This window comes from Chitinophaga dinghuensis (assembly GCF_003259435.1).
GTDB lineage: Bacteria > Bacteroidota > Bacteroidia > Chitinophagales > Chitinophagaceae > Chitinophaga > Chitinophaga dinghuensis.
The window spans coordinates 576716-633345 of sequence record NZ_QLMA01000004.1; the positions used below are offsets into that span (position 1 = coordinate 576716).

The 56630-nt window shown below is 45.1% G+C and carries 60 protein-coding genes (2 of these 60 running past the window's edge); 30 read left to right on the forward strand and 30 right to left on the reverse strand.

The window, feature by feature from the left end:
* From metE to CLV59_RS14495, 4 genes are all read left to right on the forward strand, one after another.
* Positions 1–657 carry the final stretch of a 5-methyltetrahydropteroyltriglutamate--homocysteine S-methyltransferase gene (metE, locus tag CLV59_RS14480; protein WP_111592753.1) on the forward strand. 1662 nt of this gene lie to the left of the window's left edge, so 657 of the gene's 2319 nt are visible here — the last part of the coding sequence; its start codon lies off the left edge, out of view; the stop codon is at positions 655–657.
* A 36-nt stretch (positions 658–693) separates the two neighbouring features.
* The gene (locus CLV59_RS14485) at positions 694–1077 is read left to right on the forward strand and encodes an acyl-CoA thioesterase (protein ID WP_111592754.1); all 384 of its coding nucleotides are present in this window, start codon (positions 694–696) and stop codon (positions 1075–1077) included.
* Positions 1078–1192: 115 nt separating this feature from the next.
* Entirely contained in the window at positions 1193–1492 is a 300-nt protein-coding gene (locus tag CLV59_RS14490; RefSeq protein ID WP_111592755.1) for a GNAT family N-acetyltransferase, read from the forward strand.
* Positions 1493–1597: 105 nt separating this feature from the next.
* Positions 1598–2179 carry a PhnA domain-containing protein gene (locus CLV59_RS14495; RefSeq protein WP_111592756.1) on the forward strand — a complete coding sequence of 194 codons (582 nt, stop codon included), beginning with the start codon at positions 1598–1600 and terminating at the stop codon, positions 2177–2179.
* A gap of 186 nt (positions 2180–2365) precedes the next feature.
* On the opposite strand, the gene CLV59_RS14500 is transcribed toward CLV59_RS14495, so the two are convergent.
* Positions 2366–3757 (reverse strand): MFS transporter, encoded by a 1392-nt coding sequence (locus CLV59_RS14500; RefSeq protein ID WP_111592757.1) that lies wholly within the window; start codon positions 3755–3757, stop codon positions 2366–2368.
* 93 nt (positions 3758–3850) lie between these two features.
* Between CLV59_RS14500 and CLV59_RS14505 the strand changes: the two genes are divergently transcribed.
* Entirely contained in the window at positions 3851–4222 is a 372-nt protein-coding gene (locus CLV59_RS14505) for a winged helix-turn-helix transcriptional regulator (RefSeq protein WP_111592758.1), read from the forward strand.
* A 49-nt stretch (positions 4223–4271) separates the two neighbouring features.
* On the forward strand, positions 4272–4934 hold the full coding sequence (locus tag CLV59_RS14510; RefSeq protein ID WP_111592759.1) for an NAD-dependent epimerase/dehydratase family protein: 663 nt from the start codon (positions 4272–4274) through the stop codon (positions 4932–4934).
* Positions 4935–4989: 55 nt separating this feature from the next.
* Here the strand turns inward: CLV59_RS14510 and budA are convergent, their stop codons facing one another.
* The gene (gene budA / locus CLV59_RS14515) at positions 4990–5772 is read right to left on the reverse strand and encodes an acetolactate decarboxylase (RefSeq protein ID WP_111592760.1); all 783 of its coding nucleotides are present in this window, start codon (positions 5770–5772) and stop codon (positions 4990–4992) included.
* Positions 5773–5874: 102 nt separating this feature from the next.
* Here budA and CLV59_RS14520 point away from each other — a divergent pair, with 102 nt between their 5' ends.
* The 14 genes from CLV59_RS14520 (at position 5875) to CLV59_RS14585 (ending at position 18685) form a co-directional block, all read left to right on the forward strand.
* Positions 5875–6366 carry a GNAT family N-acetyltransferase gene (locus tag CLV59_RS14520; protein ID WP_111592761.1) on the forward strand — a complete coding sequence of 164 codons (492 nt, stop codon included), beginning with the start codon at positions 5875–5877 and terminating at the stop codon, positions 6364–6366.
* 10 nt (positions 6367–6376) lie between these two features.
* Positions 6377–6847, forward strand: coding sequence for a MarR family winged helix-turn-helix transcriptional regulator (locus tag CLV59_RS14525; RefSeq protein WP_111592762.1), 471 nt, complete (start codon positions 6377–6379; stop codon positions 6845–6847).
* A gap of 164 nt (positions 6848–7011) precedes the next feature.
* Positions 7012–7410, forward strand: a complete 399-nt coding sequence (locus tag CLV59_RS14530; RefSeq protein WP_111592763.1) for an HYC_CC_PP family protein — start codon at positions 7012–7014, stop codon at positions 7408–7410.
* 150 nt (positions 7411–7560) lie between these two features.
* Positions 7561–8850 (forward strand): efflux RND transporter permease subunit, encoded by a 1290-nt coding sequence (locus CLV59_RS29305; RefSeq protein WP_111592764.1) that lies wholly within the window; start codon positions 7561–7563, stop codon positions 8848–8850.
* Between the two features lie 2 nt (positions 8851–8852).
* Positions 8853–10787: an efflux RND transporter permease subunit gene (locus CLV59_RS29310; protein WP_211323862.1), complete on the forward strand. Its 1935-nt coding sequence runs from the start codon at positions 8853–8855 to the stop codon at positions 10785–10787.
* Positions 10771–12024, forward strand: a complete 1254-nt coding sequence (locus CLV59_RS14545) for a TolC family protein (protein WP_111592765.1) — start codon at positions 10771–10773, stop codon at positions 12022–12024. Before CLV59_RS29310 ends, CLV59_RS14545 begins: the two co-directional genes overlap by 17 nt.
* Positions 12002–13195, forward strand: a complete 1194-nt coding sequence (locus CLV59_RS14550) for an efflux RND transporter periplasmic adaptor subunit (protein WP_111592766.1) — start codon at positions 12002–12004, stop codon at positions 13193–13195. The genes CLV59_RS14545 and CLV59_RS14550 overlap by 23 nt, the downstream gene beginning before the upstream one ends.
* Positions 13196–13197: 2 nt before the next feature.
* On the forward strand, positions 13198–14394 hold the full coding sequence (locus tag CLV59_RS14555; RefSeq protein WP_111592767.1) for an efflux RND transporter periplasmic adaptor subunit: 1197 nt from the start codon (positions 13198–13200) through the stop codon (positions 14392–14394).
* A 16-nt stretch (positions 14395–14410) separates the two neighbouring features.
* On the forward strand, positions 14411–14950 hold the full coding sequence (locus CLV59_RS14560) for a DUF3347 domain-containing protein (protein ID WP_170137762.1): 540 nt from the start codon (positions 14411–14413) through the stop codon (positions 14948–14950).
* A gap of 22 nt (positions 14951–14972) precedes the next feature.
* The gene (locus CLV59_RS14565) at positions 14973–15539 is read left to right on the forward strand and encodes a DUF3347 domain-containing protein (protein WP_111592769.1); all 567 of its coding nucleotides are present in this window, start codon (positions 14973–14975) and stop codon (positions 15537–15539) included.
* A gap of 66 nt (positions 15540–15605) precedes the next feature.
* A complete protein-coding gene (locus CLV59_RS14570) occupies positions 15606–16055 on the forward strand; it encodes a heme-binding domain-containing protein (RefSeq protein ID WP_245950871.1) in 450 nt (149 codons plus the stop codon).
* A 109-nt stretch (positions 16056–16164) separates the two neighbouring features.
* Positions 16165–17073 carry an SHOCT domain-containing protein gene (locus tag CLV59_RS14575; protein ID WP_111592770.1) on the forward strand — a complete coding sequence of 303 codons (909 nt, stop codon included), beginning with the start codon at positions 16165–16167 and terminating at the stop codon, positions 17071–17073.
* Positions 17074–17184: 111 nt separating this feature from the next.
* Entirely contained in the window at positions 17185–17973 is a 789-nt protein-coding gene (locus CLV59_RS14580; protein WP_111592771.1) for a sulfite exporter TauE/SafE family protein, read from the forward strand.
* Position 17974: 1 nt separating this feature from the next.
* Positions 17975–18685: a DUF2490 domain-containing protein gene (locus tag CLV59_RS14585; RefSeq protein ID WP_111592772.1), complete on the forward strand. Its 711-nt coding sequence runs from the start codon at positions 17975–17977 to the stop codon at positions 18683–18685.
* Between the two features lie 33 nt (positions 18686–18718).
* On the opposite strand, the gene CLV59_RS14590 is transcribed toward CLV59_RS14585, so the two are convergent.
* Positions 18719–19573: an NAD(P)-dependent oxidoreductase gene (locus CLV59_RS14590; protein WP_111592773.1), complete on the reverse strand. Its 855-nt coding sequence runs from the start codon at positions 19571–19573 to the stop codon at positions 18719–18721.
* Positions 19574–19582: 9 nt separating this feature from the next.
* Positions 19583–20344: an SDR family oxidoreductase gene (locus CLV59_RS14595; RefSeq protein WP_111592774.1), complete on the reverse strand. Its 762-nt coding sequence runs from the start codon at positions 20342–20344 to the stop codon at positions 19583–19585.
* Between the two features lie 138 nt (positions 20345–20482).
* Between CLV59_RS14595 and CLV59_RS14600 the strand changes: the two genes are divergently transcribed.
* A complete protein-coding gene (locus tag CLV59_RS14600) occupies positions 20483–20851 on the forward strand; it encodes a winged helix-turn-helix transcriptional regulator (protein WP_111592775.1) in 369 nt (122 codons plus the stop codon).
* A gap of 122 nt (positions 20852–20973) precedes the next feature.
* Here the strand turns inward: CLV59_RS14600 and CLV59_RS14605 are convergent, their stop codons facing one another.
* Entirely contained in the window at positions 20974–22008 is a 1035-nt protein-coding gene (locus tag CLV59_RS14605; protein WP_111592776.1) for a fatty acid desaturase family protein, read from the reverse strand.
* A gap of 48 nt (positions 22009–22056) precedes the next feature.
* Positions 22057–22938: a lysophospholipid acyltransferase family protein gene (locus CLV59_RS14610; protein WP_111592777.1), complete on the reverse strand. Its 882-nt coding sequence runs from the start codon at positions 22936–22938 to the stop codon at positions 22057–22059.
* A 250-nt stretch (positions 22939–23188) separates the two neighbouring features.
* Here CLV59_RS14610 and CLV59_RS14615 point away from each other — a divergent pair, with 250 nt between their 5' ends.
* A complete protein-coding gene (locus CLV59_RS14615; RefSeq protein WP_245950872.1) occupies positions 23189–23806 on the forward strand; it encodes a Crp/Fnr family transcriptional regulator in 618 nt (205 codons plus the stop codon).
* Between the two features lie 10 nt (positions 23807–23816).
* On the opposite strand, the gene CLV59_RS14620 is transcribed toward CLV59_RS14615, so the two are convergent.
* Genes CLV59_RS14620 through CLV59_RS14635 form a run of 4 tightly spaced genes read right to left on the reverse strand, consistent with a single transcriptional unit; the run spans position 23817 to position 26449 of the window.
* Positions 23817–24431 (reverse strand): alpha/beta hydrolase, encoded by a 615-nt coding sequence (locus CLV59_RS14620; protein WP_111592779.1) that lies wholly within the window; start codon positions 24429–24431, stop codon positions 23817–23819.
* 13 nt (positions 24432–24444) lie between these two features.
* A complete protein-coding gene (locus tag CLV59_RS14625) occupies positions 24445–25380 on the reverse strand; it encodes a ring-cleaving dioxygenase (RefSeq protein ID WP_111592780.1) in 936 nt (311 codons plus the stop codon).
* A gap of 15 nt (positions 25381–25395) precedes the next feature.
* The gene (locus CLV59_RS14630) at positions 25396–25719 is read right to left on the reverse strand and encodes a response regulator receiver protein (protein WP_111592781.1); all 324 of its coding nucleotides are present in this window, start codon (positions 25717–25719) and stop codon (positions 25396–25398) included.
* A gap of 10 nt (positions 25720–25729) precedes the next feature.
* Positions 25730–26449, reverse strand: coding sequence for a pirin family protein (locus CLV59_RS14635; protein WP_111592782.1), 720 nt, complete (start codon positions 26447–26449; stop codon positions 25730–25732).
* A gap of 307 nt (positions 26450–26756) precedes the next feature.
* On the opposite strand from CLV59_RS14635, the gene CLV59_RS14640 reads away from it, so the two are divergent.
* Positions 26757–29132: an ABC transporter permease gene (locus CLV59_RS14640; protein WP_111592783.1), complete on the forward strand. Its 2376-nt coding sequence runs from the start codon at positions 26757–26759 to the stop codon at positions 29130–29132.
* A gap of 105 nt (positions 29133–29237) precedes the next feature.
* On the opposite strand, the gene CLV59_RS14645 is transcribed toward CLV59_RS14640, so the two are convergent.
* The 3 genes from CLV59_RS14645 to CLV59_RS14655 all read right to left on the reverse strand — a co-directional run bounded on the left by CLV59_RS14645 (position 29238) and on the right by CLV59_RS14655 (position 34025).
* On the reverse strand, positions 29238–30143 hold the full coding sequence (locus CLV59_RS14645) for an alpha/beta hydrolase (protein WP_111592784.1): 906 nt from the start codon (positions 30141–30143) through the stop codon (positions 29238–29240).
* Between the two features lie 102 nt (positions 30144–30245).
* Positions 30246–31112 carry a helix-turn-helix domain-containing protein gene (locus tag CLV59_RS14650; protein WP_111592785.1) on the reverse strand — a complete coding sequence of 289 codons (867 nt, stop codon included), beginning with the start codon at positions 31110–31112 and terminating at the stop codon, positions 30246–30248.
* Positions 31113–31259: 147 nt separating this feature from the next.
* Positions 31260–34025, reverse strand: a complete 2766-nt coding sequence (locus tag CLV59_RS14655; protein ID WP_111592786.1) for a TonB-dependent receptor — start codon at positions 34023–34025, stop codon at positions 31260–31262.
* A gap of 223 nt (positions 34026–34248) precedes the next feature.
* On the opposite strand from CLV59_RS14655, the gene CLV59_RS14660 reads away from it, so the two are divergent.
* Complete coding sequence (locus CLV59_RS14660) at positions 34249–34653, forward strand: DUF4440 domain-containing protein (RefSeq protein WP_146616200.1); 405 nt, start codon at positions 34249–34251, stop codon at positions 34651–34653.
* A gap of 23 nt (positions 34654–34676) precedes the next feature.
* The gene (locus CLV59_RS14665) at positions 34677–35471 is read left to right on the forward strand and encodes a hypothetical protein (protein WP_211323864.1); all 795 of its coding nucleotides are present in this window, start codon (positions 34677–34679) and stop codon (positions 35469–35471) included.
* Positions 35472–35610: 139 nt separating this feature from the next.
* Here the strand turns inward: CLV59_RS14665 and CLV59_RS14670 are convergent, their stop codons facing one another.
* Together CLV59_RS14670 and CLV59_RS14675 are read right to left on the reverse strand one after the other, a co-directional pair.
* Positions 35611–36309: an alpha/beta fold hydrolase gene (locus tag CLV59_RS14670; RefSeq protein WP_111592789.1), complete on the reverse strand. Its 699-nt coding sequence runs from the start codon at positions 36307–36309 to the stop codon at positions 35611–35613.
* A 48-nt stretch (positions 36310–36357) separates the two neighbouring features.
* Positions 36358–36966, reverse strand: a complete 609-nt coding sequence (locus CLV59_RS14675; protein ID WP_111592790.1) for a Crp/Fnr family transcriptional regulator — start codon at positions 36964–36966, stop codon at positions 36358–36360.
* A gap of 162 nt (positions 36967–37128) precedes the next feature.
* Here CLV59_RS14675 and CLV59_RS14680 point away from each other — a divergent pair, with 162 nt between their 5' ends.
* Positions 37129–37434: an HP0495 family protein gene (locus CLV59_RS14680; RefSeq protein WP_111592791.1), complete on the forward strand. Its 306-nt coding sequence runs from the start codon at positions 37129–37131 to the stop codon at positions 37432–37434.
* Between the two features lie 300 nt (positions 37435–37734).
* Here CLV59_RS14680 and CLV59_RS14685 read toward each other — a convergent pair whose 3' ends face one another.
* From CLV59_RS14685 to CLV59_RS14705, 5 genes are all read right to left on the reverse strand, one after another.
* On the reverse strand, positions 37735–38238 hold the full coding sequence (locus tag CLV59_RS14685) for a hypothetical protein (protein ID WP_111592792.1): 504 nt from the start codon (positions 38236–38238) through the stop codon (positions 37735–37737).
* Between the two features lie 18 nt (positions 38239–38256).
* Positions 38257–41568, reverse strand: coding sequence for a TonB-dependent receptor (locus CLV59_RS14690; RefSeq protein ID WP_111592793.1), 3312 nt, complete (start codon positions 41566–41568; stop codon positions 38257–38259).
* A 314-nt stretch (positions 41569–41882) separates the two neighbouring features.
* Positions 41883–42473 carry a Crp/Fnr family transcriptional regulator gene (locus tag CLV59_RS14695; protein ID WP_170137763.1) on the reverse strand — a complete coding sequence of 197 codons (591 nt, stop codon included), beginning with the start codon at positions 42471–42473 and terminating at the stop codon, positions 41883–41885.
* 98 nt (positions 42474–42571) lie between these two features.
* Positions 42572–43282: a LytR/AlgR family response regulator transcription factor gene (locus CLV59_RS14700; protein WP_111592795.1), complete on the reverse strand. Its 711-nt coding sequence runs from the start codon at positions 43280–43282 to the stop codon at positions 42572–42574.
* Positions 43257–44300, reverse strand: coding sequence for a sensor histidine kinase (locus CLV59_RS14705; RefSeq protein WP_111592796.1), 1044 nt, complete (start codon positions 44298–44300; stop codon positions 43257–43259). Before CLV59_RS14705 ends, CLV59_RS14700 begins: the two co-directional genes overlap by 26 nt.
* A 171-nt stretch (positions 44301–44471) precedes the next feature.
* Between CLV59_RS14705 and CLV59_RS14710 the strand changes: the two genes are divergently transcribed.
* On the forward strand, positions 44472–45746 hold the full coding sequence (locus CLV59_RS14710) for a hypothetical protein (RefSeq protein WP_111592797.1): 1275 nt from the start codon (positions 44472–44474) through the stop codon (positions 45744–45746).
* Between the two features lie 64 nt (positions 45747–45810).
* Here CLV59_RS14710 and CLV59_RS14715 read toward each other — a convergent pair whose 3' ends face one another.
* The 3 genes from CLV59_RS14715 to CLV59_RS14725 form a co-directional block, all read right to left on the reverse strand.
* Positions 45811–46104 carry a DUF1330 domain-containing protein gene (locus tag CLV59_RS14715; RefSeq protein WP_111592798.1) on the reverse strand — a complete coding sequence of 98 codons (294 nt, stop codon included), beginning with the start codon at positions 46102–46104 and terminating at the stop codon, positions 45811–45813.
* A gap of 111 nt (positions 46105–46215) precedes the next feature.
* On the reverse strand, positions 46216–47049 hold the full coding sequence (locus CLV59_RS14720; RefSeq protein WP_111592799.1) for an AraC family transcriptional regulator: 834 nt from the start codon (positions 47047–47049) through the stop codon (positions 46216–46218).
* A 58-nt stretch (positions 47050–47107) separates the two neighbouring features.
* Positions 47108–48532: a B12-binding domain-containing radical SAM protein gene (locus tag CLV59_RS14725; protein WP_111592800.1), complete on the reverse strand. Its 1425-nt coding sequence runs from the start codon at positions 48530–48532 to the stop codon at positions 47108–47110.
* Positions 48533–49002: 470 nt separating this feature from the next.
* Between CLV59_RS14725 and CLV59_RS14730 the strand changes: the two genes are divergently transcribed.
* Positions 49003–49344: a hypothetical protein gene (locus CLV59_RS14730; RefSeq protein WP_211323866.1), complete on the forward strand. Its 342-nt coding sequence runs from the start codon at positions 49003–49005 to the stop codon at positions 49342–49344.
* Positions 49345–49653: 309 nt separating this feature from the next.
* On the opposite strand, the gene CLV59_RS14735 is transcribed toward CLV59_RS14730, so the two are convergent.
* Positions 49654–50211 (reverse strand): RNA polymerase sigma factor, encoded by a 558-nt coding sequence (locus CLV59_RS14735; RefSeq protein WP_170137764.1) that lies wholly within the window; start codon positions 50209–50211, stop codon positions 49654–49656.
* 193 nt (positions 50212–50404) lie between these two features.
* Between CLV59_RS14735 and CLV59_RS14740 the strand changes: the two genes are divergently transcribed.
* On the forward strand, positions 50405–51058 hold the full coding sequence (locus tag CLV59_RS14740; protein WP_111592803.1) for a GIY-YIG nuclease family protein: 654 nt from the start codon (positions 50405–50407) through the stop codon (positions 51056–51058).
* Positions 51059–51124: 66 nt separating this feature from the next.
* On the opposite strand, the gene CLV59_RS14745 is transcribed toward CLV59_RS14740, so the two are convergent.
* Positions 51125–51448 carry an EF-hand domain-containing protein gene (locus CLV59_RS14745; protein ID WP_111592927.1) on the reverse strand — a complete coding sequence of 108 codons (324 nt, stop codon included), beginning with the start codon at positions 51446–51448 and terminating at the stop codon, positions 51125–51127.
* A gap of 287 nt (positions 51449–51735) precedes the next feature.
* Here CLV59_RS14745 and CLV59_RS14750 point away from each other — a divergent pair, with 287 nt between their 5' ends.
* On the forward strand, positions 51736–52488 hold the full coding sequence (locus tag CLV59_RS14750; RefSeq protein ID WP_111592804.1) for an HAD-IIB family hydrolase: 753 nt from the start codon (positions 51736–51738) through the stop codon (positions 52486–52488).
* A gap of 54 nt (positions 52489–52542) precedes the next feature.
* Here CLV59_RS14750 and CLV59_RS14755 read toward each other — a convergent pair whose 3' ends face one another.
* The 5 genes from CLV59_RS14755 to CLV59_RS14775 form a co-directional block, all read right to left on the reverse strand.
* Positions 52543–53034 carry a hypothetical protein gene (locus tag CLV59_RS14755; protein WP_111592805.1) on the reverse strand — a complete coding sequence of 164 codons (492 nt, stop codon included), beginning with the start codon at positions 53032–53034 and terminating at the stop codon, positions 52543–52545.
* A gap of 5 nt (positions 53035–53039) precedes the next feature.
* A complete protein-coding gene (locus tag CLV59_RS14760; protein WP_111592806.1) occupies positions 53040–53420 on the reverse strand; it encodes a peptidase associated/transthyretin-like domain-containing protein in 381 nt (126 codons plus the stop codon).
* A 582-nt stretch (positions 53421–54002) separates the two neighbouring features.
* Positions 54003–54614, reverse strand: a complete 612-nt coding sequence (locus CLV59_RS14765) for an ABC transporter permease (protein ID WP_170137765.1) — start codon at positions 54612–54614, stop codon at positions 54003–54005.
* Positions 54615–54661: 47 nt separating this feature from the next.
* Positions 54662–56416, reverse strand: a complete 1755-nt coding sequence (locus CLV59_RS14770) for an ABC transporter permease (protein WP_111592808.1) — start codon at positions 56414–56416, stop codon at positions 54662–54664.
* Positions 56417–56621: 205 nt separating this feature from the next.
* A protein-coding gene (locus CLV59_RS14775; RefSeq protein WP_146616202.1) for a hypothetical protein crosses the window boundary here: on the reverse strand, positions 56622–56630 show its 3' portion. Its footprint extends 327 nt past the window's final position; the window shows 9 of its 336 coding nt (coding positions 328–336); the start codon falls outside the window, past its right edge; its stop codon occupies positions 56622–56624.

Genomic DNA, 56630 nt, shown 5'->3' on the forward strand with positions numbered 1-56630 from the left:
TATGCCCAATCCCTGACCGATAAGCCGGTAAAAGGGATGTTAACAGGCCCTGTGACGATTCTGCAATGGAGCTTCGTACGCAACGATCAGCCGAGGGCTACCACTTGTCTGCAAATCGCCCTGGCGATTCGGGATGAAGTACATGATCTGGAAGAGGCAGGTATCCGGGTCATTCAGATTGATGAACCTGCATTAAGAGAGGGATTGCCGCTGCGTCATGAGAACTGGGACAACTACTTGCAGAGTGCGGTGAAAGCCTTTAGAGTGGCCTCTTCCGGCGTAACGGATAAAACCCAGATTCATACGCATATGTGTTATGCAGAATTCAATGATATCTTCGAGAGCATTGCAGCATTGGATGCAGATGTGATCACCATTGAAACGAGTCGCTCTCAATCTGAACTGCTGGAAGGTTTTGCTCATTTCAAATATCCGAACGATATTGGGCCGGGAGTATATGATATTCATTCGCCAAGGATTCCTTCTGAGGAAGAAATGGTGCACCTGATGGAACAAGCGATGGCAGTGATTCCGGCGGAACAACTCTGGGTGAATCCGGATTGTGGTCTGAAAACGAGAGACTGGCCTGAAACCAAAGCTGCCGTAGCCGCTATGGTGGCTGCTGCCAAAACCTTGCGCAGCAAAGTAACTGCCTGATATATTCCGTAATATTTCGTAAACAACTGATGAAAGATGACTATAGAAGAACGCATACAGGCCTCGGAGACACATATCTTCAAAGCAATATTTCCTGATAGTACCAATCACTATGATACTATGTTTGGCGGCACCGCCATGTATCTCATGGATGAAGTAGCCTTTATCACTGCTACACGATTCACACGGAAGAAAGTGGTAACCGTGTCTTCCGACAGGATTGATTTTACCAAACCTATTCCCGCAGGAACCATTGTGGAACTGATAGGAAGAGTATCAAAAGTGGGTAATACCAGTATGAAAGTGAGTGTCGAGATTTATATAGAAGAAATGTATTCCGACTACCGGGAACTGGCCATCTCAGGGACGTTTACCTTTGTTGCCATAGATGATAACAAGCGTCCTGTTTGCGTACTATAGCTATCCACCTTGTAATTGATAAAATCCCGGCGTCCAGGCGTCGGGATTTATCGTTTTCTTAACAACAACCATCAGTGGCTATGTGTTATTTTTATGGGAGACAAATAGTGCTATTATGGAAAGTGAAGATTACAAGGTGTTCAACAATACAAAGGAACAGCAACTGGAGATTCAGGGTCCTGAAGAAAAGGCTACTTTGAGTTATCGCTTCTATAAGCATAACATTGCCTTCATGCATACAACTGTGCCATCCTCTATGAGCGGGCATGGCGTAGGCGGCATATTGGCCCGGGCGGCGTTTGACTATGCCAAATCCTTACATAAGCCAGTAATGGTATATTGCCCATTTGTGGCCAGTTTCCTCGAAAAACATCCGGAATTCAGATCTCAGCTGGATAAAACTTATCATGCCTGAGCGGATGTCATCTCCCGATATTATCTTTCCAGATCTACCGCTGTAGTGGCGGAAGCATGCTTTAAAAAAATTGTATCTTTGCGGCCATTTTTACATTGAATTGATATGAAACTGGAAGCAATTTTACAACAACGCAGCAATAATACCTGCGAACTTTGTGCAGCGGATGCAGGACTGAAGATCTATGAAGTACTGCCAGAAACAGGCGCTACAGAAGAATACAGCATTCTCATTTGTGATACCTGTCGTAGCCAGATTGAGAAAAAAGCAGAGCTGAATGCTGCACACTGGAATTGTCTGACCACCTCCATGTGGAGCGAAGTTCCAGGTGTACAAGTCGTTTCCTGGCGTATGCTCAATCGTCTGCGGGATGAGAGCTGGGCGGCAGAACAACTGGAAATGATGTACCTGGATGAAGAAAGACTGGCATGGGCGAAAGCGTCTGGCGATCATGAAAATGATGCCAGCGTAGATCTGCACCGCGATAGTAACGGGCAGGTACTGCAACATGGCGATACCGTCGTGCTCACCAAATCCCTTGATGTAAAAGGCTCTACCCTCAATGCAAAATTGGGAACAGTAGTGAAAAATATTCGCCTGGTAGAAGATAACACCGAACAAATTGAAGGAAAGATCGAAGGCCAGACCATCGTAATCCTGACCAAATACCTCCGCAAGCAAAATTAGTTGCTCGCAAATAGTTGCTCGCAAAGGGCGCAAAGGAAAAACGCAAAGGCGCAAAGAAAATATTAAAAAGATATTTCATTGTGTCTTTGCGTTTTTTATTTCATTGATTCATTCATTATTTTCTTTTCTTTCTTTTTTTCTTTGCGTTCTTATCTTTCTTTGCGCCTTTGCGTGAAACTGTGAAACTCAATCCTCTGGGAGGCAGTACAATAAGACAGATACGATGAGTAGAAAGGCTACATTTAACCAGGTGGCGGTATGATATGCGCTCAGATAGGCTATGGTGGTATGTTGATCGTGGAGAGCCCAGAAGAAAATTCCGCCGGTGATACCGATACCCAGCGCAACTGCTGTCTGCTGAAAGGTAGTGTAGGTGCCAGATGCGGCGCCAGCATATGAGGCCGGAATACTTTTAAGAGAAAGGGTGAGTAATCCCGGAAGTACAGAACCGCATCCCATTCCATACACAAATAGTAATAGATACAGCGATATACCGGGTTGCAGGTCAGCATTGAAAAGCCAGGTATGACCTATCAATGCTGCAGTCATAATCAGTACGCCCACCTGTAATACTTTTTTCCCGAAACGTTTCATTAGTTTGATAGCCAGGAGAGACGCCAGTACATAACCCACACCCTGGTACACAAATAAAAGGCCTGTAAGTCCGGAGCTATAGCCAAGGCCATTTTGCAGCATTACTGTATTGATGAGGAAATAGGAATCCTGTACCATGAAGTAGAAAAGCACTGCCCCCAACGCAATATTGAAATCTCTGAACCGGAACAATTGCAAATTAATGAGTGGTTGTTGGGCATTTTTCCCTTTTTTATACTGATGCCGGATGAAAACGCCCAGTAACAGGAAGGCTGTCAGCAACATGGCGATGGCCCAAAGTGGCCATCCCAGCTCTCTGCCGTGGATGAGTGGATATACCAGGCAGCTTAAAGTGGCTGTCAGCAACAGTACCCCGGAGGTATCGAAATGAGATTCCTGCTGGCGATTTGTATCGGTGAGACGGCGTGTGGCCAGGATGGCAGCCAGTATACCAATAGGCAAATTGATGAGGAAGATCCATCTCCAGCCATCCATCAGCCAGTGGACTTCCGGAATGATGCCACCGAGGAATTGACCAATCACAGAGGCGGTGCCGGCAATGCTGCCATAAATGCCCAATGCTTTGATACGCTCCTCATGAACAGGAAACAAAACATGGATATATGCGATACTCTGCGGTATCATCAGGGCTGCGCTGATACCCTGCAGGAAACGGGCAATATTCAATTGCGTGGCCGTCTGCGCCATGCCGCACAGGCAGGAAGTAAGCGTGAATGCGAGTATACCGGTAATGAATACACGTTTTTTACCGAAGTAATCGCCCATTCTGCCAGCAGTAATGAGAAATGCAGCATAGCCCAGTAGATAAGCGGCAATTACCAGTTGTATGTCCGCCTCTGTACTGTGCAGCCCTGTCTGGATAGAAGGCAACGCCACATTTACAATGAAAATATCGATGACAGCAAGGAATACTGCTGTAGAAACAATGAGTAATGCCCACCATTTAGAGGAAATCCTGCCCATAAAACAATCTTTAGATCTATTCGTTAACTTTAGGATGTCAAAGGTGATGGCTGGCAGCCACACTATCAAGTAGTTTACTGCATAATACTGAGTATGGAAAAAGATACTATTGATGAGAAACAAGCGGTTAGTGATGCGGAGGAAATGCGTATACTGGAAGAAAATAACATTGCATTGACAAAAGCCATGCGTATCATTGGGGGGAAGTGGAAATTATTGCTGTTGAACAGTATCCGGAGAGATTGCCCCGCCCGATTCGGAGAGCTGCGTAAGAAGATGCAGGATATTACCCACGCTACATTGACGGCGCAATTAAAAGAGCTGGAAAGCGATGGTATCATTGAGCGCAAAGCATATCCGGAAGTGCCGCCCCGTGTGGAATATAAACTGACTCCTTTAGGCATTACGCTGGTACCAGTGATAGAGGCCCTCTGCGCATGGGGGGAAGGTTATCCGGACAAATAACTGGCTGTCTGCCTACAATAAAACCCCGAAATAATCGTCATCTTGTCTTATGAAAATAAAAGTTATCATAACAGGCGCCACCGGTATGGTGGGAGAGGGCGTGATGCTCACCTGTCTGGAACACCCTATGGTGGAGCAAGTCTTAATTGTTAACCGCCGGCATTATGACTTCCAGCACCCCAAGCTGAAAGAGGTGATTGTGCCTGATTTTTTCCGACTGGATAGTGTTGTGGCAGATTTACAGGGCTATGATGCCTGTTTCTTCTGTGCAGGCACTAGTTCCGTGGGCATGAATGAAGACAATTACACACGCGCTACCTACGATACCACATTGGCTTTTGCAGATCAGTTGGCACATATCAACGCTGATATGACCTTTGTCTATGTTTCCGGGGCAGGTACGGACGCTACTGGTAAGAGTCGGATGATGTGGGCCCGTGTTAAAGGGAGGACGGAAAATGCCCTACTGGAAAGGCCTTTTAAGAAGGTGTATAATTTCCGGCCTGCTTTTATGAAGGAGGTAGCAGGACAAAAGAATCTAAAAAGTTACTATAAGTTTTTCAGTTGGATGTATCCTGTGCTGAAGCTAGTTTCGCCGGGAATGGTGGCTACGCTGGAACAGGTGGGCACCGCTATGATCAATAGCGTATTAATCGGCTATCCGAAGACGACCCTGGAAGTGAAAGATATCAAACAACTATCTGAAGGATAACAGGATAAATAAAACAGCCCCGCCTTGTTTGGGCAGGGCTGCAAGGTTTTACCAATTAATGTTTACTCCCTTTCTCCACTGCCTTAATATCGTCAGCACGATTTTGATGGAAGTCGAAATGCTGGAAATCGGCATTATCAGGTATTTGCACCGTATACGATTGCAGCTTTTGCCAGGAGATGGTTACCTCTGACAAGGAAAGATCCACGATATGGCCTCCTTGTTGTTGATCTGCGGAGAGGAAATGGAAATGATAGCCTGCAATATTGGTGTTGTCCATATATGGAGGCAGGCGGTAGCCAATGAGGTCGCCGGAGATATCCTGCATTTGAAAGAAGTGTTGTAAAGGCAGCATACTGGCCAGAGTAGGGTAAGGACGTTGATCCACCGGTGGGAAAGCCCTGGTTTTTATCCGTTGGAACTTCCCGCTGATATGAATAGCGTAGAGGTTATTTTGTTGGGGGAGGAGACTATCCAGCAGTTTGAACAGCTCTTCTTTTGAGAGCGTATGATTAATTTTTATGGAAGACACGGGTTTATAGAAATTGACCATTGCAAACGAAGCGCGGTGGCTGTCCGGGAGCCTTACCGTTTTCCCTGAGGCGGTAGTCTGATAGGCGCGTCCTTTAAAAATTAATAGTTCTCCATCAATTTTATCCGGGGCTCCCAGTCCGAAATCCCCTTTTTTAAGTAGGTTCCCTACAGGGTAAAAACCATCAAAGAGGCCACCCATCAGGCCGGAAGCGATGCCGGCGGTAAAAAGCTGGTTCGGCTCCTTTTGCTGAGCGGAGACCTGAACATACAAACAGATAAAAAGCAATAGCAGCCTTGTTTTCATGGGGATTTATTTTTTGGATGACAAAGATAGAATTCCTTGGCAAAAATTTATTTTTGTATTTATGTAGTTAACTACGTAGTTTTATACATAAATTGTTTAGTTATGACGCCTGAAATAAAAATAGCGCCGGTATACGATGATGCTTCCCCTGCAGTGATCGACCTGATCCTGCCTATTCAGACCATAGAATTCAATGTGAATGTGAGCCTGGAAGATCAGCCGGATCTGATTGAAATCAATAGTAATTACCATGCCGGGGGCGGAGGTTTCTGGGGGATATTTGTAGATGAGGAGCTGGTAGGAACAATTGCGTTGATTAACACCGGGCATAAAGCGGGAGCTATCCGTAAGATGTTTGTGAAGAAGGAATTCAGAGGAGGAGAATTAAGGCTGGCACAGCGGCTCCTGGATCACCTGATTGCTTATTGCAGGGAAGTTGGAATGACGGATTTATATTTGGGAACAGTAGCGCAGTTGAAGGCCGCGCATCGGTTTTATGAACGCAATGGCTTTCAAAAGATTGCAATGTCGGATCTTCCGCCGTATTTTCCCCGGATGAATGCAGACACGATATTTTATCATCTGCCTATTTAAAGATAAAAATATGAGTAATGTAATTGATGCTTCGGGCATCCTGGCTATTTCCACCCGCCTGCAACGCCTGGCGGACCAGTTGCGGAAAGATGGACAGTTGATTTATAAAGCCCATGGGATTGAATTTGAACCTAAATGGTTCCCGGTGATCTATACCCTGCATCAGAAAGGACAACTCAGTGTGATGGAAATAGCAACGGAGATAGGCTATACGCATCCTTCTACCATCAGCTTACTCAAGGAACTGGAAAAGCAGAAATTAATCCGCTCTAAAAAGGATAAGCAGGATGAGCGTAAGCGGTTGTTATCACTCACGGAAAAAGGAGAGGAGCTGATTCTGCAAATGAAGCCAGTATGGAAAAGAATGCAACAAGCCCTCACCAGCCTGCTGCATACAGAGAATAACCTGATGTCGGCCATTGAGGAGGTAGAGCAGAAAATGGAGAAGAAAGGTTTCTTTGCGAGGGAAAGAGATTTATAGCGGCCTGCTACCTGGAAACAGTTTTAAAGCATAATAAATTGGAGTTCAAATCTCCCCGGCGTTTCCACCGGGGAGTTTTTCGTTTATAGCTTCCCGATAAAATGTAAAACTTTCCCAAAATTATGTAACATTTTTTCTGTGGGTGGCCCTTACTTTTGCCTTCAATGAAGAAAATTTTCGCACTGATACTAGCGGTTCTCTGCCTGGGAACATCCACTGGCGCCACTGTACGCATACATTACTGCGGTGGTAAACTGGCGGATGTACAACTTTGGCCGGATAATAGTAACAAGTGCGCAAAATGTACTCCTGTCGTAAAGAAAAGTTGCAATAAGAAATGTTGCCGCGATGAACATAAAACGGTAAAGCTGGAGAAAGATCAGAAACTGAATGACAACAATATTCAGTTGATACAACTCCCAGCGCTGACAGTGCAGCCGCAATATGCGAGTCTGCCGCCTGTACAGGTTGTTCATCCTGCGAGAGCTTACCCTTCGGCGAATGCGCCACCTTATGAACAGAAGATATCTTCCTATATTCTACATTGTACTTTTCGTATATGATTCCCCGTTATTAACGGCGTACCACTGATAACCCTTTCTGCTTAGTACGCACGTGTCTCCCGACATTTTTACAAGACTTTTCCGAAAACAATACTGTTCTCCGGGCCTGCTATGCGTTTGCATTTGCGTGGCTACCGGTAAAGAATTCATATGGTACACAGCATTATTGAATGGTCGTTAAGAAACCGGTTTATTGTACTGGTCATGACGGCGGCCCTGTTTGTATGGGGTATTTTCGCCGTAAAGAAAAATCCGATAGACGCTATTCCTGATCTCTCTGAGAACCAGGTGATCGTTTTTACGGAATGGATGGGGCGTGGCCCCCAGCTGATTGAAGATCAGATTACCTACCCGCTGGTGACCAACCTGCAGGGACTCCCACATATCAAATATGTTCGCGGCTCCTCTATGTTCGGGATGAGTTTTATTTATGTCATCTTCAATGATGATGTAGATGTATACTGGGCCCGCGAGCGAGTGCTGGAACGTCTGAGCACTGTTTCCCGCTCGCTGCCGGCAGGGGTTACGCCCCAACTGGGCCCTGATGGTACCGGGGTAGGACATATACTCTGGTATACCCTCGACGCACCCAAAATGGACCTGGGCGAGCAACGCGCGTTGCAGGACTGGTACGTGAAATTCGCGCTTCAGAATGTGGAAGGCGTGAGTGAAATCGCTTCCTTCGGAGGATTCCAGAAACAATACCAGATCACCGTTGATCCAAATAAACTCCTGTACTATCGCCTCTCTGCGGCGGATGTCATCAACGCAGTACGCACTAATAATAACGAATCCGGCGGCCGCAAATTTGAAATCAGCGACATAGGCTATATCATCAAAACTTCAGGATACTTGAAGTCGGTGGCAGAAATCGAAAATATCCCTGTTAAAACGCAGAACTCTATACCTATACGCGTGGCCGATGTGGCCACTGTGCAAATGACTGGGGAAACCCGCCTGGGCATCTTTGACCAGGATGGAGAAGGAGAGCGTGTAGGCGGTATCGTAGTCATGCGCTATGGAGAGAATGCGGATGCGGTGATCGAGAAGGTGAAAGAAAAAATGAAAGAGGTAGCGAAAGGTTTTCCGGAAGGTGTAAAATTCGATATCGTATACGACAGAGGGGACCTGATCCGGGAATCTGTCGACTCTATCAAACACACACTGCTGGAGGAAATGATAGTGGTATCTATTGTGGTCATCATCTTCCTCTTTCACTGGCGTAGCGCGCTCAGTATCATCATACAGATCCCTATTACACTGGCGGCCAGTTTTCTGCTGTTAAACGCCTTCGGTATCTCCTCCAATATTATGTCGCTCACCGGTATTGCACTGGCCATTGGAGTGATAGTAGATAATGGCATCATCATGAGTGAAAACGCCTATAAGCACCTGTCTGAAAGGTATGCGCAATGGCAGGATCAACAAAAAAGCAAGTAATTATGAATTGGCTCAGAAAAATATTTCGCAAATCGCCTGAATGGATCAGTGAGGAAGAGCGACTGAAAATAATTGAACAGTCGAGCAAACAAGTATCCAGAGGCGTTTTCTTCGCAACGATCATTATCATTACTTCCTTTCTGCCGGTATTTATGCTGACTGGCCAGGAAGGGAAACTATTTCACCCACTCGCCTATACGAAAACATTTATCATGATCGTGGATGCGCTGCTGGTCATCACCCTGGCGCCGGTGCTCATCTCTTTCTTTATGAAAGGAAAGTTTCGGCCGGATAGTCACAATCCGATAAACAGGTTCCTGGAGCGTATATACGAACCCGTTATCAGAACGGTGTTGAAATGGAGAAAGACGACCATCGCTATAAATGTGATTGCACTGGTAATCACGATCCCGCTGCTGCGTAGCCTGGGAAGCGAGTTTATGCCGCCGTTGGATGAACAGAGCATTCTCTTTATGCCGGTAACGCTGCCGGATGTGTCTAATGCAGAAGCCAAGCGCATCTTACAGGTGCAGGATCGTATAATTAAATCGGTACCGGAAGTAGACAAAGTACTGGGGAAGGCGGGTCGCGCCAGCACGGCTACCGACAATTCTCCTATCAGCATGATTGAAACGATCATTATGCTGAAGCCTAAGACCCAATGGCGTAAAGGAAAAACAAAGAAAGACATCATCAACGAACTGGATGCAAAACTCCAGATACCCGGTGTTGTAAATGGTTGGACACAACCTATTATCAATCGTATCAACATGCTGGCTACGGGTATTCGTACAGACGTTGGCGTTAAAGTTTACGGACAAAACCTGGATACTATCGCAGCCGTTTCTGAGCGCGTGCGCAAAGAACTGGAGGGAACGCCAGGGGTGATGGACTTATACGTGGAACCTGTGACAGGAGGGAAATACCTCAGTATTAATGTCAGAAGAAATGATTTGGCGAGATATGGTCTCTCTGTGGATGATGTGAATCAGACCGTGGAAACTGCATTGGGAGGGGCTCCTGTGGGACAGACGATCGAAGGACGGCAGCGCTTTTCTATCAGTGTGCGACTGGCACAGGAATATCGTAATAGTGTGGAGCATATCCGTCGTATCCCGCTCATGTCGCCGGGAGCGGGCGAAGTGCCACTCTCTGCTGTAGCGGATGTACAGTTTGAAGATGGTCCTCCGATGATTACTTCAGATAATGCTATGCTGCGTGGCGCTGTGCTCTTCAACGTTCGTGGCCGCGATCTGGGAAGTACTGTCCAGGATGCGATTGCCAAAATGAGTAAAGCAAAGGGCGTACTGCCGGCAGGTTATTACCTGGAATGGAGCGGACAGTATGAAAACCTTATCCGCGGACAACGTACCCTCATGTGGATCGCGCCTATTGTACTGGTGATTATTTTCTTCTCCCTGTATTTCGCATTCCATTCTGTAAGAGAAGCTTTCCTGAGTTTGATCACCGTTCCTTTTGCATTGATTGGAGGCGCTTATATGATTTATTTCTGGGGCGTAAACCTCTCTGTGGCCGTGGCAGTAGGCTTTATAGCGCTCTTCGGTATTGCGGTGGAAACGGGTATTGTGATGGTCATCTATCTCAATGATGCCATGCAGCAATTGGTGAAGCTGAAAGGGAATTCGGCAGCAACTATCACCAGAGATGACTTGCGGGAATATGTGATCTATGGCGCCGCCAAACGCCTCCGTCCTAAACTGATGACGGTATGCGTGTCGCTCTTCGGACTGGTGCCTGTATTATGGGCCAGCGGCGTAGGCACCGATGTGATGAAACCTATCGTGCTACCTATGATTGGCGGGGTACTCACTTCTTCCACACATATTCTGCTGGTAACGCCATTAATATTCCTTATGACGAAAGAATTTGAATTACGTAAGCACGGTAAACTCGAAATACATGAAGTACATCATTAAACATATATACTGGCTGGTCCTGCTGGCAGCATCGCCGGCATGGGCACAGCAAGCGCCGGTACTGCGATTGGATACTGTCCTTCAGCGGGTGGACCGAAATAACGTATTGCTGCAGTCCTATCAACTGAAAGCGGAAAGCTACCGCTACAATGCAGATGCTGCCACCGCCTGGATGGCGCCTATGGTAGGTGTGGGCACATTTATGACGCCATATCCTGGGCAGAAAGTAATGGACGACAGGGATAAAGGAAGTCTGATGTTGCAGCTGGAACAGGATATCCCCAACCCAGCCAAGCTACAGGCGAAGAAACAATACATCGCTTCTCAGGGAAATGTGGAACGCGCTACGAGGGAAGTAACGCTCAATGAAATGCGTTATCAGGCGAAACGACTTTACTATGGCTGGTTAGTGGCCAAACAGCGTATAGCCGTGCTCCGGGAGAATGAGAAGATAATGCTGACGATGAAGAAGATCGAAGAAGTGCGTTTCCCTTATAATCAATCACAGCTCAGCGGCGTGTTCCGGGCAGATGCGAAAATTGAAGATAACCGCAATATGATCCGGATGCAGGAAGGAACTATTGCGAAATCCAGGTCATGGCTCAATAGCCTGATGAATGCGCCCGGAAATGAATCCTTTGAGATTGATACCACGCTGCAACCTGTTTTCGTACAGGCGGAATCGTATGATACTGCCGTACTGTCCACTGTAAGAGGCGATGTGTTGAAAATGAATGAGAGCATACGTTCTATGCAATTGAATATAGCCAGTATGCAAAAAGAAAAGAAGCCAGATTTCCGTTTGCGTTTTGATCATATGTCGCCGCTCGGTGATATGATGCCCAAATCCTTTAGTGCGATGGGAATGGTGAGTATACCGATTGCGCCATGGTCTTCCCGCATGTATAAATCAGGCATTAAGGCCATGCAATATGAAATCCAGGCAATGGAGAAGGAGAAGTCGGCCATGCTGCAGGAAACCCAGGGAATGCTGTATGGGATGCAGTATGAAATACAATCTATGCAGCAGCGCATTGGTGCTATGGAAGGGAAAGTGATTCCTGCGTTAAAACAGACGCTGGACGCCAATTTTCTGAATTACCAGGAAAACAAACTGACCCTCAGTGCGGTGATTGATTCCTGGGAGGCGCTTACCATGATGCAAAGTAATGTGCTGGATGAGAAACAGAAACTCTATGAAATGATAGTAGACTATGAGAAACAATTATATCGCTAATATATTAATGGTCGCGACTTTGGGAGGATGTGCCACTAACGTTGCAGAACATACGAAGGAGCATAAAGAAGCGCCGGTGGATAGTATAACTGCTGCGTTGGCGAAGCCTGTCAATGCCCAGGTGGTGGCCACTATTCCTGTTATCAGGGCGCAATCGGGTACCCGTATTGTTACAGCCACCGTAAATGGTGTCATCAATTATGATACCCGTAACCAGACCAGCATTGCCAGCAGAGTAGGAGGACGGGTAGAACGACTGCTGATAAAATATAATTATCAGCCTGTAAGAAAGGGACAGTTGATTATGGAGATATATGCCCCCGATCTGGCGGCGGCCCAGCGGGAGCTGCTGATGGTGGCCAGGGAGCGCCCGGAAATGCTCACAGCTGCAAAGGAAAGATTGCAACTGATGGGTATGGCGTCTCCCCAGATAAACCAGGTATTAGCCAGTGGCAATATCCTGTATAAGGTACCAGTATATGCTAACGGTGACGGCTATATTCTGGAGAAAACGGCGGCCGCTGCTGCTGTTGTTACACCAACTGCTCCAGCCGCTGCCAGCAGCGGAGATGGCATGTCCGGAATGAGTGGCGGATCAGCTGCTGCGCCGGCAGCCACCGCATCTCCCGTGGCAACACCGGTAATGCTGAGAGAAGGACAGTATGTAAGTGCAGGACAGTCACTGTTTACTATATATACAGCAAAGGACCTGGTGGCAGAATTTTCTTTTCCGCCGGCATTGGCTACCACCGTGAAAGTGGGCCAGCAGCTGCTATTCTATCCGGCTGGAGATCAGAATAATATGCAGACTGGAAAAATTGGGTTGATAGAACCGGTGTTTCGGAATGGCCAGAATTTCACAGTGGTGCGGGTCTACATGCAAGGACATGAACAACGGCCAGGCATGTTGCTGATGGCCAGCGTACCAGTAGTGTATACTACAGGTTGGTGGCTGCCTAAAACAGCGGTATGGCAACTGGGAAATGAAATGGTTGTCTTCAAAAAAGAGAAAGGCGTATATGTCCCAACCGTGATCAAAACCGGTGCACAGGCAGATGATCAGATACAGGTCAATACCGATATCAGCGATTGGGAAATAGCTGCTAATGCCGCTTATCTCGTGGATAGTGAAAGTTTTATCAAAACAGTAGGCAAGGATAAACAACCGTAATTATGGAAAGAAAGAATTTTTTAAAAGTCGTTGCATTTACCGCGTTGATGCCTGCTTTCCTGCTGACGGCTTGTAAAGATGGCAACAAACAGCAAACAGGGGAGGTGAAACAAACCTATACCTGTCCCATGCATCCGCAGGTAGTGCAGGACAAACCGGGCATCTGTCCGATTTGTGCAATGGATCTTGTACCATTTGACAAGAACAGCAAAGATGCTTCCCTCACACTGGGAGAGAGTCAGATTACACTGGCAAATATTACCACCATGATTGCAGGAGCCAGTGATTTATCGAGTTATCGGCAGTTGAATGGGCGACTGGTGACGGACCCTGAAGGAACCGCTGTCATCTCCAGCAGGGTGGCAGGCAGAGTAGAAGTATTGTATGTAAAAGAAACGGGGGTGAAAGTAAATAAAGGACAGCCGTTGTATAAGATTTATTCTGAACAACTGGCGGCACTGCAACAGGAATATCTGCTGGCGGCAGCGCAGGTAAAGCAGTTTCCGGAGGATGAGCGATTCCGTCAGATTGAAAAAGCGGCAAGAGGAAAACTGCATCTCTATGATCAATCGGATGCCCAGATCAATCAATTGATACAACAACAAAAAGTGAATCCTTATGTCACCTATCCGGCTACGGTGAGCGGCGTAGTGGCGGAGCTGTCTGTAACAGAAGGACAGTATGTAGCTGAAGGCGGCGCAGTGATGCGGGTAGAATCCTATCATCAGTTATGGGTGGAAGCGGATGTTTATCCCAACGAAGCAGCAAACGTAAAGCCTGGTCAGCAGGTGAAAGTAATGGTAGCAGGACGGGAGCAAACGCCGCATGCAATGACCATACAGTTTATCAATCCGGTATTGCAAAGCGGTCGTCAGTTGATGCAGATCCGCGGTACGGTGAATAATCCTGATAATGAGTGGCAGCCAGGGTTACAAGCTGTGATTTTCTTACCGATGCAAAGCAAAGATGCCGTGCTTAGTTTACCTACAGATGCCGTTATCCGTGATGGAAAGGGTGCGCATATCTGGATAGAGACCGCCAAAGGGAAATTTGAACCGCGTAAAGTGACAACTGGTATAGAGAATGCAGACAAGGTGGAAATCGTGAAAGGACTGGAACCTGGAGAGAAAGTAGTGATCACAGGCGCCTATTTATTGTATTCCGAGTTCGTATTGAAAAAAGGTAATAACCCTGTTTGATAAAAAAAGCATGTATATGAAGAACAGTATTTCTATGATCGTCCTCCTGGCTGCAGTTATGTTGCTGGCCGTCAGTTGCGGGAATAAAGCAGTAACTGCTGAAGTAATAGCAGACAAAAAGCAGGATACAAGCGTTGCTGTCGTACTGAAGGATGATCGGCTGAACGCGATTTATCCGCAATATGTAAAGCTCACAAAAGCGTTGACAGACAACGATGCCGCTGCTGCAAGAATCGCAGCCAATGCCATAGGAGAAGGAGTTGTGAGATTGCAGTTGAAAGAAAGTATGAAGCAGGAAGCAGATAAAATAGTTGCTACCGCAGATATCGAGCTGCAGCGAAAAGCCTTTGCCACACTTAGTAAGGAGTTGATCGCGCTTATTGAACAATCCGGCGTACAGGCGGGAACGTTATACGTAGATTTCTGCCCCATGGCGATGGAAGACAATGGCGCTTCCTGGATCAGTGCCGCCAGGGATATCCGCAATCCCTATTTCGGGGAGAAGATGCTCACTTGTGGCGGTATTAAAAGCACTTTCGCTGTTAACAATAATTAGTCATTCATAAAAAAACCAGTAAATGAAACGCTTATTTTTTGGAGCTATGGCCCTTGCTGCCATTACACTGTATGCTTGTAACAACAATGCCGGCGAGACAGGCGCGACTGCCAGTACGCATGAAGCGCAGCATACAGCGGCAGATACCAAACCTTCCACCCCTATTAAAGCAGTAGTAGATCATTACCTGCATATTAAAAACGGATTATTTGCGGATAATTCTGCAGAAGCGGCCAATGGTGGTAAAGCCATGGCAGAAGCCCTTGCTGCGGTAGATAAATCAGGACTGACAGCCGAACAACAGCAGGTGTTTACCGACAACTTTGAAGACCTGAAGGAACATGCAGAGCATATCGGTAAGAATGAAGGTAATATCGCGCATCAGCGGGAACATTTTGCCGTGATGAGCGAGGATATGTATGCATTGGTGAAATCAATGGGTGCGGGTCGTACCTTGTACCATGATTTCTGTCCGATGTATAATAACAACAAAGGAGCATTGTGGCTGAGTGAAGAGAAAGAGTTGAAAAACCCATATATGGGCGCTAGTATGCCAGGTTGTGGTACGGAGAAAGAAGAACTGAAATAATTATCTTGCAGCAGGCTGATGACCACTCGTCGGCCTGCTGTCTTTTTATCAGTAAAATCAGCTCCCTTGAAAATTTTAAAGAAAATCTTCGGCGTTTTGTTATTGCTCTTGGTGGCGATACAGTTTTTCCGTCCTGTAAAGAACCAGGGTCGTCAGGAATATACGCAGGACTTTTTGCATCAGTACCAGGCGCCTCCGGAAATTAGTGATATGTTGAAGGTAGCTTGTTATGATTGCCATAGTAACAATACCCGTTACCCCTGGTATGCAAATATTCAGCCGGTGGCCTGGTATCTGACAAATCATATCAGGGATGGGAAGAAGGACCTGAATTTTGATGAGTTTGGGAGTTATACGCCGAAACGGCAACAACATAAGCTGGAGGAGATCCAGTCGCAGGTGAAAAAGGGGAAGATGCCGCTGGCTTCTTATACTTTGATTCATGCGGATGCCAGGTTAACTGTTGCGCAGCGGGATACGTTGGTTCATTGGATAGATGGCCTTTTGCAACACTAAGCAGGGATGAAATTATCAAGCTGGCATAATCGTGTCTTCATATAATAATATTATAAATATTATTATTAATTTGCAGATAGATTTTTATGATATTTTAATCCCTGTCCTAATGCAGTTCAATAATTTAAAGCCGACATTTTTTATTTCGCTGGTTTTATTTGGCAGTTTGTTTCTTCCCTGGTTCCTATTCATGGGTATGAGTGCCAATGGCTGGCAGTTGCCAGTAGAAGCGAATCAGGCGAGTTATGCGTTTGTTACAACCGCTCATTTGGGTGAAGATCCGCTGTGGGTGAAATTCCTATATTTATTTTATGTCATCCCTGCGGTGGCGGCTTACAATATGGTAAAGCGATTGCAACGTCGTAAACCGGCCTTGAATGAGTTTTTCCTGGGGTTTGCCTGGGCGGCGTTGGTATTTCTACTGCTGCGTTGGGCGGATATGAAATATAATAACTCCATGGTGGGAAGGTGGAATCGTGGTGCTGATCTAGAGTTATACAAATTTTTATCCATTGGATACTATGTCTATGCTATCACCTGTTTGGTGGGGATGTATTATACCCTGGTTAAGGAAGTAGATGATTACAAGACACTTGAAGAGGAGATGGAGGAGGAATATGGTGGTCTGTACAGCCAGCCGCAGCCGGAGCCACAACCGCAACCACAGCCGCAAACCCAAGCCCAATCATTTAATCAGACATATAACCAAACATATCAGCCGCCTCAAAATCAACCACAAAACCAACCGCAAAATCAAATATTTAACCAGCCATATCAGGCGCCACAAAGCCAGCCGGAAATTCATCCGCATAGTCGTTATATGCCAGAACTGCCAGTAGCTGCTGCCAATGCGACTCCAGTAACTCCTGCGAAGGAGTCGGATCGCGCGGTTATCTATGAGCGGTTGACCCAACTACATGGGCTATACGAAAAAGGTATTCTCGGCCAGGCAGAATATGAGGCGGAAAAAGCCGCATTATTGTCACAGTTGCCTTCACAGTCGGGTACCTCCAAATAAATCTTTCTGCCGGAACGGGTATATGCTTGTTCCGGCTTGTTTTTTCTTATGTAACAATTGTAGCCGACCAGGAGCATTACAGAACGGACCTTTGCAGTAAAATAATTGCAAATGTTAATACTGGGCTACTTGGCGGCGATGTTGATTGGCATATCATTAGGACTCATAGGAGGGGGAGGGTCCATTCTTACGGTGCCTGTACTGGTGTATATTTTCCACCTGGAACCCACGAATGCCACTACTTATTCTCTCTTTATAGTAGGCCTGACCAGCCTGATTGGCGCCATTGGATATCTGAAACGCAAACAGATTAATTTACCGGTGGCCCTGCTCTATGCATCTTCTTCCATATTTACCGTATTAGCTACCAGGCGCTTGCTGCTGCCATTCATTCCCGATCATATTTTCAGCATAGGAGCAGTAAATATCACAAAGTCGATGTTGACCATGCTACTCTTTGCCTTACTGATGATACTGGCCTCCGTGTCTATGATCCGAAATGGCCATGCCACCGTATCAGACGAAAAGGTCGTAAAACCAGACTATTTCCGAACTGCACTATATGGAGTGGCCATTGGCTTTATCACCGGTTTGTTGGGCGCTGGCGGCGGTTTTCTGATTATCCCTGCGTTGATTATGCTGATGAAGATGCCGATGAAAGAGGCGGTAGGTACTTCTCTGCTCATCATTGCCTTGAACTCGCTGCTGGGGTTCGCGGGAGATGTCGCTTTCGTGCATATTGAATGGACATTTTTGATAGCTATCAGTGCGGTGGCTGCCATCGGTATTGTGTTGGGTACCAGGATGAGCAAACGCATAGCAGGAGCGCAACTCAAAAAGGGTTTCGGATGGTTTGTACTCATGATGGGTATTTACATTTTCGCTGCCGAACTGTTATAGTATGCGGAGGAAGTGGTGGTTGCTGGTAGCGGGAATTTGTTGGGGGTATACCGTCCATGCACAAACGAAAAGTAATCTCTGGATGAGAACGACCTTGCAGACCAGGCTAGCTGATAAATGGGATGCAGCGCTGGAATTACAGCTTCGCAGGCAACATCCTGATAATGCTAATATGTTTTCCATGCCATTGATGTACTCTGTCAGGCCCTGGATCTATTACAGGATGAATACGCATTTCAGCCTTTCCGTATCGCCGCTGGCCTGGTTTCGGCAGTATCCTGTATTGCTTACAGAGAAAGATTTATCGAAAGCGCCCATGCAGGAGTGGAGAAGTACGGTCGCTATCAGTTATCAAACACAGTTACAACAGCACCTCTATTTCCAATCGCGTGCAGGCGTTGAGTACAGGAATTTTTCAACTGGTCAACGATTGTTGCGTACCCGTATCAGGACGGGTTTTCAGTATCTTTTGCCTGGGGATGTATCCTTGAATGCCTACAATGAATTAATGTTGAATCCTGCCGGGGCAGCCCCTGGGCACTTCTTTGACCAGAACCGGCAGTCGATATCCGGTATAGTGCCACTATCTCGGGGAGTAACTGTGGAAGTGGGATATATGCATATTTACCGCCAATTACCGACATATGATCCCATTATGCAGGAACATAATTATTTCGTGCAATTGAATATTTCCATGCAACGTAAAAAATGAAAAAAGTACTGCGTAGTTTCGCAGTACTTTTTTTTATCGCATTATTTTAATCATAGCCGACAGTCTTTCCTTGCCGAAACCGGCAGCTCTGCCAAGGTTTAACTGTTCCAGTCCGAAAGCCGGAAACGGTGCAGTGATGCCGCCTTCAGTAGCGTGACGTTCCAATAGTTCAAAGCAATAGGCACAGATTTCGAGGGAACTAAGCGGTTGATCGAATCGGCTGTTCTCAATATCCTGTCCTACCTCCTGTACCATTTCAGCAAGTACCGGGGAGAGCGTGCTTGTCACATTTCCCAGCGCTCCAACAGAAATACCTTCTGCTTCCATGATGCGTGCGCCATGCAGGAATCCGAACTGCATACCAAACATGGTAGATAATATCGCCAGGTCCCAGGCTGCGGCTGCACCTACAGCGGGGCCCATATAGGCGAGGTGACCTGCCAATATTTTTAAAGTGGATTCCTGTTCCCGGAATACCTGTTCATCACCGGAAAAGAAAATGGGCGTGGAAGGTTGTCCCATCTGCGGCGGGGTGGCGAGAATAACGCCATCCAAATAAGCAGCTCCTCTGGCCAGTATATCATTTTGCATTTCCCGGGCGTCTGCAGGCGTACCGCTGCTCAACTGAATGATGGTTTTTCCGGTGAGATCCAGGCCAGACAAGATTTCCCGACTTGCCTCGTAATTAACTACGCAAAGTAAAATTACCGGACTATCGGCAATGGCTGTACGAATATCGGGCACATAATTCGCACCAAGGGAGATCAGCGTATTGGCTTTTTCCCTGGTTCTGTTCCAAACGGTCAGGGTTATACGATTTTTTACCAATAATTCTCCCAATACTGAGCCCATAGCGCCCAGTCCAATCAATGTGATGTTGTTTTCCATATGTTATTTTTATTGTGGTAAAGTGAGTCGGTGAGAAAGTCCGCCATCAACAGTGAGTTCTGCTGCGGTAGTGAAAGTGGCTTCAAATCCCAGGAATTTAACAGCGGCAGCTACTTCTTCCATATGACCATGGCGTTTTAAGGGTGTAATGGTATTACCTAATGCTTCAAAGGCGGCCAGCTCGGCCTGGGTAGCGCCGTAAACGCCCATGGTAGGGGTACTAATGAAACCCGGACTAACGGCATTCACCCGAATCCCAGCAGGGGCAAGTTCTGCGGCCAGTACACGCATAAACGCAGTTACTGCAGCCTTTGCGCCAGCATAGGCGCCCATGCCAGCATAGCCCGAGTTGTTGGCGATAGAAGTAGTGAATACGATAGCGCCATGAGAGTTGATAAGGGGAGACAACTGCCGGGCTGTAAAGAAGGCGCCCTTGGTGTTAATATCGAAGGTTTTATCATAACTGGCTGCTGTCACCTGTGAAAATAATTCCAGTATAGAGTAGCCGGCATTGATATGCAGTAAGTCAATCTTTCCGAAATGAGTGGCAACCGCAGTGGCGAGTTGCTCAATATCTGCCAGACTGGAAGCATCCGAGCGAATAGCCAAAGCTCTGGCCCCCAGTTGCTCCTGTGCCGTTTTGATACGTTGTTCGTTATGGCCGGTAATGATCACGGATGCGCCGAGGTCGGTGAACAGCTTTGCTGTAGCGAATCCCATTCCATGCGTACCTCCAGTGATAACAATTTTCTTATCCTTATAATCTGTCATGCCGAATAATTTTTCACAAAGGGAGCATTTTCCGGAAAGCCTGACAATAAGGGAGAAAACTTACGGGTATGGATAATTTTTTCCATACCCTCCATATTCGGAACATATGGTACATTCGTTCCAGTAAAACCTGGTAAGATGTACGAAAAGAAAATACCGAAAGATTTTTCCTGTGGTTTCAGTGTACTGATGGAGATTATTGGAGGGAAATGGAAGTCTTATCTGCTGTACCTCATCCATAATGGCGTACACAGACCCAATGAATTACACAAGCAAATGCCTTCTGCAACCCGCAGGGTGTTAAATATGCAATTACGTGAACTGGAATTTCATGGTATGGTGAAAAGGGTAATTTATCCGGAACTGCCGCCAAGAGTGGAATACTTTCTGACAGAGTTTGGAGATTCGCTGTTGCCGGTGATTTTCGAAATGAATGAGTGGGGAAATAATCACCTGGAAAGGTTTCAGAAACTGATCACGGACAAGCAGCTGGAGGCAGTGGCTTAAGAGAACTGGGAGTGAATGGTTAATTGAAGGGAATGGAGTGGCTGGTGAAGATCGTGTCTCCCTAAAATAAAATACGCTTCAGGATTCTCACCCTGAAGCGTACACGAAATTTAAATATTTTCTCAACCTGGAACAATCACTTCTTCTGGCTCTATGACTGTGGATAGTACCGGGCGACAAGCACGCATTTCTTTCAGGCCGATCATCTTTTGTTGTTCTGGGTCCCAGACTTTCAACCGGAAACAGGCGCGGATATCACGGATACGCAGGGAAGTCGTTTTGGCATTTTGCAGCTCCGGCATTTTGGCCATCGCTTCCGGTAGTCGGTAAAACGGAATACGCGCATTCAGGTGGTGAATATGATGATAGCCGATATTAGCTGTGAACCAGGCCATCACCGGACTCATTTTCATATAGCTGGAAGAGAGCAGGGCGGCTTTATCGTAGCACCATTCGTGGTTAACGCTGAAGGATACCCCAGGAAAGTTATGCTGTGCATAAAACAGGTAAGCCCCAATAGCGCAAGCAATAGTAAATGGCACCAGGATAAATAACAACCAGCTTTCCCATCCGAAGAAATACCATACGGCCACACTTCCTGCCAGGTGTATAATCAGCGCTATTAAAGAATCTATATGTTTACGCGGACTGCTTAAGAACGATTGTACGCACATTCCCAGCATGAACATAGACAAGTAGCCGGCCGCGATGGTCAGCGGATGTCTGCTGAAAAGGTAAGCGCGCTTTTCCGCTGGTGTAGCGGCTTCAAATTTTTTACGGGTGAAAATCGGGTAGGAGCCAATACTGGCACTAAACAACTTCGAATTATGCTTGTGGTGGTAATCGTGGGAGCGTTTCCAGATGCTGGTAGGCGCCAGGATATACATACCGAAGATCGTCATGATACCCTCTGCCAGCAGGGATTTATTCAGGATTGTATGATGCTGGTGGTCGTGATAAATTACAAACATCCGGACAATCAGTAATCCGGATACCACGCTGGCCAATATTCTCAATGCCAGGTATGGCAGTGTCAGCGTGCAGGTTAATGCCAGAACCAGTAACAGGAGTGTAGAGCAGGTATGTAACCAGCTTTTAGCTCTGTCTTCGCTTGCAAATGGCTTGGTAGCCAAAATTAGATCTTTTCCCTCCAGCATAATAGGTCAGTTGAAATAGTCATATTAATAAAATAGAAACGGGTACAGTTAAACATTCGCAGGGCGTTTATGCTTCCAACGCTTGTGCGACCACAGCCAGGTGGCTGGTTGCGATACGATATCTTCTTCCAGTTTGCGTGTATGCGCTACTGTTATATTACCATCTTTTTCATCGGAAGGAGTAGTAGTAAGTATTTCAGCAGATACGGTATAATAGCCTCTTTTAGTTCGTTGTACAGTAACATATACCACCGGGTAGTTCATCTTTTGAGCAATTTTCTCTGTCCCTTTGAATACCGGGGTATCCTGGTGCATGAAGCGCAGCCAGTGGGCGGTATCGGGCTGAGGAGCCTGGTCGGCAATGAAAGCGGTGGCATTTATTTCGGCCCGGTTCTGTACAATAGCGCGGAAAGTATCCTGCATGGCAATCAGTTTAGTGCCAAAGCGGGTGCGCATTTTGTACATTAATCCGTTGAAATGTTTATTGGCCAGTGGGTGGTAGATGACATACAACTGCTGCTTGCAGAGAATACTGAAAGTATTTCCTGCCCATTCCCAATTGCCTTTATGACCCATTACCAGGATTACGCTCTTTTTCTCGGCAGCCAGCTGATCAAACAGCGCCACGGTTTCCGGCGTAAAGCTGCAATGCTTTAACATAGCCGCTTTGCTGATGGTCAACGTTTTGAACGTTTCGAGGAAAAGATCGCAGAGGTAATGATAGAAATCCTTGCAAATTCGTTTTAATTCTGCCTCGCTTTTATCCGGGAATGAGTTGCGGAGATTTTGCATCACTACTTTCCTACGGTAACCGATGCCGTAATACAACAAGGCATACACCCCGTCAGACAGCAGGTAAAGTACCGGAAAAGGCAACAACGACAGCGCATAAATCAGCGGCAGCAACAAATAATAGACAATTGTAGGCAATGTGGCTCAGGTTTTTTGATGCTCCTCGAAGCATTATTGAAATGATAAATATATAACTTCAGGTGAATATTACCTAGCGAATAATACAAAATACTACTATTTTCATCCATTTAATATCGGTTTTAGATAATACGGTACTATATTTCATGACAACACCCCCTCGCAGGTACAGCTCCCATGCGGCTTTACGGGTAGGAAGTACTCCCTACCATATGAACGACACGCAACGGAGGATTTACCCCTACGTGTCATGATAAATTTTTTATTGCAGTATCTTTATAGCCTCATGTACGAACAAATAGACCAGTTTACTGACCAGTGTATTGCCCTCACCCCGGAAGAGCGGGCGTACTTTCATTCCCTGCTGAAGTTCAAAAAAGTACGCAAGCGTACCTATCTGTTGCAGGAAGGGGAGATATGTGATTTTGAAGCGTATATCGTGAAGGGATGTATCCGTACTTATTTTCTCAGTGAAGATGGGACAGAAACCATCTTGTCATTTGCCATAGAAAACTGGTGGGTATCTGATCTCTACAGCTTTACAGAACAAAAGCCTTCCAATATGTTTATCGAAACATTGGAAGACAGTGAGCTGCTGATCATTGATCATAAAAGTAAAGCCTTACTGTATGAGCGGATACCTAAGTTTGAAACCTTATTCCGACTGCTGGTACAACGTTCGTTGTTTGCGCTCCAGCGCCGGTTTCATAGTCTGGTTTCACAAACCGCCGAACAACGTTACCTAGCCTTTTTAGAAAAATATCCGGCTATTGTACAAAGGGTTCCTCAGAACCAGATTGCCCGCTACCTGGGCGTTTCCCCGGAATTCCTCAGCAAAGTGCGCAGTGGGATGCAAAAGAAAAAGTAAGCCCGGAGGCTTACTTAAAAACTAACTGATTGGCCTGATTAATTTCTTCCTGGGTAATGGTATGTCCCATTCCCGGGTAGATGGTGGCGGTTATCTCCGCTCCCATGCTTTTCAGGATGGTGGCAGATTCCTGCACCCTGGATACCGGTACGTGAAAGTCAGGATCACTACTACCGATATAGATGGGCGTACCCTGGAAATTACCTTTATAATCTTCGCTATAAATTTTATCTCCGATCAAACCGCCGGTAAAGGCTACTGCGCCGCCGTATTTATCTGCATTTCGGGTAATGTATTCCAATGTCAGACAAGCGCCTTGTGAGAATCCAAGAAAATAGATATTTTCTTTTTTAATACCTGCATCTATGGCTTTCTTCACTGTTTCCTGCACTAACTGAAGGCTTTCTGTCAGCCATGGTTCATTCTGTGCTACCGGGGCGATGAAAGACTGCGGATACCAGGTGTTCCCATTGGCCTGTGGCGCCAGCAACGCGTAATCCTGTACTTGCAGGTGCGCAGCCAGGGAGAGTATATCCCTGGCGGATGCGCCGCGCCCATGTATCATGATCAATGCCTTTTCTGCTCCTGGCAGCGGCTTACCCGCTGTGTATATTTGCTTTTCCATTATTAAGTGCTCCTTACTTTAAGACTGGTAATACTTTTTCGATTTCTTCTCTTGCTGGTTCATACTGTTTAGGCAATCTCAAGGAAGTACCCAATTTATCCAGCGGCTCATCTACTGTGAATCCCGGGTTATCGGTGGCGATTTCAAACAGTACGCCTCCTGGCTCCCTGAAGTACAGAGAATAGAAGTAATCGCGGTCGATCTTAGGCGTAATATTCAATCCTTTGGTGAGAATTTTATCTCTGAATTCCATCTGAATTTTATCATCGGCTACACGGAATGCCACGTGGTGATTGGTTCCTGCGGCATTGTAACCCCGCTGTCCTTCCGGATCTGCGATTAAGTCAATGATATTCGCATTTTCCACGGTATTGGTGACAAAGCGATAACGATTGCCTTCTTGTCCTTGTAAACTATATCCGAAAATATCTGTGAGGATTTTCGCGGTAGGGTCAATCGTTTTCAAAGTGAGGGTAGTGCTGTGAAATCCTTTGGTAGCAACATCTTTCTTCACTTCTGCAGTTTCCCATGCCATGCGTGCATCGTTGGCTGCAGGTTCTATTAAACTCAGTTTAAGTCCGTCAGGATCTGATAACACGAGGTATTTCTCGCCAAATCTTTCCTTCACTTCTTCAAAAGGTACATTGAAGCGGGTAAAGCGGTCTTTCCAAAAGTCCAGGCTCCCTGTAGGAACGCTATAGCCTATTTCAGTGGCCATGCCGGTACCATTCTTTCCCTGATCAATGCCTTCCCAGGGGAAGAAGGTCAGGATGGTGCCAGGAGCGCCCTGTTCATTTCCGAAATAGAAGTGATAGGTGCCAGGATCATCGAAATTTACCGTTTTCTTCACCAGTCGCACACCCAGTACGTTGGTATAAAAATCCAGATTACGTTGTGCATTGCCTGCAATAGCAGTGATGTGGTGCAGTCCTAAAATATTGTTGTTCATGGTAGTATTTTTAAATTATTTATGTTGTAAATTTTCAAAAACGGTGCGAACTTCATTTTCCAGTAGTCCGCTACCACCGCCATAGTGGCGGATTATGCGGGTAGGAAGCTGTTGTTTCTCTATGGCCGCGCTGATAGTAGCTTCATCTTCCGGCGTTACGCCTACTCCCAGCAACACGCCATCATAAGTTTTATCTGATAACTGTTGCAGTCCTTCTTCGAGAGATAAAGCGATGTCGCCCTGCCATCCTGAATGACTATTCATCAGTCGATGTAATACCTGCATGATTTCAGGATGATAGCCTATAGCGAGTAACTGTATGGATAAATTGTCTGTCATGGTCTTACAATTAAAAGGTCATTGGAACATCTGTTACAAGGATTTCCGCTTCCGGGCTAATGATTTTTCCGCTGAAAGCGTTGGTCTCACTAATCCCTAATGCATCGCCTGCCGATAATTGCTGACCGTCGATTTCAATCTGGCCACTGATGACGTATACATAAGCGCCGTTGCCGGATTGTTTCACTTGGTATTCAAAGGTTCGGGTATGGTTGAATGTACCCAGGCTCATCCATGCCTGCTGTTGTACCGCGGCAGTTTGCGTATCTGCTTCCGGTGCAATGAAAGCGGAGAGCTGATTGTCAAATGCTTCCTTATTCAGTGCCAGGCGGGTGTATTTAGGTGTAACATTCAGTGCTGATGGATAGATCCAGATCTGTAAGAACCTTGTTGTTGTGGCTTGTTCATGGTTGTACTCGCTATGAAATACGCCACTGCCTGTACTCATCACCTGGATCTCTCCAGCTGTAACAACTTGTTCGTTGCCAAGGTTGTCTTTATGGATGAGACTACCATCTAACGGTATGGAAATAATTTCCATGTTATCGTGGGGATGTCTGCCAAATCCTTTGCCAGCATGAAGAATATCGTCATTGAAAACGCGCAATGCGCCAAAGTTCATCCGTTTAGGATTATAGTAATCGGAGAAACTGAAGGTCTTCTTGCTGTCCAGCCACTCGTTGTATTCGTGGTGGCGACTGTCTTCTTTATGATATATGTATTTTGCCATCGTTGTACTGTTTGTTTGATGGTGTAAAATTGCAACAGTTCTTGCTGCTGAAAAATGAACTGGGTTAAGAAATGGTCTTAATCTAGATTAAGATTTTGGGCTATAAGGACTGCCAGCAAGGGAAAGAGAGGATATAGGGAGATGCGGGCCTGCCTGGATGGAAAGGGTAAGTAGATAATTTGGAGCCCCTGTTGTAATTACTAATAACCAGGTGTAGCGGGGCGTTTGCCTGGTGGCTGTTTTATCTGAATAAAAGTTTTGTAAATTAAGGCTGGCGGCAAATGTTGTAAGCCTTAAAACCCTCTTTATGTTTAAGCATAACCTGCGACTTATATTCAGAAATTTCAAACGTTTTAAATCTGTTTTTGTCATTAACCTGGTGGGTTTATCTACAGGTCTGGCAGCGGCTATATTGATTTTTCTCTGGGTGAATGATGAACGAAGTACAGATAGATTTCATCATAACAGCAGTCATTTATTCCAGGTAATGGTGAACACCACGCAGGATGGCCGTATTACTACCGACGAAGGTACAGGCGGGATACTGGGCGAAACCCTGGAACGCAGCGTACCGGAAGTCTCCTCAGCTGTTACTACCGCTCCCGCCGCCTGGTTTCAGAAATTCAACATGTCTTTCAAAGATAATACAGTCAGTGCGAAAGGTAACTTTGTAGGAAGTAGTTACTTCCATGTATTCTCTTTTGATCTGTTGCAAGGGGACAAGAACCAGGTATTATCCAATAAGACGGGCATTGTACTGTCTGAAACGCTTGCCAGAAAGCTATTTCACACCACTGATAATATTATAGGAAAAGTTATAGAATGGAAATGGACTTCCATTGTAAAGCAATGTATTGTGACCGGCGTATACAAGGATATGCCCAATAATTCCACGCAGCAATATGATTTTGTATTGCCGCTGGAAGCCTGGAAAGAGATCGTTCCTGCCACCAACGACATTGCTGGCGGCCCTTTTCGTACTTATGTAGTGCTGAAAGACGGCACAAATACAGATCAATTCAATCAGAAATTTGGTTCTTTTCTACATGATAAAGTAAAAGGTAGTAACGCTACATTGTTCCTGCGCAACTATGCGGATGCTTATCTCCATGGGAAATACGAGAATGGTAAACTGGCAGGAGGCAGGATAGAATACATACGTCTGTTTATTATCATCGCTATTGCTATTCTGCTGATAGCCTGTGTCAATTTTATGAATCTCTCTACAGCAAGGGCTTCCGGCAGAATGAAGGAAGTAGGAGTAAAGAAAGCATTAGGTATCAAACCTCATCTGCTAATTATGCAATTCCTTGGAGAATCCGTTCTCATGAGCTTTATATCATTGATACTGGCAGTTGTATTCATCTGGTTATTGCTGCCGCAGTTTAACCAGATCACGGGAAAGCATTTGTCTTTCGGTTGGAATCCTGCACTGATGGGAACCATACTAGGCATTACCTTGCTGACAGGCTTGCTGGCAGGCAGCTATCCGGCATTTTATCTGTCGCGTTTCAAACCTGTGCTAACGTTAAAAGGTAAATTAATTAGTTCCGCAGGAGAGTTATGGGTGAGACGCGGTTCCGTTATCTTTCAGTTTGTGATCTGCGTATTGTTTGTAAGTGCGATGATGGTGGTGTATCAACAGATTCAATATGTACAAACAAAAGATCTGGGATTTAATAAGGAGAATGTCATCTATTTTGAACTGGAAGGCAGTGCCGCAGAGAAGCGCGATGCTTTCCTGGCGGAGCTGGACAATATGCCTGGCATCATCAGCGCTTCCACCATTCAACAGAAAGTTATTCTTCCAAGTGGAGTTCCCAACAGCGTTATCCAGTGGGATGGTAAGAATTCGGATGGCGAAATTCGTTTTTGTGAGATGCCAGTCAATTATGGCCTCATTGAAACCCTCGGTATCCAGATGGCCCAAGGACGCCCTTTCTCTCGACAATTCAGCACAGATGCGGGTGGGATAGTCCTCAACGAAGCGGCTATTGCTGCCATGAATCTTACCGAAAATCCAATTGGTAAAGTGGTGAGTCTAAACGGAAAGGATACACGAATTATCGGGGTGAGTAAAAATTTCCACTTCAATTCCCTCCATGATGAAATAAAACCTTTTATTTTCCGGCTTTCTCCTGATGAAACCATGTTAGTCATGGCCCGTATCCAGGCCGGGAAAACCGCTGCTACCTTGCAACGCGTCCAGCAGTATTACAAAGACTTCAACCCAGGTTATACCTTCGACTACCAATTTTTAGATATCGCTTACCAGGAGCAATATGCGTCTGAGCAATTGGTAGCCTCTCTTTCCAAATACTTTACAGGATTGGCTATCATCATTTCCTGCCTTGGATTATTTGGTCTGGCTGCATTCACTGCAGAACGAAGAGCGAAGGAAATAGGCGTGCGCAAAGTGATGGGCGCTACTGCTGCCAATATCGTATATCTCCTTTCTATCGACTTTACAAAAATAGTGCTGGTGGCGATTGTGATCGCTTTGCCACTCAGTTATGTCCTTACCAGACATTGGCTGGATTCCTTTGCATACCGCATCCACTTATCCGCTGTCTATTTCGTCGCAGCGGCAGTGATATCCTTGCTGGTAGCCTGGTTCACCATCGGATTACAAACGATTAAAGCTTCCAGGGTAAACCCATTGTTGTACTTGAAGGAAGATTAAATACACCCTTGCTTGTCCGCTCTGCGTGGCAAACAAGGAGGCGAAAAAAAACAAAAACAGGAAATGACATTTGCAGTGTCACTTCCTGTTTTTGTTTTTAAATCGTTATAAATTCTCTTTATAAAACGGCACTAATTTGCCTACCGCTTCTTTCACACATTCCGGCTTATCGTACATGTCATAGTGTGTAGCGCCTTCAACAATGTGCAAGTCTTTTTTACCTTGTACTCTTGCAAATAAATCTTTTGCATCATGCAAGGAACCGAAAGCCCCGGGAACGCCACCAGCAATAATTTGAATAGGTTGGGTGAGTAGTTGCTCTACCAGGTGGAAAGCGTCGAAAGCTAATACGTTACCCAGACTTGTAAATCGCAGCATATTGCAGGAGGTAGGTTGTTGTCCTCTTGGCGTTCTGTAATAATCTACTGCCTCTATTACATCTATTTCGGTAATACCTGCCTGTTTGGCTTCTTCTGGGGAGTTGGGAATCCAATTGGTGATCATTGGCGCTACACCACGGGCTTCGGCTGTACGCTGCTGCCCAACGGCTGCCAGCGTTTGCTTATGGTTGGCTTCACGGTATAATCTGCCAATATTAGCGCCTGCCACTGTTCCTACAGCTTTGATGCGGTGTTCCGTCATAGCGGCATTAACGGCATACCCGCCGCCTGCGCATATGCCCAGTGCGCCTATGCGACTGTCGTCTACATAATCTAAAGTGGTTAAAAAATCTACTGCTGCACGAATATCTTCCATACGAATGGCTGGATCTTCCACAAAACGTGGTTCACCGCCACTTTCGCCCTGGAAAGAAGCGTCAAAGGCAAGCGTAATGAATCCTTCCGCTGCCAGTTTACCGGCGTAAATACCAGCTGTCTGCTCTTTTACGCTGCTGCCAGGATGCACGCATACAATGGCTGCATATTTTTTAGATGCGTCAAAATCAGCAGGGAAATGAAGGTTTCCGGCTATATCCCATGTTCTGTTCTTAAACTTTACTGCTTGTGTCATATAGTTAGTTTTAATTCTATTGATGATGACACAAAATTACTGCGGCATACAGGGGGACTTGTAATGCTTTTCAAACAGAAAAGTAAGATTTTCAAACAATTCTTACTTTCTCAATGAATTGGGAGTGGCGCCGGTTACTCTTTTAAAGAAGTTGTTGAAATAGGTAGGATATTCGAAGCCCAGGGCATAGGCTATATCCGCTACATTCCAGTCGGTATGCTGAAGGAGCGCTTTCGCTTCAGCGGCGATTCTGTCTGTAATATGGTCCTTTGTGGTTTTGCCGGTAGTTTGCCGAACGGCGCGATTGAGATGGTTCACGTGAATATTCAAGCGGGTAGCAAAGTCTTGCGGATTACGGACTTCTAATGATTGACGCGGGTTATCTATAGGAAACTGCCGCTCCAGTAATTCCAGGAATAGTCCTGCAATCCTGGAGGACGCATTTGGGCTGCTGGTATAGCTCTCAGAGGGTTGTAATTTATGCGCTTCATGAATGATCAGGTTAATATAATTCCGGATCAATTCATCCTTGAATTGGTAGTTCGATTCCTGTTCCTCCTGCATTTTACGTAATATAGACTGGACAAAGAGATAGGAGGTCTCATTCAGTGAAAATACCGGCGTGCCGCCAATCTTAAAGAGGGCCGATTCCTGTAAACTCTTCAAACGCTCGTTATTATTGAGGAATCCTTCTGTAAAAATGCAGGTAAAACTGTTGTGCTGAGAGGAGGCTAAATGCCAGGAATATGGAATATGCGGCGTGCCGAAAAAAAGGCTGTAACCATGGAGGGCAATGGTTTTATCTGCATAATGTACCGTACTGTCGCCATAATGAAGACATATCTTATAAAAGTCTTTGCGGGAATATTCCGGTAAGCCTACCACCGTATCCGCCACTTCATAAATCTTAAAGCCTTTTAGTTTAAGATTAACGTCCAGTTCCGCTGCACTTTTTAAGATAATACACATGATGCGAAGTTAAGAAAATCAAACAAGGCGGCAAAAAGAGTGTACCAGTAGCGATGTCTTCCGTTTGAAGGTGCGATGGGCCTTCCTATCTTAATTACAACCGAAGTGAAAAAGCCTTTCCACTTCGGTTGTAGATGTATGTACTTGTTATAAATTCAGTTCCAGTCGCGCAAATAGGAAGCGACCATTGAAGCCGAACTGTGTAGCACGGCGACTGTACAGGAACTGATTATTAGTAGTGTTGTTCGGATTATTCACTTTATCCGGATAGATATCAAACAGGTTGTTGGAGCCTATACTTATTTTCAAAGCCTTTATCAGCTTGTATCCAATCGCCACATCCGTCACCACTTTCGGATCGTAGGTTTGGTAGAAGTTCGGATCTACGGTGGCTTCCTCTACACTGCCGAAGTACACATTCCGCACAAAGGCATTGAATTTACCAAGAGTATACGATAAAGTGAGGTTCACCTTTTCGTTAGGCACGCTGCGTTCTAAATAAATGCGGCTGGCACGGCTAAAATAAATATTCTCTTTTCCTGCCAGTTTGGGCGAAGCCTTTACGGGACCAACCTGTTGGGTATTCGATACGGTGGCGGCAAGGTCGGCACGGAAGTTACCGGCGCCGGCTCTGGTAGCATAGGAGAGTACGAGGTCTATCCCTTTGGTTTCGGAGTTGATGGCATTAGCGAAGAAGGCAGCTCTGTTGGCATTGGCCTGTTGTAATAACTGATAGATCTCTTTGTCGGTCGGAGATGCATTCGGCGCATTACTACCGGAGAACTGATCGGTATATACAACACGGTCGTCGATGCGGGTGAAGTATCCGTCTACAGTGAGACTGAACTTTCCGAACTGACCGGTTAGGCCGGCACTCATACTTTTGGATTTTTCCGGTTTGAGTTTGGGAATACCGAGTAGTTGGGCAGGGCGACTATCATTCGTGAAGGTGCCTACTTCATATGGTTGTCCGTCTACGAAAAGGGTAGCTGTATTGGAGAAAAAGCGCTGATGCAGGGAAGGAGCTCTGAAACCGGTACTGGCGGAGCCTCGTAGGGCAAACTGTTCACTCAGTTTATAGCGGGTGGTCAGTTTCCCTGTCAGCGTAGAGCCGAAGTCGTTATAGTTCTCAAAGCGGGCGGCGGCTCCAATGAGGAAACGGCTGTTGAAATTCAGCTCGGCGTCCACATAGGTGGCAATGGCGCTCCTGGTGGCATCTACGGCATTTTCCGGGCGGAATCCGGGGAATACCTGTGCGCCGCCGGCGCGAGGCGTACCATCGGGCCCAAATTTAGTATTAATAGGGCCCTGCGGATCTGGTACCAGGATAGGATTGCCTTGTCCATCTACTCCTATCTGTGAAGCGCGACCATAATCTGTATAGGAATTTTCGCTACCAGGAATCAGTTTATAACGTTCAAACCGATGTTCTGCACCAAAGCTGATATCCAGTCCACTCAAGGTTTCCAGCCGGCGGGAGAAGTCCAGGTTCGTCGTATTCTGCGTAAAGACCGGACCGCCTGCGGTAAAGGTAGTAGGAGAGCTTTTTCCCATAGAGGCATTCAGGGAATTGGCAACGGTGAATTTGAATTCATTTTGTCCCCATGCATTGCTGAGGTCCACTTTCCATGCGCCGAGGTGGCCGCGAATACCCATTGCCAGCGAGCGATCATAGATATCGGAGTGAATTTCCGGGAGGAATCCCAGTGGGTATATATCGATGATATTGCGACTGTCGTTGGGAAGTCGGTATACGCCGGCAGCTTCGCCGTTGCGGTATCCGAGTCCGCCGAATGCATAGATCTCCGCGCCATTTTGCAGTGGCATACTGGCATTCATGAAAACCTGGCTGCTGCGGAGTTTGGACTGGCCTGCCCGCATGCGTATATCATTACGTGTTATACGATTGGCTACCAGGAAAGAATCCGTTTTATCAATGCCGCCAGGATAAGTACGGTAGATGGGGCCTACCCAGGGGCCGGAGCGATTGGTATAATTGCGGTAATCGAAGGAACCGCCTACGTTGATGTATCCTCCTTTATCTCCCAGTGGCAGACCGTAATTGACCGCGGTTTGCACTGTTTGCCCGTCTATGTTGTTGCCCGCTTTCGGCGTAACGTTTGCGCCGGTAGTAACGTTAACGGATAAACGATTAACAGTGCTTTTCAGGATGATGTTGATCACGCCGGCAATGGCGTCGGAGCCATATTGAGCGGCAGCTCCATCTCGGAGAATTTCAATACGGTCGATGGCCGCAGTGGGAATGGCATTCATGTCTGTGCCTACGGCGCCGCGGCCAAAGGTACCGTTTACATTCACCAGCGCTGTATTATGACGTCGTTTACCATTGACGAGCACCAGCACCTGATCAGGGCCAAGGCCCCGAAGGGAAGCCGGATCGATGTGATCAGTACCATCTGCCACTGTTTGTGTACCGGAGCTGAAAGAAGGCGCCACATAGTTCAGAATCTGGTTAATGGTGACCTGAGGGGCATCTGATACGATGCGTTTTACATCAATGACGTCAACAGGTACAGGGGTTTCTGTTTGTGTACGGGGAAGGTTACGGGAACCCAGTACTACCAATTCATTCATAGTACCGCTTTCACTAAGCGCAAAGTTCAATTCCAGTTGCTGGCCGGCGACCAGCGTAATGTTTTTGTGTTGTGCTGCATAGCCAATATGGCTCACGCTGATGGTATAACTTCCAGGAGCTACCGTAAGGGTATAGTTGCCAGTACTGTTGGCATAGGCGCCTTTATTGGTTTTTTCGAGGTGCACAGTGACGCCCGGCAGCGGGCCTTTGCTATCAGTAATCTTACCAAAGACAGTAGCTGTCTGGGAGTGTGCCTGCCATGCAAAAGATAGCAGGCATGCCCAAAGGAAAATGGGCCGAAGTAACGGGGTTGGCATAGTTTATAAATTTTGGTTTCTTATAAATTACAAATAAAAATCCGCAATAACAGTGGGTATTTCAAGGGTAGGATAGGTATCATAACTAAATAGTGTTTAACTGCATTTGTATAACAGTTGACTGTAAGAATGCAGCAGGAAAAGCGTCTTCCCATATTTATCATTGGTCGCTTAAATATGCTGCAGTATGGAGTTGTGTTTGTTTTTTTATTACCTTGAACACATGAAATCAGATAATACAGAGATAGACCAATTAGTGACATCTTTTTTTGGCGTATTTACTAACGTGAATGGACAAACGCCGAATATTGAATTGATTTTTCAACTCTGTATTCCGGAAGCTGTGATTATTAAGAAATCAGGGCTGATGGAGGAAGTATATAATCTGCAAACCTTTACTGCTCCCAGAAAGCAGCTGTTGACAGATGGTACGCTGACGGGATTTGAAGAGAAAGAAATCAGTGGCGTAACACAGGTGCTGGGAAATATTGCCCAACGAATCACTAAATACGTGAAGCACGGAATGCTTAATGGCGTCGGGTTCTCCGGAAGTGGAAATAAACTCTTCCAGTTCATCAAAACCGCTGCCGGCTGGAAAATAGCCGCAGTCGTATGGGAAGATGAATAATTATTTTTTAAACCATATCCTCCATGACACATCAACAAATATTAGATAAACTGGCCGCTGGAAAATTGGTACAATCCATCGATGAGGATCTCTCCAAACTGGTATCTGATGCCATGAATATTCAGAAGAATGATCACCCCGGGCAGTTGGCTTACTTTCTTCCCAAACTGATGCTGCGCTGGAATTGTGTACTGCTGGCAGACAGGGAGATCTCTATGAATTACCGTCATAAAACGGTGTTGGCATTGGCGATATTACTGCATAAATACGGCTTTGCAGATCAAAGCATTACGGATAAAGCCATACTGGCCATTGATGCATTAAATGCAGGCGTAGTATTAAGCGATGATTTTTACCGGAAATCCAATGATATAAAGGCTTTTATTCAAGCGGTACCTGTTCCGTTGAAGAAGAGGCCCTCTGTAGCGGAAAGCATGACTTTTTACAGAGGAGAGGACGTTATTTCCATTCAAATGGAGCAAAAGTATTATGCGGCGTATATCCATTACATTCAGGGCGTGAATGAGAGTCCGGTGCTGGAATTCTATGATGGCGAATTTGATCAGGTGCCGAGTTTGAGCGAACTGGAAAAGTTGCCGGCGAGAGGGGCGGTATTCAATGATGGAATAGCCCGGATATCCTTATACGCAGTAAATGGATTAAAGTTTCTGCCGGATTTGGCGGGGCAGATTCAACTGATTAGTGCCTGCGTTAAGCAGAAGCCTGCAAATGAACATTTGGAAAAGCCGGACTGGCTGTATACGTTGTCCAATTTATTTGATATGCAGCGTACTATTAAAAGTATGTTTGAGAAATGATTTAGGGAGACACGGTGCCGACTGTACGCAGTGAGCACATAGTGAGAGGAGCGAATGTCATCTCCCGAAATATCCAACACAACAACTCAGTTTTTCAATATACAGGCTTCCGTATTATAAATGCGGAAGCCTGTCTTGTTTATGCCGCCAGGAACGGTTCCAGGATGGCGTTAAATGCTGCCGGTCTTTCCATCATTGGCGCATGGCCGCATTCAGGTAGCATCACCAGTGTGGCATTGGGAAGATAATGATGGAACTCGCGGGCTACATCAGGCGGCGTTACCCTGTCGTCTTCTCCCCAGATCAATAAAGTTGGGGTGGGGATTTCCGGCAGCTGTGCCGCTACGTAGTTGCGATTGGCGGATTTGGCTGTTTTAACAATACCAAAGCATTTTCGTATATCCCTGGTAGTATTGAAAACTTCCTCTACGAGGGCATCCGTGGCTGTAGCCGGATCATAAAAAATATTGGCCACACGTTCACGGATATACGCATAATTCCCACGTTTAGGGAAACTGCCCAGACTGGTGTTTTCGTATAGTCCGGAACTGCCTGTCAGCACCAGTTTAGCTACTTTTTCCGGATGCCGGTGTGTGTAGAGAATAGACACATGCCCGCCTAAGGAATTGCCTACGAGAATAACGTTTTCCAGTTCATTATTGATGATATAGCTTTCCAGGAAATCTACCAGGTATTCCAGTTTATCTTGATGATGATCGTCGTATATGGGTAAGGGTGGGATATGAATATTGTAATGAGATTGGAAATGCGCCGTAACGCCTTCCCAGTTGCTTAAACCGCCAAAAAGTCCATGTAATAGAATAAGACTTTGCTTCATCTTTTTTTGATACAAAGCTATATACCTGTCTTAAGGATGGTTGTGATTTCAGTCACAATAGTTGCGCGATTTATTCAACAGGAACAAACGGGCCCTGCTAATGGCTTCCCGGCTGGTATAGAGGTATCGGGCGATATTGGTAAGCGATATTTTTTTGATGATGGCCGGACGTCTTTCCAACAGATATTTATACCGTTGCAAAGGCGTTTTAAGCGACAGGATATACTGATGCTCTGACTGTTGTTCCACCAGTTCCTGGAATAGTTGTAGGTTGACTTGCAGGAGATTAGGATGATTCTTCTGGAATGGGAGTAATCGTTTGGCATTCATTTTCAGGATAACGGCATCTTCCATCGCGATGATACTGATGGCAGAAGGGGCTTTCTTCGTATAGCTTTCGCAATTGGCAAGAAAATCGTCTGCCATGCCGAAGCGCACAATTTTTTCGTTTCCTTCTTCGTCTGTGATAGCGAATTTAAACATACCGGATATCACAAAGGCTGATTCACGCGCTATTTTGCCATAACGTAAAAAGGCATCTCCTTTGCGGATATGTTTGATGGAGGCTATATTATCGAGCAGTGACCATTCTTCCGGGGTGATTACCGGATATTTCTGCATCAGGCGTTCGTAATGGGAGGGAAGATTTGTTATCATAGCAGCCGCAAATTAGGAAAAAGTCAGGAATCCGGAAATAATCCGCCAATGGCCGGGTATGTTGGAGGCCCCTAATGGGAATATGTCCAGTAAAGGATTTGCTAAAAAAGGGTTATCTTGCATGATTACATGCATTGATGATATTCAATAAATAAAGATAATATGTCTATAAACGAAGATTTAAATGCTGAATTTGGTACAGATCCGTATGAGAAATTTCGTTCATTATTACAGCAGTCACTAGTATTTCCGACAGAATATACTTTTAAGTTTATTATTAAGGCAGACGAGGATAAATCGGCCGAGCTGAAGTCCATCTTTGCAAATACCAATGCAGCGATTACGGTTAACAATTCGTCTACAGGAAAATACAAGTCATTTACTGTAAGGGTGAATGTAGCCGATGAGGAAGAAGTTATTAAATACTATAAAGAAGTATCGAAGATAGATTCTGTGATCATGTTATAGGGAAAGATATTCCTGTTTTGAAACGGCGGTGCGATCTGATGATCGCACCGCCGTTTTTTTATGGGATTAGTTTACTATACAGCGCTTGAATACTGCTGAAATGAGCAGGCAGGGGGAATAAAAAAAACAGTTTCAAATGAATGAAACTGTTTTTAAGTAATGCTCATGCAAAAAATTGAAAAACCGGTGAGAGCACCAGTCTCGTTTTGTCCTTGTATTAATTACAGTATGCCCATTTCAGTAATATTAAAAATTGGAGGATACGACCGGCAAGTCAGTCTGTATCCTCCCGTTGGCAGGTTATTTCATGGTAACGAACTTGGTCTGCGAAACAGATGCCACTTTATTATCTGTAGTACGTACATAGATAAAGAGGCTGTAAGATTTACCGCTAACCAGTTTAGACAGTTTCAGGTTTAAATTACCTGAGATGATATTGGTGTTTGGATAGCTAGCAGGTGTCAGTGTGGTAGATACGCCGCTATTGCCGGTAGCTGCCGATGCTGTTACATTCCAGCTGGCAAAGTGTATACTGTCGACCAGTGCAGGCTTACCGCTGGTAGGTACATCATACCATGCAAAATCCAAAGTACCTGGATCTGCTTTTGTAATAGCGCCACCGAAAGTAACCTGGATCACATCAGCCGGTGCGAAAGGACCTGTCTGACGTAATAAACCCATACTGGTTACTTCAATATTAGGCAGTGCTTTTTCCAATTGCAACTTGATATCATCGTTGTTCTTTGTGCAAGAATACAACAGTACAGAAACCAGGCAGGCGGAGATATATGTTAACTTTTTCATGATAATTATGGTATTAAATTAGAAACTATAACGTGCACCCAGTTGCATAGACCATGTGCTGGAACCGCTGTTAACGTTCTGGTAAGGAGTGGTGTACAGTACGCCATTATAATTCTGCATGCGATAAACAGGCTGGCCATCTGTACCAACGCTTCTGTATACCAGTGGTTGGGTGGTAGTAGTCTGTTTCTGAATACCCCAGTATTTATTCAGGAGATTCGGCAGGTTGAGGATATCAGCGCTGAACTGCAGGGTGTGTTTAGTTTTACCGGATTTGATGTAGAACTCCTGCATGAATCTTGCCGCCAGGTCATTATACCAAGGGGCCTGCGCAGCATTTCTCTGTGTATAAGAACCACGGTGTTTAGCCAGATAAGGTGTGTTGTTGATGAACTTATCTAATGCAGCCGCTTGTTGATCAGCGGTGAAGTTGTAAGTAACGCCATTCACAGTTACGCTGTATGGTTCGAACACCAGTTCATTACCTTTCTTAGGGATATACATCAGGTCCTGGTTGTTACCATCGCCATTCAGGTCGCCGTTCACTCTGTAAGTCAGGTTGCCACTTGGAGCGCCCTGGTAAACCAGAGAGATAGTAGTAGCAGCGTGAGACAGATACTCAAAGCGGTAAGACAGCATGCTCACGATTCTGTGACGGGTGGCAGCAGCAGATGGATTCATTTCCAGGTCGTTGCTGGTAGCTACAGTAGCATTACCGTTCCATACGGAATATGCCTGAGAACCGCTGTTAGCAGAGATGTCCTGCGCTTTCGTATAGGTGTAAGCGATAGAACCGTAGAATCCTTTGGTGAAAGCTTTGGTCAGTTGTGCAGTTAATGCATAAGAATAACCTTTGTTGGTGTTTTCTACGATAATAGCAGAACCGATATTTGGATAGATGTATCTGTCGGTATTAGCAGTAGATACATAACGAGGTCTGTTATCCGGGCCATTGAAGATACCGGTTGGATCTTTCAGGTTGGCGTTGCGGAATCTGATCGCATTGATATCTTTAGTGATCAATCCTTCCAGGGTGAAACTGTAGCCATGGCCCAGGTTCTTATCGATAGCCAGGTCTGTTCTGAAGATCTGTGGGAACTTGAAGTTACGGTCGATCATCACGATGTTGCTTGGAATAGAAGTTCCGGCAACAGGAGGGAACATGCTTGCGTATGCATCCAGTTTAGGATCAAATACCATGTTCTTCAGTTTGGCGGCATCATCCGGGTTGGTATTTTTCAGTGCCACACTGTTCTGGTACATACCAGAGTTGGTAGGCATATTAGTTAACCATACAAAAGGAGCCATACCATTGAAAATGCCGGTGCTACCGCGGATAATCAGAGATTTGTCTCCCAATACATCCCATCTTGCACCTACGCGTGGAGAAATGTTCACTCTTGGTGAAGGCCATTGACCATCATAATGTACCAGGTTACCATCTTTGTCAGGGAAAGTCAGCGCAGTAATAGCTGGGTTTTCCAATGCTTTCTGCAGGTAGATAGGTTTATCTGCACGCAGACCGATTGTTACTTTCAGACGGTTGTTTACTCTGATTTCATCTTGTGCATACAGGGCAGCCTGGCCATATTTCAACTCAGCAGAGTATACTGCTTTTTGTCCAGGTACCATGGAGTACGCATAAGAATAATAGATAGGCGCTTGTTCTGTAACAAAATCATTCAGTGAGTTGTAGATATAGTAACTCTGTGCGCCTGGCATGAACATGTTACCTACCATTTGGTATTCGTAAGAAACCCCGGCAGTTAAAGAGTGTTTTCCAGTATAATAAGAGAAGTTATCTGTTGCGCTCCAAACTTTGTTCAGTACATCGTTATTGTAGCTATATGGCTCATAACCGAAGCTCATGTAGTTGTGTGGAGTAGTAGTACCATCGAAGATTTCCACGAAAGGAAAATCGGCGCTGTTGGTAATCCTGGTATCCTGGATTTTGGTGCTGGTCACCAAAAGGCTGTTGGATATTTTACCATAGTTACTGTTCAGTTCCAATGTACCAGTTCTTACAGTATGTTTGAAACCATAGAAAGAATTGGAGAATACCATGGATCTGTTACTCAGCCTGCTGTTTGGCAGAGAAGAGATAGATGCAGTAGTACCTGGTAAAGCGAATCCACCGCCGCCGATGATAGAAGAAGCATTGATAGAAGAAGGATCTTCATTGCTTACAAAATCACTGAATTTAGCAGTCAGTTTATGATGATCGTTGATGTTCCAGTCGACCTTCGCAAGGTACTTGTAGTTTGTTTTAGCAGCAGAAGGGTAGTTGTCATACACTCCTGGATCGTAGCCATAACGTTTCTTCAGGAAGTCGGCCAGTTTCGCCAGAGAGTCGATTGGAGTAGAAGAGGCGTTACCCACATTCTTACTACCATTAGCCACATAGTTCGTTACTCTTGCACCGGAGTTAGCTTCATACTCGCCATTCAGGAAGAAGAACAGTTTGTTTTTGATGATTGGTCCGCCGATAGTTCCGCCGTAAGTCTTTCTGGAAGAGCTGGAAGCAGGGTCCAATTTAACATCGCCTACATTACGACCGTTGAATGACTGATCGCGGTAGAATCCATATACGCTACCGTGGAATTCGTTGGTACCGCTTTTAGTAACAGCGTTGATACCAGCGCCGGTGAAGCCGGACTGACGAACGTCTACAGGAGCGATGCTTACAGAAATCTCGTCGAAGGCATCCAATGAAATAGGAGGTGCACCGCCACCAGGCAATGGATCTGTACTCAGACCAAAGCTGTTATTCAGGTTGGCGCCATCTACTTTCAGGTTATTGTAATAACCGCTTCTGCCTGCGAAAGAGTTACCACCACTGGATTGTGGCGTAAGCTTGGTGAAGTCGGTGATGCTACGGTTGAAACTAGGCATGCTGGAAAGCGTTCTTGAATCAAAGACAGTAGCAGCGCCACTTTTCTCGGTAGCGCCTTTACGCTTAACAGAGTTAATGGTAACGCCGGATAATTCTTTTGTATCGGCACCCATCGTCACTACTACGTCGTAAGGCTCACCCAGTAATACGTTGAAGTTTTCTACCGTTTGAGATTTGAATCCCACGAAATCTACTCTTAATACATAAGGACCACCCACGCGTACGCTACTGATCGTGAATGAACCATTTTTCAAAGAGCGGTTCATATAACGGGTGCCGGATGGTTGGTGAACCAGCGTCACACTGGCTCCTTCAACGCCTTTACCATCAGGCCCTTTTACGATACCGGTGACAGAACCGGTAGTTACCTGTGCCTGCATTGCCAGCGGCAATAAAAACAGACACAATAAATAAATGAGTGCTTTCTTCATCAGCATACATGCAAAATTTAGATATAGAGAGATAGTTGTAACGAGTGAGAACAGGTGTTGCAGGCAGACGACAGCTTGTCTGCCTGCTTTGATTACATCTGTGCTACAGTTAGGCAATAACTATTAGGTAAAGTGATAAAAAGACATTTATACCTACTCATGATTTTGGAATTTGAATCGCGTTTAAAATCTCTAAGTGTTAAGAGAATGCAAAAGTAGGAGATAGAACAAATGAGGGCGTCAACGAAACGTCACCAAATAGTTATGGTAGTATTAATGATGTTAGATTCTTACATTCAGCGGGAAAAAGTTCCGTTTCATCAAACGGCATTAATGGTTTCTGCTGCCAGTTGGCGAGTGGTGCCGGTCAGATCGGCGATGTCCTGAAGGGTTAGCAGGCGGTTCATCATGATCTCGCGATTGGAGGCGATGATCTTTATTTTCTGGAGTTCATTATATAATACCTGAATGCGTTCTCTCGGTTCGTAAGACCGGATATTCGCTAACATGGATTCTGTTTTATTCCACCTGTATACAATTTTTTCAAAACACCAGGCTGCCACTTCCGGGTCATGTGTCATCAGGTGTTTGAAGAAAGCTGGTTTGTATACGCGAAGCTGCGTCGCCACAATCGCTTTCCCAAACTCGCGGAAAGTATCTCCCAGCATGGCCAGATTGCCGAAGAACTCTCCCGGTGTTACCAGCTCATATATGTATTCTTTGCCTTTACAGGAGATTCCTCCCAGTTTTACGGCGCCACTGAGGATCTCGTATATATCCGTATACTTTTGATCCGTGTCATACAACTGCTTACCTTTCTTTACGGTAATTAATCTTACATTCTCCCTCAGGCCTGGAACTTGTTTCCAGGACAAATAGTTGTACAGTCCTATTTCTGAGATTTTCGGCATACCCTTCATTCAATTACTGGGGAAAAGTATTAAAATTTCGGGAACCGAAAATAACACAAACGGGTATTTCATTTTAAGTTATTATTAATCTTTAAGCGTCAGGAGGACCCTTTTCTCAGAAAAGGATGCTGGAGCAGGCTTTGTTTGTAGCTTCTGCCTACAGGAATGGCTATCTCGCCTATATATACCTGATGCCCTTCTACGGCCGTCAGATGATCCGTGGATACGATGTAGGACTTATGTATACGGATAAACCGCTCCGGCGGCAGGCTGCCTTCAATGCCCGTGAGACTGGAATATACCATATATTTCTTATACGAGGTAATGATATGTACATAATTCAGTCTCGCTTCCACATATTGAATATCCTGTAAAAGTATCTTCTCGAAACGCTGGTTACACTTCACATATAAAGACCCTGGCTGCTCAATATTAGACCTAACGGCCCCATTGCCGCTCACTTTGGCCTGGGCTTTCTCACAGGCTTTATAAAACCGCTCAAAGGTGACCGGCTTCATCAGATAATCGGTGACCGACAGCTCAAAACCTTCTACGGCATATTCCGGAAATGCAGTGATCAATATGATTTGTTGGAGGGGATGATGCTGACGGATGAACTCAATGCCCGTTTGATGTGGCATCTTAATATCCAGGAAGATGAGATCCACCGCTTCCGTTTCCAGGATAGCCTGACCTATCACCGGATTGCGTGCAGTTCCTACCAGGTGCAGAAATGGCACCTGCTCTACATAATTTTCAATCTGTTTGCGCGCAAGCGGTTCATCATCTATGATCAGGCAATTCAACATGGGTTAAGTTTAAAGTGAGTGTGACGATATATAAACGACCGTCAACAGTGGTTTGCAGCTGGTATCTGCCTTGATAAAGCAGCTCCAGACGTTTCTTGACGTTCTCCAGGCCTATTCCCTTTTTGGCTTTTCGATCAGTGAAAGAAGACGAATCAAATGTGTTCTCACAGCGGAAGGAGAGCTGGTCGTCTCTCAATACTATACTCAATGCTAATCTATTTTCTGCTACATCACTGTCAGATAAGTATTTGAAGGCATTTTCCACCAACGGCATCATCAGCAACGGCGCAATGGCATATTGTTCCGGGTTCCCTTTTACAGTGAAGGTGGCATTACAATTCTCTATACGTAATTGCTGAATATTGAAATAATTGTTCAGATAATCCAGTTCTTTTGTGAGAGGGGTAAAATCAGTGCTGCATTCGTATAGCTGATACCGTAGTAAATCAGAGATCGACACCAGCGTATGCCTGGCCTCCGATGGGGCGATGTCCAGCTGAGAATAGAGCGTATTGAGGGAGTTAAAGAGAAAATGTGGATTGATCTGCGCTTTCAGATACGTTAATTCGGCCAGAGAACGCTCTTTTTCCATGCTTTCCAGTTTGCGCTGGGCATCCAGTCGGTCGATGGCCAGCTTCACAAAATATCCTCCTAATACGCCCAGCAATACAATAAAGAAACGATTATACTGCAAGTCCTGATAAGTCCATATGAAATCAAACTGAATAGGAATGAGCATATGATTTAAAAACAGCTTCATACACCAGGTATAGGTAGCCGTCAGTAATACAATCAAGGATACGGACAGAATGATCAGGCGGACCTTTTTTTTACGGCGGAAATAGTCGGGCAGCACAAAGCTGAAGATACCATAGAACGCCAGGATGATCAAACTTACATCCAGCGCAGAGAAATAAAGGCGGTTGGAGAGATTATTCCTTATGTAGAAATACATGACCTGGTTCCACATCAGAAAAAATACAATCCAGAAAATAATATGTACCAGGATTTTACGCATAATGCGAAGTAAGTAAACAATTGGAACTGCACAAACTCATTATATCAACTGCAGATATTTCAGGATAAACGGCTCATGCAGGGGCTTTATTGTCGTTGATGACGGCAGAGAAACGCTTCCTATAATAGTCGAAGCTATTTCCTGAAAGTCTGGCCATATTGCAGAAAAAACATGAGATCATTGTTCCTGGTACTGTTCTGTTGTTTGGCAAGTATTTGTTACGCTCAGGATCACCTGACAGCCGCCGGCTATTTTAAGGAAATCAAGGCGGTGGGCCTGCAACAGCCGGTATGGCATCTTCCCTTGTATGGTCCAATGCTGTTAGTCGATCCTCAAACGAGGCATGTGTTTGCCAATGAGGCTGATGGTGGCGGACACTTAACACCTGCCGGAGAGGGCGTGTACACCGGTACTTTACCGGGAGACGTGATCATTGCCAATACTGCCATCACATGGCAGGGAAAGTCGTGGTCCGTGATCATATGGCCGCTGCCAACAGATAAGGAGGATAGATTATGCCTGATGGTGCATGAATCTTTCCATCGCATCCAGGATAGCCTGGGGTTACCAGCCCATAGTCCTTCTGCCGATCACCTGGCCACCATGGAGGGGCGGATCTATTTCTTGCTGGAATTACAGGCCTTAAAAGCGGCGCTGAATAAGCCTGTGGATCAACGAAAAACAGATTTGCAAAACGCTATGGTTTTCCGGGAGAAAAGAAAACAACTCTTCCCCAACACCTTTGCCAACGAACGCATCCTGGAAATGAATGAAGGACTGGCCGAATATACCGGCGTAATCCTTGGCAGATCTACCGCAAATATCCCTGGCTATTTATCGAATATCATAGACTCCACAGCAGGTCGCAGTACCATTATTCGTTCATTCGTTTACGTGAGTGGACCTATTTACGGTTATCTGTTGTATCAGCGTCAGCGGGACTGGACAGAGAAGGTAGATTCCCTCTCTGACTTTCCTGCGCTGATAGCAAAGTATTACCAACTATCAGTACCTAAATTACCGACGGAAACACAGCTTGTGTCAATTGCAAATAGGTATAATGGGACTGCGATTACTGCTGCTGAAAAAGTAAAAGAAACAGCCAGGCTGGAAAAGGTAAAAGTATATGTGGAACGATTCACACAGCAGCGGACGCTTAAGTTAAAGCTCATGAAACCGAATGTGGGATTCAATCCCAGCAATATGTTTGACCTCGGCGCTCATGGCACGGTCTATCCAACTGCAGAGGTGAAAGACAAATGGGGGAAATTAACGGTCGCCTCCAATGGCATGCTGATGAAGGATTGGAAGGTAATTACCTTATCAGCTGAAGGACTCACTACCCAAGATAATGTGATTCAGGGATCAGGGTGGAAGATTGTATTGGAGGATCATTGGAAATTATTAAAGGAAGACGACCAGCATTTTATTCTACAACAGTTTTAATATGCAAGGAGGAAACAATAAAATCAAAAGCGCTGCGAAATAGTTTGCAGCGCTTTTTTCATGGTTATGCATCCAATCCATGTACCAATATCATAGAGCAGTTGCTGGTAGATCCCCATCTGATGGCTTTTAGCGGTTGATATTCCGGATCGGAATAGCATTGCAATGCCGCGGCCTCGGAAGGAAATTTAATGATGGCATTCATTTTTAAAGGAACGCCTTCCACGCCAATTGCTTCCAGGTCGGCTGCCAGTACTTCCGCACCATATTTGTGCAGTAAGGCAACCGTAGGAGGGCCGTATTTTGCATATTCTTCCTGATTGGTGATGTTGTAACTGTTGACGTAAAATACTGCCATGATACTAATTTTAATGATAAATAAATACGCGCAAACAATGTATGGTAGCGCTGTTTGATATGTCAAAATTAGACATCAGGCAGAGGACGGATTTAAGGAATCTTGCTCTTTTTAAGATCGCATGGCGGCAGGAGAAAGGCCAAAATGTTTTTTATATGCGGCAGAGAAATGTTCCAGGCTATTGAAACCCGTGGCAAAAGCGATAGCAGTGACCGTGTTGCGGGTATGCAGGAGTTGCAACTGCGCCTCCTTTAATCGAATACGTAACAAGTATTCATAGGGACTGCAATTCGTTATTTTTTTAAATAATCTGCTAAAATGGAAAGGACTCACATGGGCCATGCCAGCCAGTTTCGAAAGTTGGATATCGTTGGTGTAATTCTCGTAGAGAAATGATTTCACGTTTTCTATCATGGGCAAATAATGAATTTGCTGTTTCTTATTCAATTCCGGAAAGTCTGTCTCTGAGGTGGATAGTATTTGCGAAAACAGCGTTGTCATTAACTCCTCTACCCAGAGTTGCTGTAGTCGCGGTTTCGACAATTCCAGGAAGATCAGCTGATGGAGGAATTCCATTTCAGGTGTGGCCTTGATTAAGATAGATTGTTGATCTGCGTTACGAAAGAACCGACTTAAGCTACCGGAAGTGGCCGTGAGCAATGCAGCATTTTCAGCGGAAAATGAAAAGATGGTACACTGGTCAGGGATATCATGGATATGTCTTACCTGGTGTTCATAGCCTGCTTTGCAAATGAGGAACAGTCCGCTATAGGCATGCAGCTCATCCCGGAAAATATTAAATCCGAAACTACCCTTACGAATAAACGCAATGGAAAAGGTAGCCTGGTATTCTTTGGCCGACATGCTGCATGCTATGCACTGGCAAAGGAAATTATGTACCGAGCAGAGAGGGGAGTGGTAGATCGTCTGGATATCAGCTTCCATAATTTTATAGTTAGTGCAAATGTAGCTTTGCAGTGTGACAACCTTATGTCAGCAGCCCTTAAAAGAATGTACTTTCTCCTGCTGCTACAGGAACAGATGTATTCATCCCCTGATTTTCCTTTTTCGAAGTAGACAACAGCGGCGGCAATTGTTGGATCAGGTTTTTTCGTTTAGTCATATCAATCGGAAAATTCTTTCTAACGCGTTTATAGGAATAGAAGGCATTCATGAACATAGACATGAGGAAAGCGCCGGTTCTTAAAGTGAATGCTCCGCGTACAATACGCCGGAAGGCGTACCATGGGGAGAACGACTTTTTCCAAAGGGCTCTGTGGGCCTGTAGTAGCTGGGATTCGCTGATTTTCTTCGGTGTAAAAGCGACGTTATAGCCATTGTAAAAGTTCCAGTTTCTATCGTCGAGTATGCGCCCTTCCTGGTGTAGCGATTGGTAGATGGGCGTTCCTCTGAATGGCGTCATGATGCTGAGAAAAGGTACATCGATTCCAATTTCCATGAGTTGATCTGCCATGGCGATGATGCTGGCCTCATCATCATGATCAAAACCGGCAATAAATCCTGCCATTACTGCAATGCCTCGTTTTCGTATAGCCTTCACCGCAGTGCTGTAATTGGCGATTTTATTTTGTCTTTTATTAGCGTCGGCGAGGGAATCGATGCCAAAGGATTCAATGCCCAGGAATACGCCAATACATCCGGAGGCTTTCATCAAATCCAGCAATTCTGGATCTTTGGCAATATCCATGCTGGCCTGGGTGAGCCACCATTTTTTCAATGGAATCATTTCCTGCAAAAGTTCCCGGATATACGGCCGTTTAATAGTAAGATTATCATCCCAGAACCAGACAATTTTCCTTTGCCACCAGTAAGGGAATTGATCGTAGCCTGCATCGCGGATCACATCCTTCACCGGGCGGAGTCTGAATCCCGGATTCAGCGATGGCACGGTACAGAAAGAGCAGGAAAACGGACAGCCTCTCGTAGCCTGGATGACCTTTTTGATGAAGAATTTGTCCGGTAATAAATCGTATCTCGGTGTGGGTAGGTCCTGCATGTCGCAAGGCCCTCCCATATACTTCTGTTTCAGTTTTCCCTGTTCGATATCCTCCAGTAATCTGGGCCACTGGCTTTCTGCTTCGCCAGTAACAATGGCGTCAAAATATTCCAGCGCTTCATCATGACAATAGGTTACATGCGGGCCGCCGGCGATGACCGTTTTTCCTCTTTTCTTGAATGCTACCGCCAGGTTATAAGCGGAGAGGGCAAAGCCGCTGAAGAAAGAAATAGCAATCAGATCGGCATCCGTATCAAGATTTATCTTGTCGACCTGTTGATGGTAGACCTTTACCGTGTGTGGCGCAGGCGTGATCGCTGCTAAATGAATGCCGGTGATAGGGGGCACAAAATCATATTCATGTCCGAATTCATATCGCTGGATGTAGGCAATAATGATATCTATTTTCATAGCTTCCCTTGTTAGTAATGATTCAAATGTATAAATATGCTTTGTAGTACAAAGCGCTTTATGTTGTAAATTAATAGCTTTCTGGAAGAAGGAAATTTGTTAAGAAGTAGACCCAGTTTGAGTTTTGTGGGATTTGTTAAAATAGGAGGGGAACGCGGTGGGGATGATTTACCATCTTATCAAGTTGGTTTTTGGGGCATGAGCGGCATCGAGTATCCGGAAATTTGGGTTGTATGTTGGAGTATCTGTTGCGTTTAGGGAGACACGTGTCTCCCTAAATGCAACGGATACTTCGAGCATCGGCAAGAAAATTGCATATGGCAGCTGTCATATCACTATAACTAATGATTATATCTTTCGATTTGGATGATACCTTGATTCCTGGTATACGTCGGTTCCCAACAGAGCCCGGCAACCTTTGGCACAGGCTATTCAGCAAGGAAAAAATACGGGCTGGAACCATCAGATTAATGAAGGTACTTCGGCAAAATGATTATAACGTATGCGTATATACGACTTCTTACCGGTCTCCTTTTTATGTGCGAAAGCTCTTCTTTAGCTATGGTATTACCATCGACCGGGTAATTAATAAACGGATACATGACAAGGTTTTAGGCGCCAGAGGTGGACAAATATCAAAGTATCCGCCGGCATTTGATATAGATATCCATGTAGACGATGCGCCTGGGGTAGGAATAGAGGGCGAGCGACATCATTTCAATACAATTATAATTGCAGAAAATGATCCGGACTGGGAGGCTACCATCCTCAACAGGCTGGGACTATCGGAAAATGTAGTCAAACAACATTAAGGTCTTTCGACCCTAATGTTGTTCTTTTTAAATCTTTTCCGGATGCTATATGCAATGCTCATAGTAATGCAAAGCGGGCATACGCCAAAGCGGAATAATATAAGCGCTAATTGCTTATACCAGGGCAGGTGGGCCGGTATAACAGGGCAGCCTTTACTGTTTGTTGTGTTCATGGCAAAATGATTTAATTAGCCGAAGAAATAGTAAAGACAAATACCTGTTAATACTAAAGAGATAACGCAGAGAGTGATTTTCTTTTTGGCAGACATAACAGACGATTTTATAATTAATACCGAAGTGGTATTATTATCACCCAATGCCTTCCTCTTTTTGTCGGAATTTTTTTATCTGTTGCAGACATTTATACTGTTGATTGGCGGCGGTATGCTTGTTTTTCCAGCCCATTTTTTTCATGAGTAAATCCATTGGTTCCTGGTAAATGAAGATGGCTTTTAAAATACGTTGGCAATGCCCGGTTATCCTGGAAATCCACGATTGTACCTTCTCTTCTCTGCTTTTTTCAGGATGTAACGATAAGGTGGGCAGCGTTTCTGCTGGCTGGTAGATCGTCATATCTTCCATGGGGATCAGCTTATTATCCCGCAGCTGTTTAAGCCAGAGATTCCTGGAGATGGAAAAGAGATAGGTTCTCAGACTGGCAGTGAGTTGGAAATCCGGGGTTCTCACCTTTTGCAGTAATACAATAACTGCCTCCTGGAAGATGTCTTCCGCATCTTCTTTTTTCCCGTGGTTATTCAGGATATACGCCGCAACTGTCGGGAAGCAGCATTGATATAATGTTGTAAAGGAGGCGTTGTCTTCTCTTTTAAGTAGATCCAACAGGGTATTATCTGATATCTTTTGCATACTACTAGACTTAGTCAATAGTGTATACCCGGAAGAGCATATTATCACCCATAAATGTAGCATCTTTTTTACCGGTTGGCCCAATAAGGTTATATGATATATAAATAAAATATAAATATTGAATTTTGTACATAACAATCCGAGTTGTAATTTAATAGTTTAATTATCACCCTAATAAGTACCGGATTACGGCATGGAGAAAGTACAAATTGGTAAATGTGTATACATTCTTAGTACAGGCAAGAACCTGTTTAAGATTGGTAAAACGCAGGACCTGCATAAGCGGTTGGCTGCTTACCATACGCACCTGCCAATGATGTTCCGGGTGATCCGGCAATATGCTGCCATGAATATGACGGAGCTGGAAGAGAGCTTGCATATTGTATTTCAGCATAAACGAATTAAAGGGGAATGGTTCCACCTGAGCAAAGATGACCTGATTATCTGTGATAATATTGCCCGGAATTACGCCATGCAAACTTTGCAAAGGCAACGAAGAAATAACGATATCGCTTTTAGTGATAACCCTTTGTTGCAGGTAATGGAGGCCAATGAAAAATACCTGCAGGATTATTCCCGGATTGCAGATGATATTAAATTGAGTCTCAGTAATGATGAGATATTTGAACTGCATGAAGGAACCGTCAGCAGAACCATTATCGAAACAGTCAGACGCTTATTGCGCTACAGAACACCCAATTCCGAATTCCTGGGTAAATGGCTGCGGGTCGTCAATGAGCTTAGCAGCGGCTCCAGGGAAAGCGATATTCTGCAAAAGTATAAAGGCCAGGTAACCCGCTCTACCATCCAGATGATCAAGCGTATTTTACGGAATCAGTTATACTGATCCTAATGGAAATAAAAAAGGCTCTCCATTGTGGTAGGAGAGCCCTGGGGTTATCACAATGAATAATTATTTGGTGCCGCCATCCTTCTGTGGACGTTGACTTTTTCTAAATGCTTTCAGCTCATCTTTGTCAATAAATCCATCCTTATTGGTATCTATCGAATCGAAATTCTCGTTCAGTTTTGCCAGTCTTTTATCGTCTTTACTCGCAGCTTCAACTTCTGCCTTACTGAGTTTACCATCGCCATCTTTATCTATCTTTTTGAAGAAAGCCTCCCTGTCACCCTGCTGCTGATGTTGCTGCGGTTGTTGTGGCGCTTCCTGTGCATACGTCTTTACCGTAACCATTGTAGCCATTAACATGCTTGCTGCGAAGAAATGTTTCATCATAGTTATACTTTTAAAATGATTTAATAATTCCAGTTATTGGGAATATAGATGCAGATAACTTGCCAACGTTTAATGAGTATTTTTGAGCTCGCTAATGGTATAATTCATTAACATTTTGTTTAAATAATTGTAACATAAATACTTATGTTTAATATAATTTATATATTATATGTGTAAGTGAGATATTATTTAACGCTAAATAACACTGGTTGACATTATTTAACACTGGCATCAGCAGAAAACAAAAGCTTTAAACCAGCTGTTTTGCTGTAAAGGGAGAAGAAAATATGAAAAAGCTCATCGTATTTGATTTGGATGGTACCATCGCTGCCAGTAAATCGGCCATCGATGCAGAGATGGCAACCTTATTAAATCGCTTGCTGGGGATCATTAAAGTAGCGATCATATCGGGCGGAAACTGGCAGCAATTTGAGACGCAGGTATTAGCGAATCTTCCACAGAATAATAACTGGACGAATTTATCCTTACTGCCCACCAGCGGCACCAAATTTTATCGTATCAAAGATCTCCAGGCAGGCTGGCAGCAATTATATGCAGAGGATTTCACGCCGGATGAGAAAACACGTATTATTACCGCCTTAAATGAGGCGATAGCAGCAGTAGGACTGGTCGTAAAAACAACCTGGGGCGAACAAATAGAAGACAGGGGAAGCCAGATTACCTTTTCTGCACTGGGGCAACAAGCGCCGCTGGAACAGAAAAGTACCTGGGACCCCGACGGCGCCAAACGCAGTCAGATAAAAGCTATTTTGGATCGTACCATCCCGGAATTTTCCATTCATATCGGTGGCACTACCTCCATCGATATCACCAGACCTGGCATTGATAAGGCTTACGGCATCCACAAGCTGAAAGATATATTGGGTATTCCAATTGCCGATATGCTCTTCATTGGCGACGCGCTCTTCCCCGGAGGAAATGATTATCCTGCCAAACAGGCCGGCGCTTTATCCATTGAAGTGCGGGACATTCACGAAACTAAACGGGTGATAGAAACTATACTGGCATGCCTGGAATAATAATACAGCCATCCATACAATATGCAGATGAGTTTATTAAGTCTTTAAAATAAATTACTTACACTTTTCATGCTCCCATTTAAGGAAACCTGCATGTACACTGTCTACATATAAGTATTCCTGCGCTGGGTAACTGGCGGAATACTTCGGTGTCCAGGATACAATGAATTTATTCTTGTTTTTCCATCGAAAGGTATAGGAGGAGGCTGAAGTTCCCTTAATGGTAACGGTATTACTGTCAATAGGCAATACGGCCGCTATTTTAGTGGTCAGCCATTCTGTGCCCGTTTGTTCATACAGACTACTGTCGCCCACCCGGATCAATTGCGTATCCTGTCCACATGGCCTGAATACGACGAAATTATTACTATCCTTTTGTACCACCCGGTACCAGGTGCCCAGATAGCTTTTCCCTACCTGCGTCAGCGGTTTATCTGCAGGTACAGTTAGGGCGGCATCCGATACCGCGCTGGCCTTGCTGGCGGTACCTGGTTTACAGGATGCGATAAGTAACAGCCCTGCTGCGATGGGTATTATTCGGTTCATGGAAACTATTGAATTAATGGTTGTAGTGCAACGACGTCCAGCTGAATCGTATCGATTGTCTTTTTGTATATGGTGTCGAAGATAAAAATAGTATCATTTACATAGCCGGTTTTTTTAATGCAGATTTTATCCGAATTGGGAGCTAATGCGCCTCTTTCCTCGCCGGGAAATAACATATGCGTATCTCTTACCGGAGATATCAAAAACCGACCATTACCATCCGATTGGGCTAACTCGGTAGTGCCGTCATACGTGTAAATAGTAGCTTGCGGCAGTGGTTTATCTGTGGTTCCGTCTACAATAATACCAGTAATTGCTTGCCTGAGAATAGGCGCTCTGCAACTTACGCAGAGTAGGATTACAAACAAAGTCATTAATTTTCCCATAAGGTTTTCATTTACAGTCTTACAATTATAATAAAGATAGTAGTACTGGATAATAATGCTGAAGGGAATGATCTACCTTGCTAACAGCATCACATCGACAGTCTCATTATGTGTCTTTCTTGCTGGTCGTTCTTCCGCTGGGTTGTTAGGCAGGGGAGAATCAAAGCTTTCCAATATGTATTCAAAATAAATATGCTCTCCAGATAATGTTATCCTCGCGTGCTGGGCATAAATTAACCCAAAATAATAATAATCAAAGTATTGTATACCATTTTCCTACATTGATATTCTAATCATACTTTCACAGCATCTCGCTTTCATTTCTTCCAGGTATCTTCGCAATACTACGCTGTTCCAGCGGTGATTTTATTATGGACGATATGCATTCATGCCTGGAGCTAAGCCATGGTCCTGGTATTCGTTCGCTGTATATAGATATGATTACCGGGTAAACCTGGACAATAAATATAACCTTTAATTGAATATATTCCTATATATATGTTTGCCAATGAGTGGACACAAAAGGCAAAAAGCCCGCAGATACAGTATCTGCGGGCTATATTATTTTACATTACATGAAAACTATTCGGAACGAAGCGCCCGGACAGGATTGATCCTGGCTGCCCGGAATGCCAGTATGCCAATAGTGGAAATGGCAATGCTCATCGCTGAAATACCTGCCACCAGAAATATCCACCAATGAATATCTACCGTATAGGCAAAGGTATTCAACCAGCTATGCATGGCATACCAGGTAGCAGGCGTGGCAATTACAATCGCTATCAGGATCAATAAGATGAAATCCTGCGATAACAATCCAATTACATTCGGTACAGATGCGCCTAATATTCTCCGTATACCGATTTCCTTCATTCTCTTTTCAATGGAATAGGTAACCAGCCCAAATAGTCCAAGACAAGCAATGATGATGGTGAGTGCCCCAAAAATGCTAAAGATCTGCCCGAAGCGCTGATCCTTCTGGTACTGACGGTTAAATGCCTGATCCAGGAATGAATACAGGAACGGACGCTGTGGGGCAATTTCATTCCAGATGGTCGCTATTTCCTGAACGCTGCGTTTAAGGTCGGGCGACTGCAAGCGTAATGTGATCTTATTAAATGCATCAAAATCGCCACGTCGAAGGGATAATGGCTTTACCTTTTCATGTAGCGACTGAAAGTTAAAATCCTTCACTACCCCGATCACCACGCCCTTACGACCCCATTGTTCAAAAGATTTGCCTATAATGTCCTGTGGAGGGCATAGCCAAATAGTTTTGCAGCCGCCTCATTGATGACGAGAGAATTGGCCGTATCTGCCGGGAAACTCTTAGAATAGGTACGACCTGCGGCCATCGGAATTTTAAACGTAGAAATGAAGTCTTCATCAATCTCATACATCGGAATATTATGATAGGCGATATCTCCTACCTGCGACATAATCCCGGTGCCGCCATCAGGAAATTTATCGCCTGGAACAGCCCTTGAAATGGAAACAGCCTTTACATCCGGTTGCTGAGCCAGTCTCAGTTTAATCGCGTCCAGATGTCTGTTTACCTGTTCATCTCCTCCATAATCTATTACCAGTAATTGTTCGTTGTTGAAGCCCAGACTATGTTGCTGCAGATGCGAAAGCTGAGAATATACAATGGCTGTACTGGCGATAAGCGCAATAGATAAAGTGAATTGGAAGACAACCAACCCTCTTCTCAATTGCAGCCCTTTGGCACTGGAACTGAATCTCCCTTTCAGTACCTGTACAGGTTTAAATTTAGCTAATACAAAAGCGGGATATATCCCTGCCGGAATCCCCACCAGTAACGGCGTCAGGAAATAGAGCGCGATGAGCTCCCCGGACCACATCTGATTAATAGGAAGCGTTTTGTCTGCCAACTGCCTCAATACCGGTAGACAAACGATGCACAGCAGAATAGCCATTATAGTGGCGAAAGTGGTCAGTAACACTGCTTCTGCGAGGTATTGGATGATAAGGGTGCTTTCCTGCGCGCCTACCGCTTTTCTCACCCCAATTTCTTTAGCCCGCTCCATAGACCGGGCAGTAGAGAGGTTTACAAAGTTGATGGCCGCAATCACCAACATAAATACGGCTATCAATGAAAAAATAACAATATTGGATATGCTGCCGTTAGCGCCAGGTTGCCTTGCTGCCTGTGAAAACAAATAGGCATTTTTCAACGGCTCAAACGTGAAGGTGTAATTGTCATCATGAATATCAGAATAGTGCTGCTTCAGAATACCAGGTATCTTGGCTTCCATAGCCGCAATATTCACATTCGGTGTTGTGCGGAAATAGGTGTAGAAATCAACATACCCCCAGGCAGAGAAAATATCCGGTCTGCTTCTTTTGAACGTTTCCATGGAAATCAGTCCTGTAAACGTAAAATGAGTATTGGAAGGAACATCTTCCATCACCCCGGTTACATTCAACACCAAATCTTCCGCTTTGATAGTTTGTCCAACTACGTTTGTATTTCCGAAATACTTCTGGGCCAGCGTTTTCGTCAGTACAATGGCATTGGGCGCAGCCAGCGCCGTTTTGGGATCTCCGCTGATGAACCGCCAACTGAATACATCAAAGATATTGGCATCGGCATACAACAGATTGGTTTCCTGGAAACGGGAATTGCCATGTTCCATCAACAACGTTCTCGGACTGGTAAACTGCGTTACGCTAACCACTTCCGGGAAGTTATCCTTCAACACCGGGCCTGTGGGCGCATTTCCCCAAACCTGGTATTCGCTGGGCGCTGGTGGCGGCAACTTCGCATTACCTACCGCAGGACGATAGGCATGGAGTACCCTGTATATCTCGTTATAGTGCGTATTGTATTGGTCGTAAGACAGCTCATCCTTCACAAACAGGGTGATCAGCATGCAACATGCGATTCCTACTGTGAGCCCCGTAATATTGATGAAAGAATTCATCCTGTTCTTTCTTATACTACGAATGGCTGTTTTAAGGTAAATACGGAACATGCGTTGGTGTTTTAAAAAAAGTATTCGAATAGTGATCGTCTGTTGGTTGCCAAATTGGATGCCATTACACTAAATGCTTTACTGTAAAGGAATTGGCAATTTGTCCATACCCCCGTTTGTTCATATTTGAACACTTACCCGTCCAAATTTGCACAAATTCAGTCTATGAATAAAATAAGCTAAATAAATAGTGATTAATCTTAATTTATAATAC

Bases quoted from the DNA above. Each gene is read 5' to 3' on its own strand.
- CLV59_RS14485 (WP_111592754.1), top strand. From the start codon at position 694: ATGACTATAGAAGAACGCATACAGGCCTCGGAGACACATATCTTCAAA.
- CLV59_RS14490 (WP_111592755.1), top strand. From the start codon at position 1,193: ATGGAAAGTGAAGATTACAAGGTGTTCAACAATACAAAGGAACAGCAA.
- CLV59_RS14495 (WP_111592756.1), top strand. From the start codon at position 1,598: ATGAAACTGGAAGCAATTTTACAACAACGCAGCAATAATACCTGCGAA.
- CLV59_RS14500 (WP_111592757.1), bottom strand. From the start codon at position 3,757: ATGGGCAGGATTTCCTCTAAATGGTGGGCATTACTCATTGTTTCTACA.
- CLV59_RS14505 (WP_111592758.1), top strand. From the start codon at position 3,851: ATGGAAAAAGATACTATTGATGAGAAACAAGCGGTTAGTGATGCGGAG.
- CLV59_RS14510 (WP_111592759.1), top strand. From the start codon at position 4,272: ATGAAAATAAAAGTTATCATAACAGGCGCCACCGGTATGGTGGGAGAG.
- budA (WP_111592760.1), bottom strand. From the start codon at position 5,772: ATGAAAACAAGGCTGCTATTGCTTTTTATCTGTTTGTATGTTCAGGTC.
- CLV59_RS14520 (WP_111592761.1), top strand. From the start codon at position 5,875: ATGACGCCTGAAATAAAAATAGCGCCGGTATACGATGATGCTTCCCCT.
- CLV59_RS14525 (WP_111592762.1), top strand. From the start codon at position 6,377: ATGAGTAATGTAATTGATGCTTCGGGCATCCTGGCTATTTCCACCCGC.
- CLV59_RS14530 (WP_111592763.1), top strand. From the start codon at position 7,012: ATGAAGAAAATTTTCGCACTGATACTAGCGGTTCTCTGCCTGGGAACA.
- CLV59_RS29305 (WP_111592764.1), top strand. From the start codon at position 7,561: ATGGTACACAGCATTATTGAATGGTCGTTAAGAAACCGGTTTATTGTA.
- CLV59_RS29310 (WP_211323862.1), top strand. From the start codon at position 8,853: ATGAATTGGCTCAGAAAAATATTTCGCAAATCGCCTGAATGGATCAGT.
- CLV59_RS14545 (WP_111592765.1), top strand. From the start codon at position 10,771: ATGAAGTACATCATTAAACATATATACTGGCTGGTCCTGCTGGCAGCA.
- CLV59_RS14550 (WP_111592766.1), top strand. From the start codon at position 12,002: ATGAGAAACAATTATATCGCTAATATATTAATGGTCGCGACTTTGGGA.
- CLV59_RS14555 (WP_111592767.1), top strand. From the start codon at position 13,198: ATGGAAAGAAAGAATTTTTTAAAAGTCGTTGCATTTACCGCGTTGATG.
- CLV59_RS14560 (WP_170137762.1), top strand. From the start codon at position 14,411: ATGAAGAACAGTATTTCTATGATCGTCCTCCTGGCTGCAGTTATGTTG.
- CLV59_RS14565 (WP_111592769.1), top strand. From the start codon at position 14,973: ATGAAACGCTTATTTTTTGGAGCTATGGCCCTTGCTGCCATTACACTG.
- CLV59_RS14575 (WP_111592770.1), top strand. From the start codon at position 16,165: ATGCAGTTCAATAATTTAAAGCCGACATTTTTTATTTCGCTGGTTTTA.
- CLV59_RS14580 (WP_111592771.1), top strand. From the start codon at position 17,185: ATGTTAATACTGGGCTACTTGGCGGCGATGTTGATTGGCATATCATTA.
- CLV59_RS14585 (WP_111592772.1), top strand. From the start codon at position 17,975: ATGCGGAGGAAGTGGTGGTTGCTGGTAGCGGGAATTTGTTGGGGGTAT.
- CLV59_RS14590 (WP_111592773.1), bottom strand. From the start codon at position 19,573: ATGGAAAACAACATCACATTGATTGGACTGGGCGCTATGGGCTCAGTA.
- CLV59_RS14595 (WP_111592774.1), bottom strand. From the start codon at position 20,344: ATGACAGATTATAAGGATAAGAAAATTGTTATCACTGGAGGTACGCAT.
- CLV59_RS14600 (WP_111592775.1), top strand. From the start codon at position 20,483: ATGTACGAAAAGAAAATACCGAAAGATTTTTCCTGTGGTTTCAGTGTA.
- CLV59_RS14605 (WP_111592776.1), bottom strand. From the start codon at position 22,008: ATGCTGGAGGGAAAAGATCTAATTTTGGCTACCAAGCCATTTGCAAGC.
- CLV59_RS14615 (WP_245950872.1), top strand. From the start codon at position 23,189: ATGATAAATTTTTTATTGCAGTATCTTTATAGCCTCATGTACGAACAA.
- CLV59_RS14620 (WP_111592779.1), bottom strand. From the start codon at position 24,431: ATGGAAAAGCAAATATACACAGCGGGTAAGCCGCTGCCAGGAGCAGAA.
- CLV59_RS14625 (WP_111592780.1), bottom strand. From the start codon at position 25,380: ATGAACAACAATATTTTAGGACTGCACCACATCACTGCTATTGCAGGC.
- CLV59_RS14630 (WP_111592781.1), bottom strand. From the start codon at position 25,719: ATGACAGACAATTTATCCATACAGTTACTCGCTATAGGCTATCATCCT.
- CLV59_RS14635 (WP_111592782.1), bottom strand. From the start codon at position 26,449: ATGGCAAAATACATATATCATAAAGAAGACAGTCGCCACCACGAATAC.
- CLV59_RS14640 (WP_111592783.1), top strand. From the start codon at position 26,757: ATGTTTAAGCATAACCTGCGACTTATATTCAGAAATTTCAAACGTTTT.
- CLV59_RS14645 (WP_111592784.1), bottom strand. From the start codon at position 30,143: ATGACACAAGCAGTAAAGTTTAAGAACAGAACATGGGATATAGCCGGA.
- CLV59_RS14650 (WP_111592785.1), bottom strand. From the start codon at position 31,112: ATGTGTATTATCTTAAAAAGTGCAGCGGAACTGGACGTTAATCTTAAA.
- CLV59_RS14655 (WP_111592786.1), bottom strand. From the start codon at position 34,025: ATGCCAACCCCGTTACTTCGGCCCATTTTCCTTTGGGCATGCCTGCTA.
- CLV59_RS14660 (WP_146616200.1), top strand. From the start codon at position 34,249: ATGAAATCAGATAATACAGAGATAGACCAATTAGTGACATCTTTTTTT.
- CLV59_RS14665 (WP_211323864.1), top strand. From the start codon at position 34,677: ATGACACATCAACAAATATTAGATAAACTGGCCGCTGGAAAATTGGTA.
- CLV59_RS14670 (WP_111592789.1), bottom strand. From the start codon at position 36,309: ATGAAGCAAAGTCTTATTCTATTACATGGACTTTTTGGCGGTTTAAGC.
- CLV59_RS14675 (WP_111592790.1), bottom strand. From the start codon at position 36,966: ATGATAACAAATCTTCCCTCCCATTACGAACGCCTGATGCAGAAATAT.
- CLV59_RS14680 (WP_111592791.1), top strand. From the start codon at position 37,129: ATGTCTATAAACGAAGATTTAAATGCTGAATTTGGTACAGATCCGTAT.
- CLV59_RS14685 (WP_111592792.1), bottom strand. From the start codon at position 38,238: ATGAAAAAGTTAACATATATCTCCGCCTGCCTGGTTTCTGTACTGTTG.
- CLV59_RS14690 (WP_111592793.1), bottom strand. From the start codon at position 41,568: ATGCTGATGAAGAAAGCACTCATTTATTTATTGTGTCTGTTTTTATTG.
- CLV59_RS14695 (WP_170137763.1), bottom strand. From the start codon at position 42,473: ATGCCGAAAATCTCAGAAATAGGACTGTACAACTATTTGTCCTGGAAA.
- CLV59_RS14700 (WP_111592795.1), bottom strand. From the start codon at position 43,282: ATGTTGAATTGCCTGATCATAGATGATGAACCGCTTGCGCGCAAACAG.
- CLV59_RS14705 (WP_111592796.1), bottom strand. From the start codon at position 44,300: ATGCGTAAAATCCTGGTACATATTATTTTCTGGATTGTATTTTTTCTG.
- CLV59_RS14710 (WP_111592797.1), top strand. From the start codon at position 44,472: ATGAGATCATTGTTCCTGGTACTGTTCTGTTGTTTGGCAAGTATTTGT.
- CLV59_RS14715 (WP_111592798.1), bottom strand. From the start codon at position 46,104: ATGGCAGTATTTTACGTCAACAGTTACAACATCACCAATCAGGAAGAA.
- CLV59_RS14720 (WP_111592799.1), bottom strand. From the start codon at position 47,049: ATGGAAGCTGATATCCAGACGATCTACCACTCCCCTCTCTGCTCGGTA.
- CLV59_RS14725 (WP_111592800.1), bottom strand. From the start codon at position 48,532: ATGAAAATAGATATCATTATTGCCTACATCCAGCGATATGAATTCGGA.
- CLV59_RS14730 (WP_211323866.1), top strand. From the start codon at position 49,003: ATGAAGGTACTTCGGCAAAATGATTATAACGTATGCGTATATACGACT.
- CLV59_RS14735 (WP_170137764.1), bottom strand. From the start codon at position 50,211: ATGCAAAAGATATCAGATAATACCCTGTTGGATCTACTTAAAAGAGAA.
- CLV59_RS14740 (WP_111592803.1), top strand. From the start codon at position 50,405: ATGGAGAAAGTACAAATTGGTAAATGTGTATACATTCTTAGTACAGGC.
- CLV59_RS14745 (WP_111592927.1), bottom strand. From the start codon at position 51,448: ATGATGAAACATTTCTTCGCAGCAAGCATGTTAATGGCTACAATGGTT.
- CLV59_RS14750 (WP_111592804.1), top strand. From the start codon at position 51,736: ATGAAAAAGCTCATCGTATTTGATTTGGATGGTACCATCGCTGCCAGT.
- CLV59_RS14755 (WP_111592805.1), bottom strand. From the start codon at position 53,034: ATGAACCGAATAATACCCATCGCAGCAGGGCTGTTACTTATCGCATCC.
- CLV59_RS14760 (WP_111592806.1), bottom strand. From the start codon at position 53,420: ATGGGAAAATTAATGACTTTGTTTGTAATCCTACTCTGCGTAAGTTGC.
- CLV59_RS14770 (WP_111592808.1), bottom strand. From the start codon at position 56,416: ATGTTCCGTATTTACCTTAAAACAGCCATTCGTAGTATAAGAAAGAAC.